The organism is Paenibacillus sp. NPDC058367 (assembly GCF_042723305.1).
Lineage (GTDB): Bacteria > Bacillota > Bacilli > Paenibacillales > Paenibacillaceae > Paenibacillus_AQ.
Genome location: NZ_JBHXIZ010000008.1, coordinates 167,149 through 208,179, shown reverse-complemented (window position 1 = coordinate 208,179; position 41,031 = coordinate 167,149). Strand labels below are relative to the sequence as shown.

Annotated in this window: 41 protein-coding genes and 1 pseudogene (1 of these 42 only partly in view); 34 read left to right on the top strand and 8 right to left on the bottom strand. The window is 42.3% G+C overall.

Annotated features, from left to right (window positions below):
- Positions 1-166: 166 nt before the first annotated feature.
- From ACFWMP_RS28940 to ACFWMP_RS28930, 3 genes are all read right to left on the bottom strand, one after another.
- Positions 167-1,336 (bottom strand): DUF4179 domain-containing protein, encoded by a 1,170-nt coding sequence (locus ACFWMP_RS28940; RefSeq protein WP_379425718.1) that lies wholly within the window; start codon positions 1,334-1,336, stop codon positions 167-169.
- Positions 1,323-1,856, bottom strand: coding sequence for an RNA polymerase sigma factor (locus ACFWMP_RS28935; protein WP_379425716.1), 534 nt, complete (start codon positions 1,854-1,856; stop codon positions 1,323-1,325). Before ACFWMP_RS28935 ends, ACFWMP_RS28940 begins: the two co-directional genes overlap by 14 nt.
- Before the next feature lie 133 nt (positions 1,857-1,989).
- Positions 1,990-3,054 (bottom strand): helix-turn-helix domain-containing protein, encoded by a 1,065-nt coding sequence (locus ACFWMP_RS28930; protein ID WP_379425714.1) that lies wholly within the window; start codon positions 3,052-3,054, stop codon positions 1,990-1,992.
- Positions 3,055-3,419: 365 nt separating this feature from the next.
- Here ACFWMP_RS28930 and ACFWMP_RS28925 point away from each other — a divergent pair, with 365 nt between their 5' ends.
- The 6 genes from ACFWMP_RS28925 to ACFWMP_RS28900 all read left to right on the top strand — a co-directional run bounded on the left by ACFWMP_RS28925 (position 3,420) and on the right by ACFWMP_RS28900 (position 7,604).
- Entirely contained in the window at positions 3,420-3,710 is a 291-nt protein-coding gene (locus ACFWMP_RS28925) for an ArsR/SmtB family transcription factor (RefSeq protein WP_042194449.1), read from the top strand.
- A 16-nt stretch (positions 3,711-3,726) separates the two neighbouring features.
- Positions 3,727-4,725: an NADP-dependent oxidoreductase gene (locus ACFWMP_RS28920; protein ID WP_379425712.1), complete on the top strand. Its 999-nt coding sequence runs from the start codon at positions 3,727-3,729 to the stop codon at positions 4,723-4,725.
- 156 nt (positions 4,726-4,881) lie between these two features.
- Positions 4,882-5,526 (top strand): DEAD/DEAH box helicase family protein, encoded by a 645-nt coding sequence (locus ACFWMP_RS28915; RefSeq protein ID WP_379425710.1) that lies wholly within the window; start codon positions 4,882-4,884, stop codon positions 5,524-5,526.
- A 149-nt stretch (positions 5,527-5,675) separates the two neighbouring features.
- Positions 5,676-6,233 carry an RNA polymerase sigma factor gene (locus ACFWMP_RS28910; RefSeq protein ID WP_076300428.1) on the top strand — a complete coding sequence of 186 codons (558 nt, stop codon included), beginning with the start codon at positions 5,676-5,678 and terminating at the stop codon, positions 6,231-6,233.
- Positions 6,230-7,177: a hypothetical protein gene (locus tag ACFWMP_RS28905; protein ID WP_042191420.1), complete on the top strand. Its 948-nt coding sequence runs from the start codon at positions 6,230-6,232 to the stop codon at positions 7,175-7,177. The genes ACFWMP_RS28910 and ACFWMP_RS28905 overlap by 4 nt, the downstream gene beginning before the upstream one ends.
- A 103-nt stretch (positions 7,178-7,280) precedes the next feature.
- Entirely contained in the window at positions 7,281-7,604 is a 324-nt protein-coding gene (locus tag ACFWMP_RS28900) for a hypothetical protein (RefSeq protein ID WP_379425707.1), read from the top strand.
- 90 nt (positions 7,605-7,694) lie between these two features.
- Here ACFWMP_RS28900 and ACFWMP_RS28895 read toward each other — a convergent pair whose 3' ends face one another.
- Complete coding sequence (locus tag ACFWMP_RS28895) at positions 7,695-8,417, bottom strand: YheC/YheD family protein (protein ID WP_042191416.1); 723 nt, start codon at positions 8,415-8,417, stop codon at positions 7,695-7,697.
- A gap of 237 nt (positions 8,418-8,654) precedes the next feature.
- Here ACFWMP_RS28895 and ACFWMP_RS28890 point away from each other — a divergent pair, with 237 nt between their 5' ends.
- Positions 8,655-9,056 (top strand): collagen-like protein, encoded by a 402-nt coding sequence (locus tag ACFWMP_RS28890; RefSeq protein ID WP_339243375.1) that lies wholly within the window; start codon positions 8,655-8,657, stop codon positions 9,054-9,056.
- A 50-nt stretch (positions 9,057-9,106) separates the two neighbouring features.
- Here ACFWMP_RS28890 and ACFWMP_RS28885 read toward each other — a convergent pair whose 3' ends face one another.
- On the bottom strand, positions 9,107-9,799 hold the full coding sequence (locus ACFWMP_RS28885) for a YetF domain-containing protein (RefSeq protein ID WP_339243374.1): 693 nt from the start codon (positions 9,797-9,799) through the stop codon (positions 9,107-9,109).
- 217 nt (positions 9,800-10,016) lie between these two features.
- Here ACFWMP_RS28885 and ACFWMP_RS28880 point away from each other — a divergent pair, with 217 nt between their 5' ends.
- From ACFWMP_RS28880 to ACFWMP_RS28855, 6 genes are all read left to right on the top strand, one after another.
- A complete protein-coding gene (locus ACFWMP_RS28880; RefSeq protein WP_379425704.1) occupies positions 10,017-10,952 on the top strand; it encodes a LytTR family transcriptional regulator DNA-binding domain-containing protein in 936 nt (311 codons plus the stop codon).
- 138 nt (positions 10,953-11,090) lie between these two features.
- A complete protein-coding gene (locus tag ACFWMP_RS28875; protein ID WP_379425702.1) occupies positions 11,091-11,936 on the top strand; it encodes an ABC transporter ATP-binding protein in 846 nt (281 codons plus the stop codon).
- Entirely contained in the window at positions 11,933-12,643 is a 711-nt protein-coding gene (locus tag ACFWMP_RS28870) for an ABC transporter permease (RefSeq protein WP_379425700.1), read from the top strand. The genes ACFWMP_RS28875 and ACFWMP_RS28870 overlap by 4 nt, the downstream gene beginning before the upstream one ends.
- A 202-nt stretch (positions 12,644-12,845) precedes the next feature.
- On the top strand, positions 12,846-13,226 hold the full coding sequence (locus ACFWMP_RS28865) for a FlxA-like family protein (RefSeq protein WP_042191407.1): 381 nt from the start codon (positions 12,846-12,848) through the stop codon (positions 13,224-13,226).
- Positions 13,227-13,414: 188 nt separating this feature from the next.
- The gene (locus tag ACFWMP_RS28860) at positions 13,415-14,287 is read left to right on the top strand and encodes an AraC family transcriptional regulator (protein ID WP_076286013.1); all 873 of its coding nucleotides are present in this window, start codon (positions 13,415-13,417) and stop codon (positions 14,285-14,287) included.
- 156 nt (positions 14,288-14,443) lie between these two features.
- On the top strand, positions 14,444-15,838 hold the full coding sequence (locus ACFWMP_RS28855) for a hypothetical protein (RefSeq protein WP_379425697.1): 1,395 nt from the start codon (positions 14,444-14,446) through the stop codon (positions 15,836-15,838).
- A 172-nt stretch (positions 15,839-16,010) separates the two neighbouring features.
- Here the strand turns inward: ACFWMP_RS28855 and ACFWMP_RS28850 are convergent, their stop codons facing one another.
- Positions 16,011-16,190, bottom strand: a complete 180-nt coding sequence (locus tag ACFWMP_RS28850) for a hypothetical protein (protein ID WP_379425730.1) — start codon at positions 16,188-16,190, stop codon at positions 16,011-16,013.
- 95 nt (positions 16,191-16,285) lie between these two features.
- Here ACFWMP_RS28850 and ACFWMP_RS28845 point away from each other — a divergent pair.
- The 3 genes and pseudogenes from ACFWMP_RS28845 to ACFWMP_RS28835 form a co-directional block, all read left to right on the top strand.
- Positions 16,286-17,647, top strand: a pseudogene (locus tag ACFWMP_RS28845) (SMI1/KNR4 family protein); the annotation flags it as partial.
- A gap of 42 nt (positions 17,648-17,689) precedes the next feature.
- Positions 17,690-17,998: an immunity 51 family protein gene (locus ACFWMP_RS28840; RefSeq protein WP_379425728.1), complete on the top strand. Its 309-nt coding sequence runs from the start codon at positions 17,690-17,692 to the stop codon at positions 17,996-17,998.
- A gap of 305 nt (positions 17,999-18,303) precedes the next feature.
- On the top strand, positions 18,304-18,768 hold the full coding sequence (locus ACFWMP_RS28835; RefSeq protein ID WP_042191399.1) for a hypothetical protein: 465 nt from the start codon (positions 18,304-18,306) through the stop codon (positions 18,766-18,768).
- A 188-nt stretch (positions 18,769-18,956) separates the two neighbouring features.
- Here the strand turns inward: ACFWMP_RS28835 and pdxR are convergent, their stop codons facing one another.
- Entirely contained in the window at positions 18,957-20,387 is a 1,431-nt protein-coding gene (gene pdxR / locus ACFWMP_RS28830; protein ID WP_379425695.1) for a MocR-like pyridoxine biosynthesis transcription factor PdxR, read from the bottom strand.
- A 172-nt stretch (positions 20,388-20,559) separates the two neighbouring features.
- Here pdxR and ACFWMP_RS28825 point away from each other — a divergent pair, with 172 nt between their 5' ends.
- The 8 genes from ACFWMP_RS28825 (at position 20,560) to ACFWMP_RS28790 (ending at position 30,996) form a co-directional block, all read left to right on the top strand.
- Complete coding sequence (locus ACFWMP_RS28825; RefSeq protein WP_379425693.1) at positions 20,560-21,108, top strand: pyridoxamine 5'-phosphate oxidase family protein; 549 nt, start codon at positions 20,560-20,562, stop codon at positions 21,106-21,108.
- A 243-nt stretch (positions 21,109-21,351) separates the two neighbouring features.
- Positions 21,352-22,281, top strand: a complete 930-nt coding sequence (locus ACFWMP_RS28820; RefSeq protein WP_379425726.1) for a phosphotransferase — start codon at positions 21,352-21,354, stop codon at positions 22,279-22,281.
- 294 nt (positions 22,282-22,575) lie between these two features.
- Positions 22,576-24,240: an extracellular solute-binding protein gene (locus tag ACFWMP_RS28815; RefSeq protein WP_379425691.1), complete on the top strand. Its 1,665-nt coding sequence runs from the start codon at positions 22,576-22,578 to the stop codon at positions 24,238-24,240.
- Between the two features lie 89 nt (positions 24,241-24,329).
- Positions 24,330-25,235, top strand: coding sequence for an ABC transporter permease (locus tag ACFWMP_RS28810; protein WP_042191391.1), 906 nt, complete (start codon positions 24,330-24,332; stop codon positions 25,233-25,235).
- A 34-nt stretch (positions 25,236-25,269) separates the two neighbouring features.
- Positions 25,270-26,154, top strand: coding sequence for a carbohydrate ABC transporter permease (locus ACFWMP_RS28805; protein WP_042191389.1), 885 nt, complete (start codon positions 25,270-25,272; stop codon positions 26,152-26,154).
- Between the two features lie 45 nt (positions 26,155-26,199).
- The gene (locus ACFWMP_RS28800; protein WP_076286024.1) at positions 26,200-27,933 is read left to right on the top strand and encodes a sensor histidine kinase; all 1,734 of its coding nucleotides are present in this window, start codon (positions 26,200-26,202) and stop codon (positions 27,931-27,933) included.
- A gap of 13 nt (positions 27,934-27,946) precedes the next feature.
- Entirely contained in the window at positions 27,947-29,629 is a 1,683-nt protein-coding gene (locus ACFWMP_RS28795; protein WP_339243363.1) for a response regulator, read from the top strand.
- 92 nt (positions 29,630-29,721) lie between these two features.
- Positions 29,722-30,996, top strand: a complete 1,275-nt coding sequence (locus ACFWMP_RS28790) for a Gfo/Idh/MocA family protein (RefSeq protein WP_341051955.1) — start codon at positions 29,722-29,724, stop codon at positions 30,994-30,996.
- A 228-nt stretch (positions 30,997-31,224) separates the two neighbouring features.
- Here the strand turns inward: ACFWMP_RS28790 and ACFWMP_RS28785 are convergent, their stop codons facing one another.
- Positions 31,225-31,410: a hypothetical protein gene (locus ACFWMP_RS28785; RefSeq protein WP_042130754.1), complete on the bottom strand. Its 186-nt coding sequence runs from the start codon at positions 31,408-31,410 to the stop codon at positions 31,225-31,227.
- A gap of 523 nt (positions 31,411-31,933) precedes the next feature.
- On the opposite strand from ACFWMP_RS28785, the gene ACFWMP_RS28780 reads away from it, so the two are divergent.
- From ACFWMP_RS28780 to ACFWMP_RS28735, 10 genes are all read left to right on the top strand, one after another.
- Positions 31,934-32,845, top strand: coding sequence for a dihydrodipicolinate synthase family protein (locus ACFWMP_RS28780; protein ID WP_379425687.1), 912 nt, complete (start codon positions 31,934-31,936; stop codon positions 32,843-32,845).
- Positions 32,846-32,849: 4 nt separating this feature from the next.
- Entirely contained in the window at positions 32,850-33,491 is a 642-nt protein-coding gene (locus ACFWMP_RS28775) for an SGNH/GDSL hydrolase family protein (RefSeq protein WP_042191378.1), read from the top strand.
- Positions 33,492-33,504: 13 nt separating this feature from the next.
- On the top strand, positions 33,505-34,911 hold the full coding sequence (locus ACFWMP_RS28770; RefSeq protein ID WP_339243362.1) for an ABC transporter substrate-binding protein: 1,407 nt from the start codon (positions 33,505-33,507) through the stop codon (positions 34,909-34,911).
- An 85-nt stretch (positions 34,912-34,996) separates the two neighbouring features.
- On the top strand, positions 34,997-35,872 hold the full coding sequence (locus ACFWMP_RS28765; protein ID WP_042191374.1) for a carbohydrate ABC transporter permease: 876 nt from the start codon (positions 34,997-34,999) through the stop codon (positions 35,870-35,872).
- A 13-nt stretch (positions 35,873-35,885) separates the two neighbouring features.
- Entirely contained in the window at positions 35,886-36,728 is an 843-nt protein-coding gene (locus ACFWMP_RS28760) for a carbohydrate ABC transporter permease (RefSeq protein ID WP_081390001.1), read from the top strand.
- A gap of 24 nt (positions 36,729-36,752) precedes the next feature.
- A complete protein-coding gene (locus ACFWMP_RS28755; protein WP_042191372.1) occupies positions 36,753-37,442 on the top strand; it encodes an N-acetylmannosamine-6-phosphate 2-epimerase in 690 nt (229 codons plus the stop codon).
- Between the two features lie 23 nt (positions 37,443-37,465).
- Positions 37,466-38,338, top strand: coding sequence for an ROK family protein (locus tag ACFWMP_RS28750; protein ID WP_379425683.1), 873 nt, complete (start codon positions 37,466-37,468; stop codon positions 38,336-38,338).
- A 23-nt stretch (positions 38,339-38,361) separates the two neighbouring features.
- The gene (locus ACFWMP_RS28745) at positions 38,362-39,216 is read left to right on the top strand and encodes a MurR/RpiR family transcriptional regulator (RefSeq protein WP_076300453.1); all 855 of its coding nucleotides are present in this window, start codon (positions 38,362-38,364) and stop codon (positions 39,214-39,216) included.
- A gap of 215 nt (positions 39,217-39,431) precedes the next feature.
- A complete protein-coding gene (locus ACFWMP_RS28740; protein WP_379425681.1) occupies positions 39,432-39,905 on the top strand; it encodes a NanQ anomerase/TabA/YiaL family protein in 474 nt (157 codons plus the stop codon).
- 595 nt (positions 39,906-40,500) lie between these two features.
- Positions 40,501-41,031: the beginning of an amidohydrolase/deacetylase family metallohydrolase gene (locus tag ACFWMP_RS28735; protein WP_340972654.1), read on the top strand. 582 nt of this gene lie beyond the right edge of the window; 531 of the gene's 1,113 nt are visible here — the first part of the coding sequence; the start codon lies at positions 40,501-40,503; its stop codon lies off the right edge, out of view.

The following is a 41,031-nucleotide window of genomic DNA, read 5'->3' as shown; positions in this document are numbered from 1 at the left end:
CTCATACCATTCCTCTTCCCTATCTTCTTCGTTATAAACAAAAATACCCTACCGAGAGACTTTTTAAAAGTGTCTACTCGATAGGGTACAGTTTAATTATGGCTTCGTCTTTTGTAATTTTGCATACCCTTTTCATCCTAGAAAATAAGGACCTTTTACAATTGAACTATTGGACCGAAAGTACAGTCTCCAACTCAGGGATATATTCCTTGACCATATTGTTGTCTTCCCACAGTCCTTTAGTCCCAGCTGGGGCTTGACCTTCGGAAACGACTAAGTACGGTTTGATGGTTACGGTACTTGGTATAGTCTTGAAGGGTTCAAAACGAACATTATAAGATTCGCTTAAGGGGTGAGCACCGATGGGCTTCAGTTGAACGCCGCGTTCATCTACAATGTCAAATTGAAGAGCGATGACGCCCCCGTTAGCCCCCTTATATTTCGAAGGGATAGAAGCGAGCATTTCTTCTACGCTCTGGCCCGGTTTGGTTTTGTACTCAATGGATAACTGCGTTGTGATTGGGGTGATTTCCACCTTACTGATCTGCAAGTTAATGTTATCGTGATGCATGGTCTCCTCTGAAGTTAGTACGGTAACGGGCGTTGATTTTGTAACAGGCAGAACGAATTCGAACGGGACATCGTAACCCTTTAACGTTATATTTACAGTCAAGTCAAACTGATCAGGGAACTGGACAGTCTGTGTTGTTGTGCTCGGCTCATAATAAGTGTTCAAAACCTGAACCATTATGCTGGAAGCTGTCTCACCATCCATGTGTTCGTAACTCCAGAGCAGGGGTTGGCCTTTATAGAGAACCTCAAACTTATCCACTGCCCCTTTATTGGCATCTGAAGGCGGCGAATTGGGCTCCGAAGCCAGACGGTTTCCAGGAGTGGTTATGTTCATAAGAATTCGGGTTCCGTCAAATAACAACGTTGGGATATTCATGGTCACATCGCCATGGGTCACGCTTTGGTTTACGTTTGTGATGAAATCCTCGGCTTGTTGAACACCGGGATCTAAGTTTTTTTCGCCCCATAATGAATAGATTTGTCCCAAAACCGGAATTTGCTTGAGTGCATCAGCCATTGCGGGCGATACAAAGCCGGAAGCAAGGACTGTAACTCCAAGAATTGCAGCGGCTGCAGTGGAAATCAACCATTTATTAAAAGTTTTAGATACATTTTTCTTTTTCTGAACGGGGGAAATGGAATTATCGGTTTCCCTGATGATTTGGTAAGTCTCATTCAGCTTGGAGCGGGCAATATCCGATAACTGATCGGGAAGTAGGCTTTGGCAGCTCTTTAATTGTTCTTCTAACTTAGTGTTTACCATGTCGCAACTCCATTTCTTGATTGAATTGAGATGAATGCTTTAGCTTTTTGCGGGCGCGATGCAGCCGGGTCTTCACGGCTACCGTAGAAATTTCGAGAATGTCGGAAATTTGACTGATCGGCATGTCCTGTAGGTAATGAAGGTGAATGACAATCCGTAGATTCTCCTCAAGATGTTGAACGGCATCCCATATTTCGATTTTCTCATAATCCTTGGAAATGGAAGGGACTTCGGGAAGCTCTCCATAAGGGAGGGCTCTTGCGTTGTTTTTGATCATTTTGTTGCATTCATTAATCAGAATCCGGAAGATCCACGTTTTGAAAAAAGCGGGCTCTCTAAGTGTATGGATGGACCTAAAGGCTTTAAGCATCGTCTCTTGCAGGGCATCTGCACAATCTTCGTCTTTGTTGACGATGGACCTTGCAGTTCTATACAGAGGTAACTCTATCTCTTGCATCAGCTGCACGAATGCTTCAGAGTCCCCAGCTTTGGCTTTGACGACAATAGGATTAATATGCAAAGATTTACCTGCTTTCTTGACTAAAAGTCTTAGGATGTTCGTAACGTTACTTAAATATTAGATCGGGCAGGCAGCTAGAAGGTTACAACGAAAGTAAACCTAAGATATCCAGGGACTGAACCGCTTGGGCAAATTAGCACACACGGGATTCTCCAAGCATTCTGGGTTCACAAAATAATGTAGTATCTGGTGGGGCAGTGTTGCTTACTGAAAGAAAAAGCCCCCTCCGCCGTTTTGGCGGAAAGGGCCGTAGCTCAATTATTTCGTGATGCTTTTCAATAGACTTATCATATTCCCCTTTTATTATATATATATGAGAAATGGCTTCAAATGCATCTGTATACTTTGGACTTGGCTGTAGTTCGTAACCTTTGGAATAGTATTCTATGGCTTCGTCGTACCTGCAAAGTTTAGCCATACAGTCTCCTCTGGAGGACCATGCAAGCCAATCCTCAGGATACAAATCAGTCATTTGCTCCCAGAGAGCAAGTGCCTGAGAAAGGTCGCCCTCTTCCTTGCATATCAGCCCTCCATATTTTTGATATAAATGACCAGGATGGATTTGGTTCAATTGTTCCAGAATTTCTTTTGCTTCAATACATCTGCCGTCTGCGATTAAGTAGTTCATAAGCCAAACATAAGCCTGCCAGTAATCCGGGTGATTCGGCACGAAATTCTTATAATACGCAATGAGTTTATGGTGATTTGAAAAGTTCCAATCAAAAATGATTCCATTCTCCGCATCTCGCAAGGCATTATGATTACTTTTGCTGTCCGGAGCTAATAGCAGCGCATCCTTAGCATAATGGGAAGCCAATTCACGGTGCTCATCTGAACGATGAATGTGTAACTGAGCTAGCAGGGTGAGACATGAGGACTTTTTTTGCGCATCATTTAGTTTTTCTTTTAAAAATTGTTCAGCATAGTTAAAGTCGTCTTCAGATATAAAATGTTCAGTACTAATCATATTTCCAATTCGTTCTAAATGGGTATCATCGGTTAATGCAAATAATTCATCAATTGTAACACCAAAAATCACGGATAAATCAGGAAGAATTTGAATATCAGGCATGGTTACATTGTTTTCCCACTTAGATACTGCTTGGGATGACAGATTCAGTTTTGCTGCTAGTTCTTCCTGAGTTAGTGCTTTTTGTAAACGAAGTGTCTTTATTTTTTTTCCTATCTCAACATTCATTTGGATAACCTCCAATTTGTATCATTTCGACTAGTCAATTGCAGTATAACTTTTTGTATAAAATATCCACAATGACCGCTTGGTTAAGCGAATTAACCTATCAGGTTAACTTGGTAGGATGTTGGTTCAATTTATAAGAAGGGCGATTTGAGATTTATCGACAATTCTCCTCTGAGGGTTGGAGGCGAGGGAATGTAAAAAATTTACTTGTGATCTCGATTTTCTTTCTCAAGGTTGCGGAGCATATCTTGTTATGACATACTCGTCAGCAAATGGTTCACTAAGTTAAACGATTGAACGAAACGAAAGCGGTGAGAATCATTAATAAACAGCAACAGGTTGAAGTCATCAAAGATGATTTCAAGATGTGCCAGAAGGTCTTTTTAGCTATTGGTAATGAGACAAGACAATCTATTATTACTGTACTTATGGAGACTACCTGTACGAACGGGTTACGCGTAGGTGAGATTACTGAAAAAACGCATCTATCACGACCTGCTGTCTCCCATCATCTAAGAATCTTAAGAGAAGCCGGAATTATAATGGTGAGGGAAGAAGGCTCTAAAAATTATTATTTTATGGACGTTAGAACAAAATTAGGAGTGTTAAAAAATCTTATAAACCATCTCGATGAATTTATGGAACAATATTATTAGAATTGGAGGTTTCTTAATGAAAGCGATGATCATTGAAAAATACGGGAAAAGTCCTCTTCTAATGGCAGACATTCCAACACCTTCAGTAGGTGATTATGATGTGTTGGCAGAAATCCATGCGGCAAGTATTAATCCTATCGATTTCAAGGTGCGGGATGGCAAAACTCGTATGTTGTTGAAATACGATATGCCGCTTGTGTTAGGAAATGATTTTTCAGGTATAGTCACCAAAGTAGGAAATAAAGTAACAAAATTTAAAATAGGCGATGCAATATACGGACGGCCAAGAAAAAATAGAATTGGAACCTTCGCAGAATATATATCCATACATGAGGACGATATAGCCTTAAAGCCACAAAATCTTTCCTTTGAGGAAGCGGCGTCAATCCCATTAGTCGGGCTTACATCCTATCAAGCATTACATGATATATTACAGCTATCGGCAGGGCAAAAGGTATTGATTCAAGCTGGATCGGGCGGCGTTGGGACCTTTGCTATCCAGCTTGCTAAAGCGATGGGAGTTTATGTAGCTACAACTACTAGCGATGCTGGAGCTAATCTGGTCAAATCTCTTGGGGCCGATCAAATAATCAATTATAAAACAGAACAATTTGATAAGGTCTTACAAAATTATGATGGAGTATTCGATACGATTGGCGGAGAGACATTAGAAAAGGCTTTTAAAATAGTCAAACCAGGCGGACAAATTGTATCGGTTTCTGGGCTGCCCAATGCACGCTTCGGAGTTGAATATGGGTCTGGTTTTATAAAAACGAGTCTTTTTCGATTGGTTACCCGTAAGCTAACAAAATTAGAAAAGCAATATAATGCCAAATACAGCTTCTTGTTCATGAAACCAAGCGGGAGACAATTGGAGATCATTTCGGAGCTTATAGAAGCAGGGGAAATAAAGCCTGTAATTGATCAAATATTCTCTTTCGAAGAAGCTCAGAAGGCGATGGAGTATTCTGAATTGGGCAGGGCAAAAGGAAAGATCGTATTAAAGATAAAGTGATAGGGAATTTAACCCCACTCATAGAATATAACTACTTGTGTCAAGAAAGGAGAATTTCTATGTGTTTTCACTGTTATAGGAAGATAAGAATCCGTCACCTCCCTGAAACCAACGTGTTAAAGTAAGATATTACACAAATCATATGGGGTGTACCGGATGAAGATTAATAATAATTATTTGAAGGAACAATTAAAACATGTTTACTGGCTTAATGGGGGGCCTTGTGCTGGGAAGACTACCATGACCAAGGAATTTGTAGAGGAGCTAGGCTTTCAAACATTGGGGGATGATGTCTTAAAATACAGACCATTCACTAGTCCTGTTGAATACCCTGCCCTTCAATTTCCTAATTCTGATTTGGATTGGAATAAGTGGTTCAATAAACCTGTAGATGAGCACTGCCAATGGCTATTTCAAATCGTCGAAGAGATGATGGACTTCTTTATCATTGATTTGTTAACAATGCCTAATGATAAACCAATTATAATAGATTTAGGAATAATGCCTGAACGTATACTACCGTTTATTCCAGAAGAGAGAATGATTTGTTTTTATACGTCCGATGAAGAGATAGAGAGATTATATTACTTTAGAGAAGATCATAAGATGATTTTAGATTGTATTAACGCCTACACGATAAATCCAGAAGAAACGATTAAACACGGTAACAAATCTATGGTTAAGTTCTCTAATGAGATTAAGACTGCTTGTAATAAAATGGGGATCAAAACCGTTGAAAGAATACCAAGTATGAGCGTGGAAGAACAATTTAGGTTAGTTAGAGAACATTTTGGATTGTAGAGATGACCAAAAGGCAGATCTATTACAAAGACCCCTTCCTTGTTTAGGAGGGGGTTGTCTTTATATATGGGTGTAAATTTTAATATAAGTGCAACCCATCCTAAGAATTCTCTACTATATAGATAAGAGTGTTTAAAAGGAGAAAACGAATGGAAGACCAAGGAATAATCCACCTATACTTACAGCGTTCACAGCAAGCCATTTTAGAGACTAAAAATAAATATGGGGCTTACTGCAGAGTCATTGCAAGAAACATTATTTCAAATTTCTCGGATGTTGAAGAGTGTGAGAACGATACATACTTAGCGGCATGGAATGCGATACCGCCCAATCTGCCTAGGAATTTTTCGGTATTTTTAGGGAGGATCACCCGTAATATTGCGCTTGATAAGTATGGTTATAATACAGCGAAGAAGCGTAATCGTGAGTTTGAAGTCATTTTAACGGAACTAGAAGAATGTCTAGCTTCGCCTGATACTGTAGAAACAGAGTATGAAGAAGGTGAGATCGCAAACTTAATAAATCAATTTTTATATGGCATAGATGAGCAAGCGAGAAACATATTTATTGGAAGGTACTGGTATTCCTATTCAATAGATGAGCTTTCTATGAGATTTAATATGAGTAGTAGTAAAGTGAAATCCATATTATTTAGGACAAGAAATAAACTTCGAGTTCATCTAGACAAAGAGGGGGTTAACCTATGAAAAAAGAAGATTTATTTAAGGAGATCGGACTCATTGATGAAAACTTAATTGAAGCGGCTGGGCACAATGGAACAGAGAAAAGGAAAAAAGGAATTTCTAAAAAGTGGGTTATTTTGGTTGCCTGTCTTGTCCTATATAGTTCAACCGCTTCAGCTTTATTAGCAACAGAATATTATAAAAATCAAAATTCAGAGCCTTACATACGTTATTTAAATGCTGAAGACATGGAGTTAGAGCCTGCTACTCAATATGATGCGGAAAAATTTCTACATGCTTTAAAAAGTGATAATAATGAATATGTATATATTGCTATTAATAGGCTGGTAGAAAGCTTTAATGATCCCACGTTGAGAGTAAAAGCGTTAAAAGAACTTCAGCCATTTATAAAAAATGAGAATCAAAAAATCGCTGATGCGGCTGCTTTTGCCGTAGATATTTTGTCGAAAAGTTATCGGAGCCCTTATATTGTTAAGCTAGCAGACGGAAGTATGATATTTACGTTGTTTAATAATTATTCGGATTATGGAAGTCAAAATGTCATTTGGAGAATAAAAGACAATGTGCTTAAAGAATATTTAAGTTTTTCTGCACCATCTATGTATATTACAAAAATTATCCCTTCTCCAAATCATAAGTTAATTGCGATCGTAACATGCTCTAATAAAAGTAATTTTGTTCAAATTAGCAATATTGAAGAGGGAATGACAAGTCCAGAGTTAATAGAATCTGCAAGAGTCAAATATGGTGCACAAAAAGAACTAGATACATGGATTCGCAACGATCATGAGAATTATAGCTATGCTGATAACCTGGTGTGGAAAGACAATGATACATTAGTATTTGAAGGTTCTCTTGCCTACCAGAATACTGAGATTATTGAGAATGTTACAGTGAAATATCAGTTTAGTAAAAAGATAATAGAAGTAAAAGAGAAGGGGTTGTGACCATCGGATAAACGTACTTTTATTTCTTGTCCACATTTATACCTTACCAAAACGATGGAATTGCATTTAATGAATAATATCGATAATAAGGGAGGTTTTGAGGATGGGAAATAGAAAAGCTGGCGGTTATGACCCCGTACAGATCTTTAACTCCACATCGTTTAATGCATTTGGAAAAGTTGAATATGCATCCATCTTATGTAGTGATGACAATTATAGTGTTCAGCGTGACGAGACTTGGAAAGCTTCTAGCCGTGGAGTCTGTTTGGTGACTAGAATCACTGCAACGGTTAGAACGCCGAGTGGAAATATTCAAGCGGAACCTTATACGTCTTCCGGCACTTCTTACAGCCAGTTTGCCATTATACAGGTAGGGGTAAATAAGTTCCAAGTGACGCGTGTTGTAAGTAACAAAAGACACAAGTAAAATTGCAAGCGGGGGATTATCAAGGATAGGCACCAAACATGAAAAGACGACAGGCCAAAGATAAGAGGCTGGTCGTCTTTTTTTTTCGTTCTAATGTTTCTTATACCATAATATTCTGCGATGCATTGAGGAATCTTTCAAGAGCCGGAATGGGCGTAAGTCCGGTTGATAATTGCCTTCAATGATCCAAATCCGGCAGTTCCTGTCGATGCCTATATCGAACCCGACTTGTCTAAGCTTTGGGTAACGCTCACCCAGTTGTGTGGCTGCCAATAATGCGATCTGTTCCGCTTTGACAAGCAAGCTCCGATCTCCGATTCGGGCTAATTTGAGTGCCTCAAGGACTGGAATGGTGCGGCTAGCCACATTCGTGACTAGATATCCTTGCGCCGCAACTTTCGCGTATGAGCCTGTCACGTTCCAAGTGGATGAAGAGCTCTTTTGTCGTTGAACCATTATCCGAATGTCGAATGGCTTGTGTTGAATTTGGGCAAGCTGCAGACGCCTTTGGACAATATATCCACGACCTCTGTTTTTTTTATGGAATAATTTAAATAACTTATCGCTGTCTGTCATGGTGAAAGCTTTCTTTTCGTTATGAATACGATAGGCGTTTGCACCGTTTCGTTTAATGAACAGGATATCCCTTCCGTAACTCCCGTTGCGAGGTTTCAATACGACGCTTTGATAGTGAAGCAGCATATTCGTTAATGCGTTCTTCTTAAGCAACTGTGTCTCTGGCAGCCGTCCGGCGAGAGAGGAACCCTTGCGAAGGATGCGATATTGCAACCATTTGTCTCTTTTGATTAACATTAGAATCACAGCCTTTTTCAATCTTCTACGGTAATTCTAAGTCAAATTAGGAATCAGTATAAGTGGATATTCGTCCATATTTATGAGCCGAAGCAGGTGAAAAAGGCTTTTAGGCGGCTAAATTTCATTACTGTTCAGCTTCGGCTGGGCGCGGATTATTTATTGGCATTCGCCCAAACACTCTTTCCGCGAATGCATATGATGATTGTGCCTACTCATTGAAAGGAGTGATCACATATGGGATTTTTTCCAACGCCGGGAAGCGGCCAATTCCCAGGGTTTCCGGGTGGACCAGGAGGACCAGGAGGACCAGGAGGACCGGGTGGACCGGGTGGACCAGGTGGATTTCCTGGGACTCCGGGACCTCCAGGAGCTGCACCGGGAGGCGTTCAAGCGCCGACGGCACCTCCACCGCAATTCGTACCGCAAATGTCGGCCACCGCATTTGCCATCGACCCCGGTGCGATCAGAGGCTGTCTGTTCCGCAACACATACATTTGGCTGAACAACGGCGAGCAATTCTGGTTCTTCCCGGTATTCGTCGGGCGTAATTCTGTTGCAGGGTTCAGATGGTTCGGTCTCTTCTGGGGGTACTTCGGTATTGATCTGAATCGGATTCGCTCGTTCACCTGCTTCTAAGGCAGACAGCGAAAGAGAACAGTCTGGGGGCTGTTCTCTTTGGGGGTCTTTTATGGATTCATATCCTGGTATTTGTCGATATACAGACTCCCGTCCAATTGGAGCTCTGCGTAAAATACTTGATCTAAAGAATGAATGTTGGCTTTCTTTAATTGTTGGTTGAGCCAGACAACGGAGACATCTATTTTATTAAGATTCTTTTCTACGATTTTACCATCAACGATAAGCTCAGTTGGGATATTGTGAATAGGTGCAACATTTACTTTTATATCTTTTTTTGTTGCAGGCAGCAGTTCTTCTTTTATCAACACGCTAAGTTTACCGTCAGGTTCCAGAATTGCAAATTCGACTTCTTCGGGTGAGAAGACATCCTTATTCCGAAGCAACATGCTTAAATCGTCGATGTTGAGGTGCTGCTTAGCTAATGCCTCTTCCAGAATCTTGCCTTGTTTGACGAGAATCGTAGGTTGGCCGTCGAGAATCTCACGTGCTTTGACAGAGCGCAGTCCGATCAATGCAACGCTGAACGCCAAGAGTGACCATAAGACCAAGCTAGATATTCCTTGCAGCAGCGTGATTTGTCTGTTGACGATAATTTCCGCAGTGGTGGAGCCGAAGGTGATCCCTGTTACATAATTGAAAAACGTTAGATGTCCGACTTGTTTTTTACCGAGAAGACGTGTCAAAACGAGTAGAGCAACGAAAGACGTTCCCGTACGAAATAGAATTTCTCCATATGTCATATGCTGAGCCCCTTCTTGCATAACAGATAGTCTTAAAGTGACCCCTATTTTCCTCGCTTATACTTGTTAAGTGAAAGGAATCGAATGAACATGAACGGCTGGACGAAGGTTTAGATAGGACATGCCGTTGTGTTTTTAGTTAGAAACTGACAAAAAAGTATCCTGACTTTATAATTGTTTTATATATCCAAGTAGTGTCGCTGATCAGGAGGACGGAATGCAATTTCAACCAATGTATTATGACGGGGAATTATTTCTACCGAAGATTGAATTAAATATGACATTGAACCAATCGGTTGCTATTATAACGGACTTGAAGCGAAAGCAGCTTTTAATGAATCAATTAGTGGACCATTCTCAATATTATTTATTTCGGGCTGGGCAAAGCGAGTATATGCGTTTAACGGTGGAAGAGCTAATTACTTTTCTTATCCAAGTAACGGAGAGGAATGAGCGTGCCGCTTTGTTAATGGATTATTTTGTTCTAAAAGAAGAACGGAAGGTGAGGATCAAGGATCTAAGCTCATCGAAAAGGATGTATGTGACCTTGCTACGTGTTTTTTTTGCGCATCAGCCTACGCTTGTACTGGAGGAACCTTATTTTTACTTGGAAGAGCAGGATCGTCGTCAATTCAAACGGATTCTGGATGATCTTTCGCAAGAAAAGCAGATATTGATTTTAACTTCGAATTTAGAGGATGCCCTTATTTCCTGTGATACCATTTATCGGTTGAACGAGTCCGGATTTCATCCATTGGATATTCGGGACTTCGAAGAGGATAAGCAGGAATTACAGAAACAAGACGAGACCAATATAACCTTGCAGAAGATCTCAACCAAAAGAAATGACAAAGTAATTTTATTTAATCCGCCTGAAATCGATTTTATAGAAAGTGTAGAGGGTTCGATCCTTGTTCATGTGGATGGGGAAAATTATGACTGTGCTTTGACGTTGACCGAACTCGAGCAAAGATTGTTAAATTTCGGTTTTTTTAGATGTCATCGGTCCTACATCGTTAATCTGCAAAAAGTAAGAGAGATTATTACATGGACGAAGAATAGCTACAGCTTGCGGTTAAATACAGGTAAAGATGCTGTGGTTCCGTTATCCCGTTCAAAATTGTCTGAATTAAAAGCACTTCTGAACATTTAATTTCCTGGGTAATGTCGAACCAATCAAGCACTTTGTGGTACTATTCAGGCGATAATAGCTACATTTCGGCGGGTTTTGATGGCTGGAAGCATGCAATCTTTATATGCTTAAGGCATCAACGCTAAGGAAGTGGTGTTAATGGATGTTATCCAAGTAGAACGTGTCCGTAAGAGATTTGGAAATAAAGATGCGTTGGCAGATGTGTCTTTTTCAATTCCGAAAGGGGAAATTTTTGGCTTCCTCGGTCCGAGCGGTTCAGGAAAAACGACATTAATCAAGATTTTAACTGCGCAGTTAAATCCGACAAGTGGACAGGCAAGTGTATTTAACCAGCCAGCGGAGATGATGCAGCAGTCTGCACAGAAGATGCGCTTCGGCATTTTGACGGATAACAGTGGTCTATATGAAAGATTATCGATTGAGGAAAATTTGGAGCTGTATCGTAAGTTATATGATCTTCCCAGATCTGCGGTCGATAAGGTGCTGCAGTTTGTAAACTTAAGCAGAGAGCGCAAAAAGAAAGTCAATCTCTTATCGAAAGGGATGCGTCAGCGTGTCATGTTGGCCTGCGCGATTATTCATGAGCCCGAATTATTATTTCTAGATGAACCTACTTCGGCTTTAGATCCGGTAAACTCAGCACATATTTATAAAGGCTTACGCTACTTAAATGACAAAGGGACAACGATTTTTTTAACTACGCATGACATGGCTGAGGCAGAATTGATATGCAACCGCGTAGCGATTCTGTATCAGGGGCAAATCCAAACCATCGGTTCACCGAAGGATCTTAAACGACAGCACCGGGAGAACGTAGTTTGTGTTGAATTAATCAATGGGGAAGCTTACGAGCTCCCGATCGATGAGGGAATGGCTGATCAAATCGCGGATTGGATGAGACGAGGGTTAATTGACCGGTTAGAAACGAAAGAGCCAAGCCTAGGTGATATTTTTATTAAAATGACAGGAAGTGAGTTACTATGAGTATCTCATTAAAACGTGTCCAGGCGATATTTGTGAAGGATTACAAAGAGTTTTCACGTAACTACGCGCTGTCCATTATGCTGATTTTTCCTATTATTATCGCTCTGATTTTCAAGAGGGCAGGTGCGTCTTTACCTGGAGCCAGCGGTTTTCTTTTTAATAGTTCGTTTGTATTGCTAACATGTTTCGCACAAGCCTGCTTGATTGCGGAAGAGAAGGAGCGTAACACTTTACGGTCATTAATGATGACACCGGCTACGACCATGGATGTACTAATCGGCAAAAGCAGTTTGGTCTTTGTCATGTCTGCTGTTGTTCTCGCTATTTCTACATTATTATTTGGCTATGAGCCAGCTAATATATGGGCGTTTGTGGCAGTAATCATTCTTTCGATTATTCTGTACACTGCAGCCGGGACGATCTGCGGTTTATTCTCCAAGACGTTGCTTGAAGCCTCATTATCTATACTCCCTGTGGCGTTCATATTTATGGGGGCACCGTGGGGAGAAGTTCTAGCGAAGGATTATCCGGTCTTCAAAGTGCTGGATTACATGCCAAGCAGTCAGCTTGTGCATCTGCTGGGTCTAAGCAATACAGGTTATACGACGGGCGATGTATTGAAACCTCTCCTCATTAATTTGGCATGGACGGTTGTGCTAACATTAGTGTCTGTCATTTTGTATCAGCGGCGGTTGAAGGACGAGTAAGGGAGCTCTGAAGGGACTTTAGCCAGCCTTCGATGGGTCTTTGGTAGGGTCGAAACAAGCGGCCGACTGAGACTATACGACGATTATTCTCATATTGAGGCTGTGATGTTGTCATGACGGGGCCTGCCGGGTAATAAAGATGATTAGAACTTTCAAATTTGGCTGAATTTGGATTGTAGCCATGGAAACGGAGGGAAAGATCATGGCGGCACAGACAGTATCAGGCATCAGCTCCGTACAGACCATTGCGGCCTACGGCGGTACACAGAGTGATGTCAGTTCCCTGGAGAAACAGCGGAACCGGCTGATGATGGAACTGGATAAAGTGAATGCGGCACAAGGAAGTGAGATGCAGACTCCTTATCGCCGGGAGCAGCTGCAGCGGCAAATCCGGCTGCTGGAGTCCCAACTCGTACAGAAAAGCGGGAGTAGCGCCGCCGTAAATTTTGTACCGGCTTCTCCGCTTCAAGATCACCTCCCCCTCTCGCGGATTGAGTGGAAGGGAGGCCTCAAGGGCATCGGTCTGACCGATCCCCGGACGGCGACGGTGAACTCGGAGGGCCACTTCGACGTGTTAATTTAGGCAAGAGAGCGAAGGTGCGAAAAGCATCCGGTGATGAACCGGCTTTTCGCACCTCTTTTTTGAATAGGCGGTGAACCGTATCATAAGGAGCGGCAAGTTTCTCGTAGGTACCCAGCAAAACTGTGCATGAGATGTCGGATGTATGCCGACGACACTTGCTATATTGTTAGTGAAGGGAGGTCATTCGAATGGATTTGCTTGCAAATCTGAACGGGGCTCTACAATACATTGAAGAGAATCTTGCTGATGATATAGACCTGAAGGAAGCGGCTAGGTTGGCTTGTTGTTCCGAATATCATTTTTCTAGAATGTTCTCATTCCTTGCAGGCATCACGCTATCAGAATACATCCGTCGGAGACGCCTGACATCTGCGGCATTTGAGCTTCAAGCTGGAGAATTAAGAGTTATGGATGTGGCGGTGAAATACGGATATAGCTCAGCAGACGCATTTTCTAGAGCTTTCCAAGGCTTACACGGTATTCCGCCCTCTTCGGTAAAGTTGCATGGCCCCTCATTAAAAGCCTATCCGCGCTTGACCTTTCAATTAACGATTCAAGGGGGAAGTGCAATGAACTATCGTATCATTGAAAAAGAGTCATTCTGTATCGTAGGGATTACGAGAAGGGTACCTATCCAATTTAATGGCGTAAATCCGGAAATCGCATCTATGTGGAAAAGCTTAACTAGCGATGACATTGACCAGCTCAAAAAGCTCTCGAATGTCGAACCTCAGGGACTGATTCAAGCATCGATGAATTTTTCTGAAGAGAGAATGGAAGAAAAGGGAGAACTTGACCATTATGTTGGCGTTGCTACAACCAAGGAATGCCCCGAAAATTTAACGAAACTAGATGTTCCTGCAGCAACATGGGCTGTATTCGAAGCCGTTGGACCATTTCCCGATACATTGCAAAATGTCTGGGGACGCATCTATTCTGAATGGTTCCCTACCGCTAACTATGAGTTGGCAAGAGGCCCGGAGATTTTATGGAATGAGAGTAAGGATATATCTTCACCGACCTTCAGAAGTGAGATTTGGATACCGGTTTTGAAAAAATAATAAACGGTGATTACTATTGCACTTCTGATTTGTCAGGCCATCCCATAGAAGGATGGCTTTTTTTTGTTGTGGGGGATGGTTTGTAAAGTTGAGATTGACCCTTATTTTTACATATGAGAGAATAATGGAAATTTTAAAATGAAAGGAAAATAATGTATGAGTAATCTTTTCCGATTCATTCCTATTAGTCAACTAGCAGATAAATTTCCGGAAGGATCTTGGTGGGCGAAGTTTTACCAGGATTTCAGTGACGAGCAGCTAGCCGCTTATTATGAAGGGGATTTGACGCTGCCTTCTCTTAATCTGGATTGGGAGCAGGCTTTCCCGCAACAAAAAGAGGTTATCATCATTTTTATCGATGGAAATTTTACTGTAGACAATCTCTATAATAAAGAAACAGATGGTGCCATAGGGCTTATGGTAACCGGTAATTTGAATGCGAAAAATATAGCTGTAGGCGGTCAGGAAATCTATGTTTCGGGCAATCTGTTGGTTGAGGAAATATTGTGCGGCACCTACAATCACGGGGAAACAATTGTTATAGGTGATCTTAGCGCTGCGGTTTTAGTTCAGGATGACGAGTACAGCATTAAAGTAGACGGGCAGAAATCTATTGCATGCTTAGTAAATGTATGGGAGGGAGACGGCGTATTTCAGGAGCTTCCGGTGGACATTCATGAGGTGTTGATTGATGAAGTTTTTCTGGATATGGATGAGGAGGACATGGAATTTTCCTTTTGCACGCTGGTGAATGTTATTGTAGAAGGGCGTTCCGCATTGAAAAAAGTAAGTGAACCCCTCACGAGAAAGAAGCCTGTTCATTTATATTTTACCCATAACACGATCAATGAGGAAAATATATTGAAATTGACTCAGTGTATTTTAATGACGGATGACAAACCTTCTTTTAATTTTCAGGAGCAAGGCGTATTTTTCAAAGTTCAGCTGGAGCATATTGATGCAGACGGGGATGAGCGGGATCTCAGCGTTTATATGAAAGATAACCGGCATCACTATTATATTTGGCTGGAGCATGATCATTCCATCGGTTTGTTGAGGAGAACTATAGATGAGGGGTCTGAGTGGAAGCACATTACAGAAGAGTCTCAGGAACAGCTAGCGGAGATTAGCGATTGCTGGACTATGTTGCTGACCTGTATTAATATGGCTGAGCTTTATTTACGAAACATTGAGGTCCAATATGTGCAAGACATTTTGCAACACGCTGTAATTCAGGAATTATATTCGGAAGAAGAGGAGGATGACGGGTTCTGGGACGGCTCAAAATATTACAGCTTCCGTAAAGCGCATACGGACGAGGACGGAGACTACCTGCATGCTCGGATTGAAATCAAGACTCCAGATGAAGCGTATTATTTTTATACAATGGATCATGGAACTTATGTTTCCCGGCATTATCAGCCGCCCAATCAATATGGCAAGCAGGACATGTCTTTTTTGGACCTTAGGCGCTGGGAGGCATCAGAGCAGTATTTTACAAGATTCAAGCAATTTATTGATCGGAAGATAGAGGCTGGCGTAAATAGTTAGGCTTGATGACGTTCTAAGAGGTGAGCTTTGTCGTCAAGGAGGTCACGCATGGCAACTGATCTTCTACCGAAGAGACCAGCATGGCTGAAACAACAAAACAGGCGAGAGGGAAGCACCAGCACTTCCTCCTCGCCTATTCGTGTTCATGCATTTTGTCTAGGGTTTATCCACTTTACTCCGGTGTTCCTTGGGTTACCCCATGGATATACGTTAAGGTCGGGGAATCGACGGCCCCTAGCCCCGGATTATAGGTAAAGGAGTACTCGATGGTATCCCCGTGTTGCAGGTTATTTACAGGGTAGGTATAGTTACCGTTTCCTGCCGGGGTCATGACTACATTTAGCTGACCTATTTCGATTTTTAATATCTACATCCCATCTGGTAGAATAGGGAAAACCATATTTCTCTATATTCTAGTAACTTGATTATACGTTTGGGAGGTAGACCATGGACAAAGAACTAACCGCGCAGCTGACACAGTGGCATGAAGATGATGAACACCAGAAGATTGTAGACACTCTGATGGAGATTCCTCCAGCGGACAGAGATTACGAGGTAGTCAGCAGTCTGGCAAGAGCGTATAACAATTTGGGACGTTATGAAGAAGCCCTTGAACACTTCGCGATGATTGTGGAACAAGGGCAGAATGACTATCTGTGGCATTTTCGTGTGGGATATTCCTACTACTATTTGAATCGATATGAGGAAGCAGTGAGAGTGCTGAGTATTGCCCATGACCTCGATCCGAATGATGAGAATACGGCCATGTTTCTGAAATTCAGCCAGCGCAAGCTACGCAAAGAACAACACGCCGCAGCCAGACAGGCAATCAGAGAGCAACATAATGATTCGGGGACGACTGCAACTCCTTTTGAAGGGATGGACCTCTCCGAATTTTGGAAAGATAGCGATTATGCGCTAAAAGAATATGTTTCTGCCCCGCCTACGGATGAGCTGATTGCTTCTGTAGAAGAAGAACTGGGTTACAAGCTTCCTGCCTCTTATATCAGTCTGATGAAGCAGCACAATGGGGGAGTTCCTTATAATACTTGTTTTCCGACGGAGGACGCGACCTCATGGGCTGAGGATCATATTGCGATTACGGGCATTATGGGCATCGGACGCGAGAAAAGCTATTCACTCTGTGGCGATCTCGGCAGCCCGTTCATGATTGAGGAGTGGGGGTATCCTGACATCGGCGTAGTAATTTGTGACTGCCCTTCGGCAGGCCATGATGTCGTGATGCTGGATTACCGGAACTGCGGGAGGGACGGCGAACCTGAGGTAATTCATGTGGATCAGGAAGATAATTATGAGATTACGTTCTTGGCCCAAGACTTCGAGACGTTTATACGCGGTCTGGTGAGTGATGAGGACTACGACACCTCTGAAGAAGATAAAGAGGAGGATTTGCGCAAAGTAGCCGTAGGCCAATTCTCGCCTTTACTTGCGAAGCTGTGCAGCCATGTGTCTGAGGTAGATCAGCTTGAGCAGAAGATCCGTAGAGTCTGTACCCGAATCGTAGAAGAGAAGGGACACTTTTCCTTTCATGCGGATGAGCTTTCTACTCTGATGTACGATGTGCAGTTCTGGCTGTACACAAGCTCTTATCCAAATACGAGCCGTCAACAATATCTGGATGTATATGAGGAAATGATCGCTTTTGGCGGCGAGTTCGGTCAAGGCGGGTATGCTCCGGGCTGGATCAGCGACTGGCTGGATGGGCGAATACGGGAAGGGCTGATTGTTCAGAAAAACGGGGTGCTTTGCTTCACGGATCAAGCCCGCTCTGAGGTCATTGCACGGCTGGAAGCAGAATCCGCAGAAGAGGACGTTGCCCCTTTTATACTCGTGGATCAGCAAGGTGGAGGCATGTCTGTCATTCTAAATGTGGGTAGCTACCGATCGGAAGTGTTCGAGGCCCGGGCAGACGAAGGATTTGAAGGCAACGGGTACGATTGGGCTTCTTTGGCGGCTGTGTTTGTGAACGAATATACGCCTGAATGGGTAGATACGATTCATTTTGACCCGGAAGCGGATATGTTCTGTGCTTATTCGGAGAATAGCGAAGCTATTAAGCAGTTCGCGGTGCGGTTGAAGCAGGCCTGTGAAAATGAGACGTTGATCCGGGATCTTTTTTCCCGCGCGGAGCTCGATTGATCACAATAGTATTCAAGGGCTGGATCACGCAGAAGGTTGAGAGAATGCATCAGGTAGGAATCCGTTTCAAGGTTAGTTTTCGTTGGCACCAATATATAGATGATACGGTTTTTAGCTGACCGTCAGCATCTGCTGCAAGGATGAAGGCTATAAGTCTTGGCCGCCTTGCAGCAGGTGCTCTTTTTTAGAAAGTTACGGGCATAGATTTGAACATGTGAAGTGGATTATTTTTGATATAATATAGTTAAAATTTTAGTTATTGTATTCTATTGATAGGGAATAATGAGAGAAAAGGAGAGATGGAAATGACGTATATCGTTGATTTTAAAAATGTGTCTACGGTCGGAGTAGAGTCTTCACCCGTAGCAGAAGCGCTTGCTGGTTTACGTGCCAATGAAGCTCGTTATTTTATGAACAAGTACAAGCATGAGTTTACAGTTGTCCCAGCTAGCGAAAGCCAGGAAAACCTTGATTATGTGAGCCGAATTTTAAAAGAAGAACGTAATATTGAGTTTGCGGCAAAACCTTTAGAAACATCGCGTTTTCAAGTGGAAAATATTAAATTCACTTATGTCTTTTATGAAGACGGACTTGAGGTTAATGTCATGTATACGGTTGATGATCCTAAGAAGCGAGCCGTTGGTTTTAAGCTTTCTGAGGGGATGGAGATACCAAAGGAGTTAGAAGAGAAGTTTAAATTTGCTAGGCAAAAGTCTAAACTAGCCGGTACAATCCGTGGCTCGTATTTTGTAATCAAAGGAGAGTATTAAAGGAGTAAGAATAATACAAGCCTCTATTCCGAGTGGCGGGATAGAGGCTTTATTTATTTGCTATCTGCATAAGCCAAGTATCTTAAAATGAGGGCGTAACCAAGGGATTCACGGTAACTGTAACCATCGGACCAAGTAATTTAAAGTCCATACTTTCTTTTAATTTATCTAATCCTGCGGAAATGATTTTACAGAATTATCTCCGCAAGGCGATGTATCCCCTGCTCAATTGATGCTTCATCTACTTTTGCAAACCCCAATACCCATCCCTTTCTTTTGCTATCCAGACAATAGGGTCCAAGAGGGTAAACGCGTATTCCATGTTGTAGGGCTAAATTTGTCACAGTTTCTTCGTCGTATGATTCCTCAGCCTCAAGTAACATATGCAATCCTGTTTCTACTCCACTGAGTGTAAAACGCTCCCCTAAACCACTAGCCATAATAGCTTTTGTCATGACTTCGTGTCTTCTTCGATATACATTTCTGACTCTTCTCATATGCCGCATAAAATGACCATTTTTAATGAAATGGGTTAGTGTTAGCTGATCCATAATCGGAAGATGACGGTAAGTCAGCTCCTGTACCTTCGCTAGTTGAGCAATTGCCTCGACTGAACCTATAATAGCCGAAATACGAATTCCAGGAGCAATCATTTTAGAGAAACTCATGAGATACAAAGTATTATTGGATGCCTGACTAAATAACGTTGGCAGCGGCTCCCCACGATACCGGAATTCACTATCATAATCGTCTTCAATGATCCAAAACCGTTCTTGAACCGCTTTATGTAGCAATTGTTGCCGACGAGGCTCCGACATAACGACCCCTACTGCGCACTGGTGAGAAGGGGTGGCAAAGATCAGTTTGGATTGAGGGTGAATATGCTCCACCACTAGACCATACTCATCAACGGGAACAGGTACCACATTCATTCGTCGGTATTTCATCGCCATCCAAGCAGCTGGGAAACCTGGATCTTCTACTGAAACTGTGTCCCCATCAGCTAAAAGCGACTGTGCGATTAAGTCGATACTATGTTGAGCTCCTGAGGTCAACAGAATCTGATTGGTTTGGATATGTATGCCCCGTTCAAGGGATAAATAACGCTGTATTTGCTCACGTAATGGTGTGTAACCGTAGCAATTACCGTAAGCCCAGCTTGATAAATCCATTTCAGCAGATGCGTGGAGCAGCGATTGCCGCCAGCTTTTTTGAAATTGTTCATCCAAATAGGGTTCATGAGGACTGAAATCAATATCCACTTCTAGCTGTTCTTTACCTCTGAACCAGTCATGTAAATGATCAACAGCTGAGTCTAACAAGGAGAGTGAAGGAGGTGTGGGACCCTCTGTTTCTATTTCCTTCGTTGACACATTGAATTGCTTCCATCTACTAACTCGCGTTCCTCCTCGGCGAGAGGTAACTGTATAACCTCGACTTAACAATTCCTCATAGACGATCTGTATAGTTGAGCGTGAGACACCTACGATGTGAGCAAGTTCGCGGGTAGGTATTAGTAATTCTCCTGGCGCCCAGACTCCGCTAGTAATATTATGAATTGCTTGATCAAGCAATTGCTGCCAGATCGGTCTCTTATCATTACGAATTACTTTCATCATCGTATACACCTCCAAATAGAAGCCCAATCATAATAATATTAATTATGGATTGCTCTAAACGGTGATTTTTGGATATTTTAATGCAATCCATACATTGATATACTACCGTAACAACGCTGGTATTCGCAATTTGGTCGTTGCCGCACGTTAGAGTTAAAGGAGAGATATCGATATGAATTCGGTTCGTTACAAGAGCAGGGAATGCCTGGATCAAGAGAAGATTGAAGGGTTCCTTCAGCAAGCGAGATTGGGTTATCTTGGGTTGGCTGATGGCAATCTCCCCTATGTTGTGCCACTTAATTATGTATGGACAGAAGGGAAACTCTATTTTCACGGGGCTGGAGACGGAAGGCGTAATCAGGTGATGAGTGATAATTCAGAGGTGTGTTTTACAGTATGTGAGGAATACGGAACCATTACGGATCCGGTACCTGCGAAAACGGATACAGCTTATATGAGCGTAATGATATTCGGACAAGCAGAACCGATCACGGATTTGGATGAAGCCACTCATGTACTTCAGGAAATGATGAATAAGTATGTACCAGGTTACTATAATCGCCCCCTGTTCAAGCAGCATGTGGAGAAGTATAGATCAGCTGTATTCGGCGGTCCGGTTCAAGTTTATCGGGTCATTCCAAGCCATATGACGGCAAAAGAGAGCCCTATTGAAGCTGAAAAAATGTATAAAAAGGACATGGATACTAAACATCAAGTTTAACCACAGGATATGCGGTTTCGCTAGAAGTTTCATCAAAAAAAAGCCTTTTGGAATAAAATCCAAAGGCTTTTTGTATGCTTATTTTTTTCAAGACCTTATTCAACATCATAATTGATCAGAAAGAAAAAGTCTATACTTTGGGCTGGATTTTATTTACTATTGTGAAGCCGGCAAAACTTAATAAATGGAGTGTTGTTAATGGACGTAACCTATCATATCGATCAGGCAGACTTACAGGATTATATTGGACGGATTTTTGGCACCAGTTATTTAGTTGCTCGTGTTTCACGAATGCATGGTGGCGCACAAAAGGTGGTCTACAAGATTGAGTGCAGTAATGGATTTTCCTGCGTTTTGTATGTGTGGGATCTTTCCATGAATTATTTTGAAGAAGAAAAAGCGAATGAAGATATAAATGAACAGTCCTATGGAAGTGATTTGTTTGAATTAAACAACAAGTATTTAACACAGCATGGAATTCAGACCCCAGCACTTTATGATCTGAATAAGGAAAGAGACCGTTACCCATTTGATTATGCGCTTGTTGAATATATAGATGGACGTAAGGCAGAAACCTTTTTCCAACATTCCGAATTAGCTGTTCAAGATAAAGTGTTTCAGCAGTTGGGGGATATGCTTACTACTATGCATACCACCGAAAGGCAGATTTTTGGGAAAGCCAATGCTAACGAGATCAGTACAGAACAATGTCATTCATTACAAATGGAAAATGCGAAAGTACAGCTAGCTTACGCCTCTCAGCATATGGAGAAGATTGGGTCTAATCAAAGTAAACTGCTCGATAAGTTGTATGAGCTTGAATCAAGAATTAAGCCTAGAAAGCAGTATGGATTTATTCATGGGGAACTGGGTCCTGACCATGTATTGGTTAATGATAAGCTGGAGCCCTTTCTGATCGATATCGAAGGAGCAGCGTTCTTTGATATTGAGCATGAGCATAGTTTTTTGGAGATGCGATTTGGAGATTTCTATCGGTATCTTAAGAACGATAAGCTTGATCCGGATAGGCTGTTATTTTATCAATTGCATCACCATATATCATTAACTTCAGCGGGTTTAAAGCTACAGCACAGAGGATTTCCCGATCAAAAATTCGCAAAAGGTCTAGCTGAATATCAATCTGAACGTGCGCTTAGGTTTATCGAAAAATGAAGAAATGGAAATGAAGCAAGAAGCGGCGCGTTATCTCTTGTCAAATATCGTGGGGAGCTGAATATTCGAGTTAATACACGGTAACGTTTCAACGAAGGGGGAGTCAACCTAACCTAGGGAGACTCCCTCTCTCTTGTGCGTTCTAGGGACAAGCCTGACGGTAGTCAAGAGGTGTATACGAAAGTAAAGACTAGTATATAGATGGGGGTCCTTTCCTTTCCTATACTAGAACTAGGAAGAGAAGCAGCATGAAGTAGATGCACGACCTATTTTGAGACAATGTGGAGGGGTAATATGAAGAAAAAAAGTAGAATACTTCTGATCGTCGCATTGATCCTAAGTTTAACTATCACGGCATGCGGCAAAACCACAAATGAAGGGGAGAAGCAGCCTGAGAAGCAGCCTGAGACACCTGTGGAACAAAAAAATGAAGTGATTGAAGTTTCAACAGTTTCGGCAAGCGATCAGTATCTCAAATTCGATGAGGGCGAAAGCTTTGAGAAGAACTCGGTCTATGATGCGTATGAGAAAGATATCGGCGTGAAGCTCACGAATAAATGGGTGTCCGCCGATGACGTTCAATTCAAGGAAAAAGTGAAGATGTCCATCGCCTCCAATGATCTTCCGGACTTCATGAAGGTTAATGCTACACAGCTGAAAGAGCTGACCGAAGCGGATATGATTATGGATATCACGGACGTATATGACAAGAATGCGACGGATGAGACTAAGAAATTCTTGTCGATGGATGGCGGAATGCAACTGAAGACCGCCACTTTCGACGGTAAACTCATGGGGATTCCAAGTTCTTATAATCCGTACCAGTATCAGTTCCTCTATGTACGCACGGACTGGCTGAAGAAATTGAACCTGCCGGAACCGAAGACGATGGCGGATCTCTTGACGATCGCCGAAGCGTTCAAAACAAAAGATCCAGGCGGCACTGGGAAACCGTATGGAATTGTAATTAGCAAAGATCCATTTAACAACCAGTCCACAGCTGTTACAGGACTAATAGCATTCTTGAATAGTTACCATGCTTATGAAAATCTTTGGATGGAAGACGGAAATGGCAATTTGGTCAACAGTGACATTCAGCCTCAAGTGAAAGACGCACTTAAGGCGCTGCAGGAAATGTTCAAGAAAGGATTAATTGATCCTGAGTTCGTCGTTAAAGATGTGGAGAAAGCAGCAGAGCTCCTCTATAACAACAACGCAGGTATCGTATACGGCCAGTCTTGGGTACCGGCTCAGCTCGCTAAAGGCGCAGTAAAGGATGGTAAAGTCGTACAAGAGTGGGGCGTATTCCCGATTCCATCGGTGGATAGCGAACCTGCACTATCGCAGATAGGTTTGGGTGTTGACGAATATTATGTTATCTCCAAGCAAGCGAAGCATCCGGAAGGCGTTATTAAATTGCTGAACCATTGGATTGTCGTGGATAATCATCCGACGCCAGAACAGAAAGTGTATGAGTATGGTAAAGACCTGAAGGAGAAAGGCAACAACTACTGGCTTCTAAGCCCGCTTCGTGTTGGTAAACAAAAGGATAATAACGGTGAAATATTGCCAAAAGCGATCGAGAACAAAGACGAGAGCATTTTGGAGACGAAAGATCAAAAAACTCGTTACGAGCGTGCCATGAAGTATGTTGACGGTACCGATATCAACATGTGGTGGGAATATCTGATCTCAGGTCCAAAAGGTGCATATTCACTTATTCCTGAAATTCAGAACAATAAACAGTACCTACAAAACAAATTCTACGGCGCACCGACTCCAACCATGGCAGATAGACAAGAAATCCTGAAGAAGAAGCGGGATGAAGTATACTTCAAGATTATGATGAATCAAGTATCCGTGGATGAATTCGATAAATTCGTGGAAGAGTGGAAAAAGCTTGGCGGCGACGAAATGACCAAAGAAGTCAATGAATGGTACGCGACTCACAAACAATGATAGCAGGAGAATCGAGGGGTTGGACACAAACGACCTCTCTTTTCTTTAACCTAGTTCTTCATTTTTAGTCCTATAGCGAGGTGGATGGCATGAATGTATTAACGCGTATGTGGAAGAGGGAGTGGCCGCTTCACTTGATGTTGGTTCCTGGGATCGTATTGGTCCTCATCTTCAGTTATATCCCGATGGCCGGCATTATGATGGCCTTTCAGAAATACGTACCGAATAAAGGGTTGTTCGGCTCACCATTTATTGGTCTTAAAAACCTTCAGTTATTGATGGATTACCCCGATATCGGCCGGATATTCTTCAATACAGTATACATTGCGGTGATGAAAATTGTAGCAGGTATGATCGTTCCGGTTACCATAGCGATACTTCTGAATGAGCTGCGGAAAGAATGGGTCAAACGGACCTTCCAGACGCTCGTGTACTTGCCGCATTTTCTATCATGGGTCTTGTTAAGCGGTATTCTAATCGATGTATTGTCTCCATCTTCCGGTATTCTCAATCAAGTGCTTGGCTTGTTTGGTATAGACCCTGTTTTTTTCCTGGGTGACAACAAATGGTTCCCTTATGTCATGGTCATATCGGATGTATGGAAAGAGTTCGGATTTGGTACGATTGTCTATCTGGCTGCGCTTACCAGTATTAATCCGTCACTGTACGAGGCAGCGGAGATCGACGGCGCAGGACGCTTTAAGCAGACGTTACATGTGACGCTGCCGGGGATGCTTCCTATTATCGTTCTCATGTTTACGCTTAGTATCGGGAATGTACTGAATGCCGGATTTGATCAAATCTTCAACCTATATAGTCCTCCGGTCTATGAAAGCGCGGATATTATCGATACCTTCGTATATCGTATGGGGATTGAGCAAGCACAGTTCGGTTTCGCTACGGCCGTAGGACTGCTGAAATCCGTCATCTCTTTCATATTCGTATCTATGTCCTATATCTTAGCCTATCGTGTAGCGAATTACCGCATTTTCTAATGCAATCGGCGGTAATTCAGAAGGGAGACACATCGTGCGTACTAACAGATCATTCGGAAGAAAATTGTTTTTGATATGTAATTTTATTTTTCTGGCATCCGTATCTTTGTTATGCCTCATGCCTATTATTCATATTTTGGCGCTCTCGTTCAGCTCCGGGCAGGCAGCATCCGCCGGAAAAGTCATCCTGTGGCCTGTTGAATTCACAACGGCTGCTTATGCTAACGTATTTGGAAAACCTGAATATTTACGCGCATTCTGGGTATCGATTCAGCGGGTCCTTATGGGAACGACAATCAGCATGTTCCTGACGATTATCACGGCCTATCCATTATCCAAAGATTCTCGCCAATTTCGGCTGCGGACCTTCTATTCATGGTTTTTCGTATTCACGATTTTATTCAGTGGCGGGCTTATTCCAAACTATTTAACCGTGAAGAACCTTGGGATGCTCGATACAATCTGGGCTTTGGTGCTGCCGGGAGCGGTCACGGTGTTCAACGTTATTCTGCTGCTGAATTTCTACCGCAGTCTGCCCAAAGAACTTGAGGAATCTTCGCTGCTCGATGGGGCGGGTCAATTTACTACCTTATGGAAAATATATGTGCCGCTATCGTTGCCGGCATTGGCAACGACAGGTCTTTTCACTATGGTGGGGCATTGGAATAGCTGGTTTGATGGTATGATTTACATGAATCATCCCGAGAATTATCCGCTGCAGACCTTCCTGCAGACGATCATTATCAAAATGGATTTCCGCTTTATTAAACCTGAGAGGGCAGAATTAATGATCAAATTGTCCGATCGTACGAGCAGGGCAGCTCAAATATTCGTAGCAGCATTTCCGATTCTTATCGTGTATCCGTTCTTGCAGCGGTTCTTCATTAAAGGAATTGTGATGGGGAGTGTCAAAGAATAAAATAGGGCACTCAAACTATGACATTGCATTGCAGGAGAACAAACGATGAAAATCCGATTCTTGATTAAAGATTCCTCTATATTCCAGAAAATAATGGCTGCCTTTCTGGCAGCCTTGTTTCCGCTCATGGCGATTACCTGGTTGATTAATGAGAAGGGTTCGGACAATATTCGGAGTGAAATTTCCGAGTCTATTCTAAATACGACTCGCTTCTATCTGGATTCACTCGACAAGGAAGCAGACCGGATCAGCCGTTATTTGCCGAACTATGTGATGGACAAAGACTTGATGGAAATTGCAACTACAGGCAATTACATGAGTTATTACGATCGTGCGCAAAAAATATTAGATATCCAAAGACGGCTTGAATTGATGAAGAACTCAAGTCCATTTATTCAAGAAGCAAGGGCGTATATCCCTCTTATCGACCGAACGATTCTTAGCAATAAATTTGAAACTTCGATGAATAAGCAGGAATATGCTTCTATGCAGCAAAACAAGAGATTATACGAAGAACCTTTCATTTACTGGAACGATCGATTATTTATTTCCATGCAATACCCCATTAATACCGTTAAAAATCCGATTTATATCGTAGCGGTTGAATTATCGACTATCAAAATCAGAGAAACGTTATCTCAAATCGGCAGCTCGCGTGGTGGACAGAGCGTATTGCTCAATCTGGAACGTGGTTGGGAGATCGAGAGTGACATGGATCCGGAACTGCTGGAACAAATGAAATCCTTCGCTGCGGATAAGCGGGAATTGCAAAAAGACGAAGGATACGAAACGATTATGTATAATGGTAAGCGGTTTCTTACGGTATATAAATACTCCAGTCTCTGGAATTCCTATTCGATTATGTGCATTCCCGAAGAGACGATTTTGGGTTCTCTTGAGATCTATCGAACATTGTTCTGGTGGGCTTGCGCGCTAGCTGTGGGTATTGTCGTTTTCTTCTCATACTTTCTATTACGATTTATCTATCGGCCATTAATGAAACTTGTGCATTCCTTTCGGCGCGTTCAGCAGAATAGGCTGGAACCGATCGTGATCGATCGTGGAGCCGATGAGTTCGGGTATTTGTACCAAGCTTTTAATAATACGATCCGATCCTTGAAAACACTAATCGAGGAAAATTACGAGCAGCAAATCAGGAACCAGCGTTCCGAACTGAAACGATTGCAATCGCAAATTAATCCTCATTTTTTATATAATTGTTTTTTTGTATTGTGCCGGTTAATTAAATCCGAGAATCAGAAGGAAAAGGCTTATCAATTCTGCCTGTACATCGGACAATATTTTCAGTTCATTACTCGTGATGACGAGGATGATATTCCGCTGGGGCTGGAGGTCAATCATTCTCGCACGTATGTAGATATGCAAACCATATGTTACGGAGACCGTATTCAAGTCAAGTTCGAAGGTGATGTTCCCGATCTCTTCGTGCCGAGGCTGATTCTGCAGCCGATCATCGAAAATGCTTATAAGCATGCCTTGGGCAATATGATTCAGCAGGGTGAGCTATGGGTTCATTGTGAGCGGGTGGGTGATGTATTCTCCATCTATGTCGAAGATAATGGCCGAAGCATTTCCGATGCGGAGATCGAACAGCTTCAGAAGCGACTGCGTCAATCCACCACTCGGATGGAGGAAACAACCGGAATCATAAATGTGCATCGCAGAATACAGCTGCGGTACGGTGAGGAATATGGCATTACAGTGTCACGTTCTGCTCTTGGTGGACTTCAAGTAAGAATCAATCTAAGCGCGAACTAGAGGAGGAATCAGCATGTACCGACTGCTAATCGTCGATGACCTTCCCATTATTGTCGATGGTCTTCTGGAGCTATTCAATGAGACCGATCATTTACAACTCGAGGTTATGAAGGCATATTCAGGTGAAGAAGCACTGGAGGTACTGTCTCATCATCGTATTGATATCGTGATTTCCGACATTAAGATGCCTGGACTGGAAGGGATTGAGCTGCTTCGGGAAATCAAATCCCAGTGGCCGGCCTGCAAAGTTATTTTCTTAACAGGATACAATGATTTTCATTATGCTAAGAGCGCAATTACGTACGGTGGGTTCGATTATATTCTGAAGGTCGAAAGTGATGAGAAAATTATTCAGTCCGTAGAACGGGCGATTGAGAAAATTGAAGAAGAAAATAACCAAGAACAGATGATCGCTAGAGCGCAATCCAAAATGAGACTGGCATTGCCCTCCCTGCAAAAAGAGTATGTGTGGGAGCTCTTTCAAGGCAAGCATGTATCGGATAGCCAATTAAAGCAGGCGTTCAAAGAAATCGATATCCGGCTTGATGCGACATTGCCGGTTTACTTGCTCATAGGCAGGGTAGACGCATGGAAAGAAATGTTCACGACGCCGGATAAAGCGTTATTGACTTACGCCGTACAGAACATTTGCGATGAGTATTTGTCCACGCAGGTCAGATGCTATTCCGTTGTATTCGAGTTATCCAAAATCGTCTGGATGATTCAACCGAAAATCCCGGATGGATCGTCTATCGAATATGGGGATCAGGATTGGATCAGAGCTCATCGGTATACGAGCGGAATTCTGGAGACTGTGCAGGGAAATTGCAAGAGATTGCTGAGTTTATCGGTTTCTTTCCTTCTTGGAAGTGAAGCAACGACATGGGATAACATATCTGATCGGTTTCACTCGATCAAATACGGCCTGGTACAAGGACATGGATTATTTAATGAGGTCATATTGACCGATAAAGACATTCAAAGAGAAGTGAACGGTGATCTGAGTGGGAACTACCACGATGCCTTCTATCACGCCCGTGTTCAATTGCTGATGTCTTGTCTCGAGAATAATCATCGGGAGCAATTCAACAAGCTGTATGCCGAACTAACGTCCATTTGGAATGATGAGGAGTCGCCGAATGAGCGGAAGATCGAACTGTATCATTCGCTTTCAGCTATTTTTCTGTTCTATATCCATAAGAATCGGGAAATTCGGGATTACATCAATACGCTGATGGATCTGGATAAGTTATATCGCTATGGAGATTCCGCATCATGGTCGGAGCTGATTCAATACTTCTCGCAAATGGCGGATTGCTTCTTCGAATGGAATGCGCTGCGGGGTACGCAATTGCCGACAGAGGTCGTGAATAAGGTGCATCGATATATTGAAGAACATATTTCCACTGATATTTCCTTAAATGCGCTGGCCGATTACGTGAGCTTGAATCCATCGTATTTGTCCCGACTTTATAAGCAAATCACTGGAATGGGTTTATCTAAATATGTGAACGACTATCGTAACCTGATCGCCAAAGATATGCTGCTCAACACATCGATGAAAGTGAATGAAATTGCTGCTGCCCTGGGGTACAACTCAGCACTTGCATTTATTCGCTTCTTCAAGAAGCAGAATGAAACAACTCCGCAAGATTTCCGTATGGCAAGGACTCATATACAGAATCAAGGTCAATAAATGTATATGAAATGTCAGTAACGATCTCTTTTGCCTCCGTTCCTACCACCTTACAATGGAAGTACACTAGGTGCGCAAGAGGAGGAGTAGTCTTGAGAACATTAACAGCTGTATTACTTGGCGCTGGCAGTCGAGGAAGATATATTTATGGGCCCTACGCGGAGAAGTTCCCGAATGAATTAAAGATTGTTGCCGTAGCTGAGCCGGATGATGAACGTAGAAATCGATTTGCAGAGATTCATAGAATTGCCCCAGAACATGTCTACGATTCTTGGGAGAAAGTATTCGATCAGGGTCAAATTGCGGACGTGATGATAATTGCTACGCTCGATCGGATGCATTATATACCAGCGATGAAAGCGATGGAGCTAGGCTATCATGTCATGTTAGAGAAGCCGATGTCTCCTTCCATGGAAGAATGCATCGAATTGGAGCAAGCTTCGCTTCGGTATAAGCGATTGCTCGTCGTAACCCATGTCCTGCGATATTCCCCGTTCTGGTCTGGGATCAAAAAATGCATCGAAGACGGTGAACTCGGAACGATAGGTACGATTCAATTAACCGAAAATGTGGGCTACATGCATATGACACACAGTTATGTCCGCGGGAATTGGCGCAATTCGGAGGAGACTAGTCCCATGATCCTGGCCAAATCATGCCATGATCTGGATCTCATCTCATGGCTTATGAATCAACCGTGTACAAGCGTGAGCTCGTACGGATCATTACTGCATTTCAGGGCGGAGAACGCTCCGGAAGGCTCTGCGGATCGCTGTATCAACGGCTGTGAGGTTGAGAAGGAATGCGCCTTCTCGGCGATGAAAATATATATTCAGCCCCCGGAACACCCTTGGGCACGCTATATGACGAATGATTTGTCGCAAGAGGGGATCTTGAAGGCGCTGAAGGAAGGACCGTGGGGTCGCTGCGTGTATCGCTGCGATAATAATGTCGTGGATCACCAGGTAGTCAACATGGAGTTCGAGAACGGAGCGAATGCATCGTTCATCATGTCAGGGCTGACACAGAGCGGCACGCGCCGGGTTCAAATTATGGGAACACAAGGCGAGATCATCGGGGATATGGACAAAGGATCTTTCACGCTGTACCGCTATGTATCGGGCGAGAAGGTTGAGATTGGCTGCAATGTGGAAGGCGATGGCCATGGAGGCGGCGATGACCGTATGGTAAGCTCATTCCTGCGGAATGTGCGTCAATTCGACAGCAATCCATCGCAAGGTTTGACCTCGGCGACGGCATCCCTGCAGAGTCATTTGATCGCATTCGCGTCGGAACATTCGAGATTGAACGCAGGTCAGGCGGTCAAGCTTTCGGACTTGCAGAAGAAAGGAGAAATGTCTGTATAAGATCAAATGATACTATGAAGCCTCTTTCGAAGTGATGGGATGCCGTCATGGAGAGGGAGGTTTTTTTAGTATGTATTTGATTCAAGAAATCGAGTCAATATGGAAAAGGTTTTTCGTTACATAATCTCAAGGCATAATAAAAGACCGCTCTACTGGAATGACTTCCGGATCTGCGGCCTTAGGACAAGATTCTATTATAGGGTCAATCTGTATCTAAAGGTGGTGAGATTAATGGAATTTAACAGTCTTGATACGAGCTTCTTCTTCATAGGTGAGTGGTTTTGGGGATCTTGGAGTGTGCAAGTGGCGTTGCACAGAATATTCCATTTTTTGATAATCCTCATTACCTGAATTCATCGTTGGATTCCAATTTTCCGTTACCCAATTTTTAAGTTCTTTAAGACCTGCTAGCATTTCCTCCAGCCTCCTTTGGCGAAGAAACAATATATTTTGTATTGTTCTGGTTACGCTTTCATTATATCATAGAAATTAGTTTTTTAAAGCTGTGTCCACGTGAAAAACACAGTTTTTAGGTGAACATTGTGTGTTAATTAGGGTTTGTGCTTCCTATGGAGAAGAGTGTCTCCTTGTAGGAGACACTCTTATTAGATTTAAAATGATAATCTATTACCCTTGAGAGCCGCAAAGTATTTCTAGTAATTACCAATCTGGCAAATGACTTTAAGGTCGTAGATAGTGTTACTCTGATCATAACTAGAGCTGCATATATCGTCCGATATTCTATTTTTAATTGGAAAATAAGGTCTTATTTTATGGGCGTTCACTTAAATGAAAATATTTTTTTAGTATGATTGTTATTCTGGTGGAAATAAATTTTATTTTAAAAAAAATAGAGAAAATAATTTACAGAACCAAATTTAAGTGATATCTTGAATATGTAGAAAAGAAACCGTTCACATCTTAAGGGGGATTATCAATGACACTCAACAAGTTCCACGGAATTATACCTGCCTTCTATGCTTGCTATGACGATCAAGGAAATATTTCCGAATCCCGGACACATGACTTATGTGATTACTTATTTGAAAAAGGAGTTCAAGGTGTTTATGTGGGAGGCAGTTCTGGAGAATGTATCTACCAGAGTCTGGACGAACGCAAAGCGGTACTTAGCTATGTAGCTAGTAACCTGAAAGGTAAAATGACACTGATTGCTCATGTAGGAGCCCCTTCTACTAGAGATAGTATCGAATTAGCAAAACATGCGGCGAGCTTAGGATATGATGCACTATCCGCAATCCCACCTATATATTTCAAATTACCTGATAGTGCAGTAACTAAATACTGGAGCGATATTATGGAGGCAACTCCTCTACCGTTCATTATCTACAACATTCCTCAGACTACGGGATATACACTAACTCCAGCTTTATTCGAGAAACTGCTTACTAATAAAAAAGTTATCGGCGTTAAGAATTCTTCTATGCCACCTATGGATATTGAACGCTTCAAAAGAGTGGGTGGAAAAGATGTAGTGGTCTTTAATGGACCGGATGAACAGTATGTTGCGGGAAGAATCATGGGAGCCGATGCTGGCATTGGTGGTACTTATGCAGTTATGCCGGAGCTGTTCTTGCAAGCTAATACATTTGTACTTGCCGGCAAGTTTGAGGAAGCAGGACAACTTCAAAGTGAGATCAACGATATCATCATCGCGCTTTGTTCCCTCAAGGGTTCTATGTATGCGGAAATTAAAGAGGTTCTGAGATTAAGAGGCGTAAACATTGGTAGTGTAAGAGCACCGCTTGAAGGGGTAGCCGCTGAAGATGCTGGTCCAATCGCAGATATTATGAAATTGATTGATCAAGCGATAGAAAAATATTGTGGTTAATGCAATGAAGAGAACCATCGTATGCTTTGGTGATTCCAATACTTGGGGCTACGACGCAAAGACGGACCAAAGGTTTAATGATGAAATACGTTGGACCGGACTTCTACAATCAGAACTGTACAACACTTACCGGGTCATAGAGGAAGGGCTTCCTGGTAGAACCAGTGTTAGTGACGATCCGCTATTTGAAGGGTTAGCCGGAATAGCTTATCTCTATCCATGCCTCATGTCACATGCACCACTTGATTTGGTAGTGATCATGCTTGGGACGAATGATACGAAAGAAAGATTTGCACTAACTTCTTATAACATCGCGCAAGGTATTGTTAGACTCGCTCATAAAGCTAGAGGGAGCGGGGCAGGTCCAGCCGGAAAAGCTCCAGAAGTGCTTGTGATCGCTCCTCCTCCCATTGGGGCAGAGTATTTGAATACTCCTATTGGTAAGCCAATGGGAAGTAATTGTAGCGAGAAATCTTTGGAGCTCTCTCAGCATCTTGCAGCTTTGCTTTCGGGGACAGATATCCACTTTATTGATTCCAGAGAATATGTATCGATGAATGAAATAGATTACATGCATCTTGATATACAAGGACATCGGAACATGGCTGATTTAGTGAAATATCATGTCAAACGGATACTAGAATAGGGGAGGATTTAAAATGAAGAAGAAACGTTTACTCTCGTCAATGGTTGCATTAATGGTAATTATTTCACTGATTTCAGGATGCTCTGGTAACAACGCAGCAAGCTCTAATACATCCGATAATACGGCTAAATCTGGCAAGGAAAAAGTGGCGATTAAAGTATGGCTGACCCCTCAGTGGAAGGGTGTTGTGGATGCAACGGAACAAGGAGCTGACTATGATAGCTTCCTTAAGGCTGCTGCTGAGAAATTCAAGGCACAATATGATAAATATGATGCTGACATTCAGGTCGAAGTCATTGCCGGAGATCAGCGCGACCAACTCCTCAATGTTAACTTGAGCGGAGGAACGCCACCAAATGTCTTCTTTGAAAGCGTATTCCCAATGGGCGATTATGTTCACCGTGGAGCTTTGGAGTCTTTGACTGACATCATCGATGAGGACGCGAAAAGTGATATCGCACAAAATTACTGGGATGCAGTAACGTTCGGAAAAGATGTGTACTTCTACCCATTCCAACACAATCCAGGCACTTTGGTCTACAACGCAGACATGTTTAAAGCGGCTGGTTTAGAAAAGTTCGTCGGTGGAGAGTCCGAAATTAAGACTTGGAACTTGGAAGAATATCAACAAATCTTGGATGGTCTGAAAAATAATCTTCCGAAGGACAAATATTCTAATGCCTATCCAATGGCACTATACGCTGTAAATAACCAAGGAGATACGTGGAACCTTGCATACTTAAGAATGTTCGGCAACAAGTTCTTCGATGACCAAGGGAACATTGTTCTGAATGATGCGAATGGAGTTAAAGCTGCTACATGGTTGAAAAAATTATATGACGGTGGATATACAAATCCGGGTGCTGAATCTGTATCCTCCAATGATGCCAATGCCATGTTCCAGAATCAGCAGCTAGCGATCAGTTTTACCAATCCAATCTTGTTCAATGGAACAAAAGCAAATATGGAATCCGGCACGTCTCCAAAGTTTGATATGCGTCTTGCTAATATTCCGTCCGAAAGCGGAGATCCTCTATCCTTTACTTATGTAGTGGGTGCAAGTGTATTCAAGTCCAAAGATGCGAAAAAGACTGAAGTCGCTAAAGATTTCGTGAAGTTCTTTTCAAGTGATCCTGAATTAGTTAAATCCTCTAAGAATGGTATTCCTGTGAGAAGCTCCGTGGCTGAACAACTTAAGTCAGAGAATCCTCTCTTTGCTGCTTATGATGCCAATTCAAAATATTTGTTCAACTTCACGGGCAACGTTCCAGGATATAGCCAATTAAGAGAAGTTTTGTACCCTGATCTACAGGCGCTTTACATGGGAGCAAAGACACCAGAACAGTTTGTACAAGATTATCAAACCAATGGTAATAAAGTGATTGATACGAATAAAGCTAGCTCTGTCATTTTCCAATAATCTAAGAACAGGTAAACAATAAACGATTAACAGCCTTTAGAGTCTGAAGTGGCTCCAAGGGCTGTTAATTAGAAAGGTAAACGATATGAAACTACGTAGTAATTACCTAAAAGAGAATATTACAGGTTATCTGTTTATTTTACCTCAGATGATAGTATTCTTAGCCTTTCTTGTCTATCCGATCTTAGAAGGGATGCGCCTGAGTTTATACCAAATTAATTATGATAGTGAGAAGTTTGTGGGTCTGGCTAATTACACCACATTGTTTAATGATCCGGTATTCTTCAAGGCGATCTTCAATACGATTATATTCGTAGTCTTTATCGTCCTACTTACAGTGGGCTTTGCATTATTTGTAGCCTCGGCTGTATTTGATAAGAACGCTAAGTACGTTTCCTTTATAAGAGGGAGCTATTATATCCCGGTCATGGTATCCATGGTTGTAATGAGTATGGTTTGGAGTTTCCTGCTGAATCCTGCTAATGGACTTATTTCTTTTATATATAAAGATATGGGTCTTGGGACGATCAATCTTCTAGGAAATCCAAAGACAGTTTTGCCAGTAGTGATCTTTGTGACCTTCGCGACTAACGTGGGCCAAGCCATTATTCTGTATATTGCTTCGATGATTGGTGTATCTAAAGAGCTTTTTGAAGCAGCAGAAATCGACGGTGCAAGCAGATGGCAAGTAATTTCGAAGATCCTCATTCCTTCTGTAGGACCAACAACGACCTATATTACGATTATCAATATTATTGCTGTTCTAAAAATATTTGTAGTCATCCAGTTATTAACCGGCGGCGGACCGAACAACTCATCGGTAACCTTGATGTACTACCTCTATAATAATGCCTTTAAGTACAACCAACTCGGCGTAGCTTCTGCGGTAGGCGTTATCATGTTCGTGATTACATTGTTATTATCTGTGCCTCAGCTACGAAGCATGATTAAGGTGAAGTGAGGGGGAATACAACATGTCGAAAATAAGAAATAAGAAGAAGAGAGAGAAGTTTGATGTGATATCGAATGTGATCATTGTCCTCTTCGCGCTCCTTAATCTTTTTCCATTGTATTGGTTATTCACTAGTTCGCTTAAGAACAGTTCAGATGTTGTGAAGATGCCTCCAGACTGGTGGCCTAAATCGATCACATTCTCCAACTATGTGGATGTGTTTCAGAACCAACCGGCTTTGAGATGGACGTTCAATAGTATTTATGTCTCAGGTGTATCTACGATTATCGTTATTATTGTAGGCGCTATGGCTGCCTATGCATTCTCAAAGATCAATTTCAAAGGTAAAGATATCATCTTCATTATTTTCATATCGAGCTTGATGATTCCTAAGGAAATTATGATCGTGCCTTTATTCCGGATTACACAGCAATTTGGAATGGTGAATTCGTATAACGGTATGATTTGGCCGAACGTCGCGGGTGCATTTGGAGTCTTCCTATTAAAAGGATTCTTCGATTTAACCCCTAACGCTTTAAGAGAAGCCGGAAGAATAGATGGTGCAAATGAATGGAGAATCTTTACTCGCATCATGGTGCCTATTATTAAACCTGGTATTGGAGCCTTATTTATTCTGAATTTCGTGCAAGTCTGGAATGATTATTTGTGGCAGCTGGTTATAGGCCAAGAGAACAAAATGAAAACATTAATGGTTGGTACTGCAACCTTAATGCAGGATCTGAATCCTAATTTCGCATATAAAATGGCCGGAGCCACCATTGCTGCAATTCCGATGTTGCTAGTGTTCATGTTATTCCAACGTTTCTTCACCAATGGAATTACAGCAGGAGCAGTCAAAGAATAAATAAAAATGTGGAGTGGGTTACTGATGAATACTGAAAATAATGTACTTAAAAAGATAAAACATAAACTAGTCGTCTCCAGTCAAGCCTTACCCGAAGAACCGCTGCATAGTCCGTTTATAATGGGAAGAATGGCTTATGCAGCATACTTGGGTGGTGCTTCAGGTATTCGGGCAAATAGCGTAGCGGATATTCAAGAAATTAAGAAAACAGTGGATCTACCTATCATTGGGATCATCAAAAGGGTATATGAAGGTTCTGAAGTGTTCATTACACCAACCCTGAAGGAAGTAGATGAGCTTTACCGCGAAGGGGTAGATATCATTGCTATGGATGCGACAGACCGGACTCGTCCGGATGGATCAACCATCTCAGAACTATTTCCTCACATAAGAGAGACCTATAAAGATCAACTGTTTATGGCAGATTGCTCTACATTTGAAGAAGCTGCTAAAGCCGTTGAGCTGGGGTTTGATCTTGTGGGAACCACCTTAAGCGGATATACAGAATATACCAAAGAGCGGTCACTTCCAGATTTCGAGCTAGTTAAACAAATCGTAAGCAACTTCTCTGTGCCTGTGATAGCTGAAGGCGGTGTTTCCACTCCTGAAGAACTGAAGAAAATGTTTGATCTAGGTGTTTTTTCAGCAGTAGTCGGCTCAGCGATTACAAGACCAATGGAGATTACCAAAAGGTTTGTAGACGCTATTCAGTAGATTGCCGGAGAGGGTAGATAAGGATGAGAATTCTCGCTGTAGATATTGGTGGTACCAATACCAAGATGTGTATATGCGATAAACTTGGGAATGTTCATAACTTTAAGGAGTATGCAACTGAGAGCCACTTGGGAGGGCCGCATGTAATCTCAAGATTGCTTGATAAAATTGCAGAAAATGATGATTTTGATGCCATTGCTATAAGTACGGCCGGTCAAGTCAATGCTGAAGAAGGAATTATAGTCTATGCTAACGAAAATATACCTAGATATACAGGGATGAAGATTAAGGAAATTGTAACTAATCATTTTCATAAACCTGTTATGGTAGAGAACGATGTGAATTCAGCAGCATTAGGCGAGGCTTATTATGGTGCTGCCCAGAACTTTAACAATTTCTTATGCTTGACGTTTGGCACGGGCATTGGTGGTGCCATTGTATTGAACCGCCAAATCTATAAAGGAGCAGATGGGGTGGCGGCCGAATTTGGTCATATCCTGACACATCCATTGTCAGATGCGGTGGAGGGACTGCCTTTTTATGAGAAGTATGCTTCAACCACTGCTTTAGTCAAGATGACTCAGCAAGCAGATCCCGAATGTACAGACGGAAAAGTCCTTTTTGATAAAATTCACAAAGGGGACGAAGCTCTGAAACAGATCTTGGATTCATGGGTAACTGAGGTGTCCGCGGGTTTAGCCTCAATTATTCATATTTTCAATCCATCCGCTATAATTATTGGGGGCGGTGTTATGGAACAAGAAGATTTAGTTCAAAGGGTAGAGGAACGGACGAAGTCTTTAATTATGGAGAGTTTTGCGGGTGTAAGAATTGTTAAGGCCTCACTTGGGAATAAGGCAGGCTTGCTTGGCGCTTCCTCTTTATTCGCACATTAAATCATTGTAAAGGAGGGGCTTATTTGCGAACAATCAGTATTTTTTCTTCTATACATTCCAAGTACAATAATTTGACGAATACGGAGAAGAAGGTAGCGGACTACGTCCTGGAGAACACGAGAAGTGTTGTCTATATGTCAATTACTGATCTTGCAGATGCGTGCGATGTAGGTGAATCAAGTATTTTTCGATTTTGCAAATCTTTAAGTTATAAAGGGTATCAAGAGTTCAAGATTGCACTCGCTCATAGTATCACTGTAGAGAATGAGATCCCGCAGCTTACGGATCAAATTCTAATGGACGATACTACTGAAGCTGTGGCTTCCAAAGTGCTGACCACAAATGTAAGTGCACTGAACGAGACCTATAATTTAATTGATATACAGAAGATCAATGAAGCTATTGATTATATGATAAACGCGGAACGAGTATCATTTTTCGGCGTAGGCTCTTCATTAATCACGGCGATGGAAGCCAAAATTAAATTTATGCGCATTACAAACAAAACGGAGTGTTTGATGGATTCACATCTTCAGATGATGTCTGCGGCGCTAATGTCTAACCGAGATGTAGCTGTAATCATTTCTTACTCCGGTTCAACTAAAGATAGTATCGAGGTTGCAAGAAAGGCGAAGGAACGAGGCGCTAAGGTGGTGTCCATTACGAGATTTGAAAAGTCACCTTTAACGTCGTATTCGGATCTTACCTTACTTTGTGGTGCTAATGAGGGTCCTCTGCAGGGCGGTTCATTATCTGCTAAGATCTCACAGCTCTATCTGCTGGATATTTTATATGTGGAATATTTCAAAAAGACTAGTGAGCAGTCCATTATCAATAAAGAAACAACAGCTGCAGCAGTTAGTGAGAAGCTCCTATAAGTGCGAGTTCAAAAAGTATGGTTTTCAGCACCGAGAAGATTGGATGAAGGTAGAAACTGAGGAGCGGAGCGTAGTGGAAGCTACGTGAGCACCGGAAGTTTCGCCTGAATTCAATATTCGATGTCGAGTAAGCTTCTTGGGCTACTTCGTGATCAAAAGCGGACTTTTTGAACAACCTCTGTAAGATAATTGAGATGTGGGGAGAATCAGACATTATGATCTTAGGTTCATTGTCATCTTGGGAAGAGCATAGCAGATACGAGAATTCAGTCATTGTAGAGACTATTGAGGAATTGAAAGTCATCTTACAACACGAACCTGATCTCGGGCGAATCGAGATTCGCGGTAACGAGATATACGTTTCGATTATGGCGCTTGAGGCGAAGTCGCTAGAGGAACAGGTTGCTGAAAAGCATGAGGCTTATATTGATGTGCATTATCTGATCGAAGGTGAAGAAACGATCGGTTGGTCCCCTTTGCAAGAAGGGATCGAGGCTACTAAGCCTTACGATGCCGAAGCAGATTATGCGCTTTATCCTGCGTCATCCGATGAAATTTTGTTAACTTTGAAGCCGGGGATGTTCGCAGTCTTTTTCCCGTATGATGTACACAGACCTGGTATGGGTCAACCGGGCATGAAGATTAAGAAGGCTGTTATTAAGATACATGTAGGGTTATTAAGTTCATAGAATCTAAGCAGATGACTTCTGAAATCATAAGGAGTCATCTTTTTTATTGCATAGGAGATTATACAATGAAAAAAGATCACTTTCATGGATTCGTGGAAATACATGGTCATCGTCTGCCAAGGGATGTGCAGCTTTCTATTTCTCTATATCAGGGTCAAAACACTAGAATTATAGGGAAAAACTCCTTGTAATTCTATAATATAAGGTCATATCGATAGAATATAGGGAATTGTTCCCTATAATTCAGCTGAACTGGCTGTTTTTAATTGAAATTGGCAAATATACAGGGAGAAATTCCGTATAACCTGTTCAGATAACAGCTGTGATCTAATTTATAGGGAGGTTTTCCCTGTAACACGTTCTACCTAAGCAAAATCCTCCACCAACACTAGAGTTCTTACTCGCCAAACCACTGAAAATCCCTGCGGAAAATACAACAAGTGCTCCGTAAGCTATAAATTCAAACTAATAAATGCCTATTAATCCGACAAGGTGATTTAGTTTTTATATATAAACATTATAACGTTATATTTACTTAATGCACTATTCGTGGTATTTTAAACATTATAATGTTATATGGAAAAAGGTGAGAACAATGGATGAAAGATACGTGCTCCGTCAGGTGAAACGAGTAAGCGGAGAAGAGATCGACATTGTAATCGAAAATGGCAAGATCGCTGAGATCACCCCGGCAGGTGAGGCGCATGGGGGGCAGGAGTGGGAAGGTTCAGGCGCGTACGTATCCAGTGGCTGGATCGATATGCATGTGCATGCCTTTCGCGAATTTGATCCGTATGGTGACGAGATCGATGAGATCGGTGTCCGGCAAGGGGTGACCACCCTAGTCGATGCTGGTAGCTGCGGGGCGGATCGGATAGGTGATCTGGCTCTGGACGCGTCTCAGGCTAAGACGAATGTGCTGGCTTTCTTAAATATCTCGCGGATCGGACTGCTAAGAATTGATGAATTGTCCAACTTGGAATGGATTGATAAGGAGAAGATCCTGCAATCCATCCGAACCTACGGGGAGATAATCGTGGGATTAAAGGCTAGGATCAGCAAAAGCGTTGTGGGTGCCAGCGGGATTGAACCACTGCATATCGCACGAAGCCTTTCAATGGAGACG

Bases quoted from the DNA above. Each gene is read 5' to 3' on its own strand.
- ACFWMP_RS28940 (WP_379425718.1), bottom strand. From the start codon at position 1,336: ATGGTAAACACTAAGTTAGAAGAACAATTAAAGAGCTGCCAAAGCCTA.
- ACFWMP_RS28930 (WP_379425714.1), bottom strand. From the start codon at position 3,054: ATGAATGTTGAGATAGGAAAAAAAATAAAGACACTTCGTTTACAAAAA.
- ACFWMP_RS28925 (WP_042194449.1), top strand. From the start codon at position 3,420: ATGTGCCAGAAGGTCTTTTTAGCTATTGGTAATGAGACAAGACAATCT.
- ACFWMP_RS28920 (WP_379425712.1), top strand. From the start codon at position 3,727: ATGAAAGCGATGATCATTGAAAAATACGGGAAAAGTCCTCTTCTAATG.
- ACFWMP_RS28915 (WP_379425710.1), top strand. From the start codon at position 4,882: ATGAAGATTAATAATAATTATTTGAAGGAACAATTAAAACATGTTTAC.
- ACFWMP_RS28910 (WP_076300428.1), top strand. From the start codon at position 5,676: ATGGAAGACCAAGGAATAATCCACCTATACTTACAGCGTTCACAGCAA.
- ACFWMP_RS28905 (WP_042191420.1), top strand. From the start codon at position 6,230: ATGAAAAAAGAAGATTTATTTAAGGAGATCGGACTCATTGATGAAAAC.
- ACFWMP_RS28900 (WP_379425707.1), top strand. From the start codon at position 7,281: ATGGGAAATAGAAAAGCTGGCGGTTATGACCCCGTACAGATCTTTAAC.
- ACFWMP_RS28895 (WP_042191416.1), bottom strand. From the start codon at position 8,417: ATGTTAATCAAAAGAGACAAATGGTTGCAATATCGCATCCTTCGCAAG.
- ACFWMP_RS28890 (WP_339243375.1), top strand. From the start codon at position 8,655: ATGGGATTTTTTCCAACGCCGGGAAGCGGCCAATTCCCAGGGTTTCCG.
- ACFWMP_RS28885 (WP_339243374.1), bottom strand. From the start codon at position 9,799: ATGACATATGGAGAAATTCTATTTCGTACGGGAACGTCTTTCGTTGCT.
- ACFWMP_RS28880 (WP_379425704.1), top strand. From the start codon at position 10,017: ATGCAATTTCAACCAATGTATTATGACGGGGAATTATTTCTACCGAAG.
- ACFWMP_RS28875 (WP_379425702.1), top strand. From the start codon at position 11,091: ATGGATGTTATCCAAGTAGAACGTGTCCGTAAGAGATTTGGAAATAAA.
- ACFWMP_RS28870 (WP_379425700.1), top strand. From the start codon at position 11,933: ATGAGTATCTCATTAAAACGTGTCCAGGCGATATTTGTGAAGGATTAC.
- ACFWMP_RS28865 (WP_042191407.1), top strand. From the start codon at position 12,846: ATGGCGGCACAGACAGTATCAGGCATCAGCTCCGTACAGACCATTGCG.
- ACFWMP_RS28860 (WP_076286013.1), top strand. From the start codon at position 13,415: ATGGATTTGCTTGCAAATCTGAACGGGGCTCTACAATACATTGAAGAG.
- ACFWMP_RS28855 (WP_379425697.1), top strand. From the start codon at position 14,444: ATGAGTAATCTTTTCCGATTCATTCCTATTAGTCAACTAGCAGATAAA.
- ACFWMP_RS28835 (WP_042191399.1), top strand. From the start codon at position 18,304: ATGACGTATATCGTTGATTTTAAAAATGTGTCTACGGTCGGAGTAGAG.
- pdxR (WP_379425695.1), bottom strand. From the start codon at position 20,387: ATGATGAAAGTAATTCGTAATGATAAGAGACCGATCTGGCAGCAATTG.
- ACFWMP_RS28825 (WP_379425693.1), top strand. From the start codon at position 20,560: ATGAATTCGGTTCGTTACAAGAGCAGGGAATGCCTGGATCAAGAGAAG.
- ACFWMP_RS28815 (WP_379425691.1), top strand. From the start codon at position 22,576: ATGAAGAAAAAAAGTAGAATACTTCTGATCGTCGCATTGATCCTAAGT.
- ACFWMP_RS28810 (WP_042191391.1), top strand. From the start codon at position 24,330: ATGAATGTATTAACGCGTATGTGGAAGAGGGAGTGGCCGCTTCACTTG.
- ACFWMP_RS28800 (WP_076286024.1), top strand. From the start codon at position 26,200: ATGAAAATCCGATTCTTGATTAAAGATTCCTCTATATTCCAGAAAATA.
- ACFWMP_RS28795 (WP_339243363.1), top strand. From the start codon at position 27,947: ATGTACCGACTGCTAATCGTCGATGACCTTCCCATTATTGTCGATGGT.
- ACFWMP_RS28785 (WP_042130754.1), bottom strand. From the start codon at position 31,410: ATGCTAGCAGGTCTTAAAGAACTTAAAAATTGGGTAACGGAAAATTGG.
- ACFWMP_RS28780 (WP_379425687.1), top strand. From the start codon at position 31,934: ATGACACTCAACAAGTTCCACGGAATTATACCTGCCTTCTATGCTTGC.
- ACFWMP_RS28775 (WP_042191378.1), top strand. From the start codon at position 32,850: ATGAAGAGAACCATCGTATGCTTTGGTGATTCCAATACTTGGGGCTAC.
- ACFWMP_RS28770 (WP_339243362.1), top strand. From the start codon at position 33,505: ATGAAGAAGAAACGTTTACTCTCGTCAATGGTTGCATTAATGGTAATT.
- ACFWMP_RS28765 (WP_042191374.1), top strand. From the start codon at position 34,997: ATGAAACTACGTAGTAATTACCTAAAAGAGAATATTACAGGTTATCTG.
- ACFWMP_RS28760 (WP_081390001.1), top strand. From the start codon at position 35,886: ATGTCGAAAATAAGAAATAAGAAGAAGAGAGAGAAGTTTGATGTGATA.
- ACFWMP_RS28755 (WP_042191372.1), top strand. From the start codon at position 36,753: ATGAATACTGAAAATAATGTACTTAAAAAGATAAAACATAAACTAGTC.
- ACFWMP_RS28750 (WP_379425683.1), top strand. From the start codon at position 37,466: ATGAGAATTCTCGCTGTAGATATTGGTGGTACCAATACCAAGATGTGT.
- ACFWMP_RS28740 (WP_379425681.1), top strand. From the start codon at position 39,432: ATGATCTTAGGTTCATTGTCATCTTGGGAAGAGCATAGCAGATACGAG.